The organism is Alkalihalobacterium elongatum (assembly GCF_019024285.1).
In the GTDB taxonomy this organism is placed as follows: Bacteria; Bacillota; Bacilli; order Bacillales; family Bacillaceae_F; genus Alkalihalobacterium; species Alkalihalobacterium elongatum.
In genome coordinates, this window is the sequence record NZ_WMKZ01000018.1 from 1 (window position 1) to 57,537 (window position 57,537).

At 36.4% G+C, this 57,537-nt stretch carries 66 protein-coding genes and 2 riboswitches (1 of these 68 only partly in view); of the genes, 12 read left to right on the top strand and 54 right to left on the bottom strand.

Annotated features, from left to right (window positions below):
• Positions 1–152: 152 nt before the first annotated feature.
• From GKP30_RS15710 to GKP30_RS15750, 9 genes are all read right to left on the bottom strand, one after another.
• Positions 153–1,931 (bottom strand): ATP-binding protein, encoded by a 1,779-nt coding sequence (locus GKP30_RS15710; protein WP_216830411.1) that lies wholly within the window; start codon positions 1,929–1,931, stop codon positions 153–155.
• Entirely contained in the window at positions 1,931–2,647 is a 717-nt protein-coding gene (locus tag GKP30_RS15715; protein WP_216830412.1) for a response regulator transcription factor, read from the bottom strand. The genes GKP30_RS15710 and GKP30_RS15715 overlap by 1 nt, the downstream gene beginning before the upstream one ends.
• A 139-nt stretch (positions 2,648–2,786) precedes the next feature.
• Positions 2,787–3,974 carry a c-type cytochrome biogenesis protein CcsB gene (ccsB, locus tag GKP30_RS15720; protein ID WP_216830413.1) on the bottom strand — a complete coding sequence of 396 codons (1,188 nt, stop codon included), beginning with the start codon at positions 3,972–3,974 and terminating at the stop codon, positions 2,787–2,789.
• Positions 3,958–5,616, bottom strand: a complete 1,659-nt coding sequence (locus GKP30_RS15725; RefSeq protein WP_216830414.1) for a cytochrome c biogenesis protein ResB — start codon at positions 5,614–5,616, stop codon at positions 3,958–3,960. Before GKP30_RS15725 ends, ccsB begins: the two co-directional genes overlap by 17 nt.
• A 12-nt stretch (positions 5,617–5,628) precedes the next feature.
• A complete protein-coding gene (gene resA / locus GKP30_RS15730; RefSeq protein WP_216830415.1) occupies positions 5,629–6,156 on the bottom strand; it encodes a thiol-disulfide oxidoreductase ResA in 528 nt (175 codons plus the stop codon).
• Positions 6,157–6,436: 280 nt separating this feature from the next.
• Positions 6,437–7,165, bottom strand: coding sequence for a pseudouridine synthase (locus tag GKP30_RS15735; protein WP_216830416.1), 729 nt, complete (start codon positions 7,163–7,165; stop codon positions 6,437–6,439).
• A gap of 387 nt (positions 7,166–7,552) precedes the next feature.
• Positions 7,553–8,086, bottom strand: coding sequence for a spore maturation protein (locus tag GKP30_RS15740; RefSeq protein WP_216830417.1), 534 nt, complete (start codon positions 8,084–8,086; stop codon positions 7,553–7,555).
• 2 nt (positions 8,087–8,088) lie between these two features.
• Positions 8,089–8,676 (bottom strand): nucleoside recognition domain-containing protein, encoded by a 588-nt coding sequence (locus tag GKP30_RS15745; protein ID WP_216830418.1) that lies wholly within the window; start codon positions 8,674–8,676, stop codon positions 8,089–8,091.
• A complete protein-coding gene (locus GKP30_RS15750; protein ID WP_216830419.1) occupies positions 8,669–9,820 on the bottom strand; it encodes a D-alanyl-D-alanine carboxypeptidase family protein in 1,152 nt (383 codons plus the stop codon). The genes GKP30_RS15745 and GKP30_RS15750 overlap by 8 nt, the downstream gene beginning before the upstream one ends.
• Before the next feature lie 216 nt (positions 9,821–10,036).
• On the opposite strand from GKP30_RS15750, the gene GKP30_RS15755 reads away from it, so the two are divergent.
• Complete coding sequence (locus tag GKP30_RS15755) at positions 10,037–10,756, top strand: DUF421 domain-containing protein (protein ID WP_216830420.1); 720 nt, start codon at positions 10,037–10,039, stop codon at positions 10,754–10,756.
• Positions 10,757–10,861: 105 nt separating this feature from the next.
• On the opposite strand, the gene GKP30_RS15760 is transcribed toward GKP30_RS15755, so the two are convergent.
• From GKP30_RS15760 to GKP30_RS15790, 7 genes are all read right to left on the bottom strand, one after another.
• Positions 10,862–11,719, bottom strand: a complete 858-nt coding sequence (locus GKP30_RS15760) for a DUF421 domain-containing protein (RefSeq protein ID WP_216830421.1) — start codon at positions 11,717–11,719, stop codon at positions 10,862–10,864.
• Positions 11,720–11,743: 24 nt separating this feature from the next.
• Positions 11,744–11,950, bottom strand: coding sequence for a DUF1657 domain-containing protein (locus GKP30_RS15765; RefSeq protein WP_216830422.1), 207 nt, complete (start codon positions 11,948–11,950; stop codon positions 11,744–11,746).
• A gap of 12 nt (positions 11,951–11,962) precedes the next feature.
• Positions 11,963–12,313, bottom strand: coding sequence for a stage V sporulation protein AE (spoVAE, locus tag GKP30_RS15770; RefSeq protein WP_216830423.1), 351 nt, complete (start codon positions 12,311–12,313; stop codon positions 11,963–11,965).
• 9 nt (positions 12,314–12,322) lie between these two features.
• Entirely contained in the window at positions 12,323–13,330 is a 1,008-nt protein-coding gene (spoVAD, locus tag GKP30_RS15775; protein ID WP_216830424.1) for a stage V sporulation protein AD, read from the bottom strand.
• Entirely contained in the window at positions 13,330–13,809 is a 480-nt protein-coding gene (spoVAC, locus tag GKP30_RS15780; protein ID WP_216830425.1) for a stage V sporulation protein AC, read from the bottom strand. The genes spoVAD (GKP30_RS15775) and spoVAC (GKP30_RS15780) overlap by 1 nt, the downstream gene beginning before the upstream one ends.
• A 15-nt stretch (positions 13,810–13,824) precedes the next feature.
• Positions 13,825–14,271: a YhcN/YlaJ family sporulation lipoprotein gene (locus GKP30_RS15785; RefSeq protein ID WP_236035138.1), complete on the bottom strand. Its 447-nt coding sequence runs from the start codon at positions 14,269–14,271 to the stop codon at positions 13,825–13,827.
• Between the two features lie 134 nt (positions 14,272–14,405).
• Entirely contained in the window at positions 14,406–14,609 is a 204-nt protein-coding gene (locus tag GKP30_RS15790) for a DUF1657 domain-containing protein (protein WP_216830426.1), read from the bottom strand.
• A 138-nt stretch (positions 14,610–14,747) separates the two neighbouring features.
• Here GKP30_RS15790 and GKP30_RS15795 point away from each other — a divergent pair, with 138 nt between their 5' ends.
• The 3 genes from GKP30_RS15795 (at position 14,748) to GKP30_RS15805 (ending at position 17,599) form a co-directional block, all read left to right on the top strand.
• Positions 14,748–15,242, top strand: a complete 495-nt coding sequence (locus GKP30_RS15795; RefSeq protein ID WP_216830427.1) for a hypothetical protein — start codon at positions 14,748–14,750, stop codon at positions 15,240–15,242.
• 84 nt (positions 15,243–15,326) lie between these two features.
• The gene (locus GKP30_RS15800; protein ID WP_216830428.1) at positions 15,327–16,013 is read left to right on the top strand and encodes a DUF421 domain-containing protein; all 687 of its coding nucleotides are present in this window, start codon (positions 15,327–15,329) and stop codon (positions 16,011–16,013) included.
• An 11-nt stretch (positions 16,014–16,024) separates the two neighbouring features.
• Positions 16,025–17,599, top strand: coding sequence for an alkaline phosphatase family protein (locus tag GKP30_RS15805; RefSeq protein WP_216830429.1), 1,575 nt, complete (start codon positions 16,025–16,027; stop codon positions 17,597–17,599).
• A 35-nt stretch (positions 17,600–17,634) separates the two neighbouring features.
• Here the strand turns inward: GKP30_RS15805 and GKP30_RS15810 are convergent, their stop codons facing one another.
• Entirely contained in the window at positions 17,635–18,528 is an 894-nt protein-coding gene (locus tag GKP30_RS15810; RefSeq protein ID WP_216830430.1) for a superoxide dismutase, read from the bottom strand.
• A 131-nt stretch (positions 18,529–18,659) separates the two neighbouring features.
• On the opposite strand from GKP30_RS15810, the gene GKP30_RS15815 reads away from it, so the two are divergent.
• On the top strand, positions 18,660–19,466 hold the full coding sequence (locus GKP30_RS15815; RefSeq protein WP_216830495.1) for a DUF2935 domain-containing protein: 807 nt from the start codon (positions 18,660–18,662) through the stop codon (positions 19,464–19,466).
• Positions 19,467–19,494: 28 nt separating this feature from the next.
• Here GKP30_RS15815 and GKP30_RS15820 read toward each other — a convergent pair whose 3' ends face one another.
• From GKP30_RS15820 to GKP30_RS15835, 4 genes are all read right to left on the bottom strand, one after another.
• Positions 19,495–19,986 (bottom strand): DUF3907 family protein, encoded by a 492-nt coding sequence (locus GKP30_RS15820; RefSeq protein WP_216830431.1) that lies wholly within the window; start codon positions 19,984–19,986, stop codon positions 19,495–19,497.
• Between the two features lie 226 nt (positions 19,987–20,212).
• Positions 20,213–20,599 (bottom strand): hypothetical protein, encoded by a 387-nt coding sequence (locus tag GKP30_RS15825; RefSeq protein ID WP_216830432.1) that lies wholly within the window; start codon positions 20,597–20,599, stop codon positions 20,213–20,215.
• Between the two features lie 233 nt (positions 20,600–20,832).
• Complete coding sequence (gene scpB, locus GKP30_RS15830; RefSeq protein ID WP_216830496.1) at positions 20,833–21,438, bottom strand: SMC-Scp complex subunit ScpB; 606 nt, start codon at positions 21,436–21,438, stop codon at positions 20,833–20,835.
• Positions 21,439–21,452: 14 nt separating this feature from the next.
• Entirely contained in the window at positions 21,453–22,220 is a 768-nt protein-coding gene (locus tag GKP30_RS15835; protein WP_216830433.1) for a segregation/condensation protein A, read from the bottom strand.
• 140 nt (positions 22,221–22,360) lie between these two features.
• On the opposite strand from GKP30_RS15835, the gene GKP30_RS15840 reads away from it, so the two are divergent.
• Positions 22,361–22,882, top strand: a complete 522-nt coding sequence (locus GKP30_RS15840) for a DUF309 domain-containing protein (protein WP_216830434.1) — start codon at positions 22,361–22,363, stop codon at positions 22,880–22,882.
• Positions 22,883–22,983: 101 nt separating this feature from the next.
• On the opposite strand, the gene GKP30_RS15845 is transcribed toward GKP30_RS15840, so the two are convergent.
• The 7 genes from GKP30_RS15845 to GKP30_RS15875 all read right to left on the bottom strand — a co-directional run bounded on the left by GKP30_RS15845 (position 22,984) and on the right by GKP30_RS15875 (position 28,986).
• Positions 22,984–23,331 (bottom strand): GNAT family N-acetyltransferase, encoded by a 348-nt coding sequence (locus GKP30_RS15845; protein ID WP_216830435.1) that lies wholly within the window; start codon positions 23,329–23,331, stop codon positions 22,984–22,986.
• Positions 23,332–23,604: 273 nt separating this feature from the next.
• Positions 23,605–24,075, bottom strand: a complete 471-nt coding sequence (gene ribH, locus GKP30_RS15850; RefSeq protein ID WP_216830436.1) for a 6,7-dimethyl-8-ribityllumazine synthase — start codon at positions 24,073–24,075, stop codon at positions 23,605–23,607.
• Between the two features lie 102 nt (positions 24,076–24,177).
• On the bottom strand, positions 24,178–25,371 hold the full coding sequence (locus GKP30_RS15855) for a bifunctional 3,4-dihydroxy-2-butanone-4-phosphate synthase/GTP cyclohydrolase II (RefSeq protein ID WP_216830437.1): 1,194 nt from the start codon (positions 25,369–25,371) through the stop codon (positions 24,178–24,180).
• A 15-nt stretch (positions 25,372–25,386) separates the two neighbouring features.
• Positions 25,387–26,040 carry a riboflavin synthase gene (ribE, locus tag GKP30_RS15860; RefSeq protein ID WP_216830438.1) on the bottom strand — a complete coding sequence of 218 codons (654 nt, stop codon included), beginning with the start codon at positions 26,038–26,040 and terminating at the stop codon, positions 25,387–25,389.
• A gap of 1 nt (position 26,041) precedes the next feature.
• The gene (gene ribD, locus GKP30_RS15865) at positions 26,042–27,130 is read right to left on the bottom strand and encodes a bifunctional diaminohydroxyphosphoribosylaminopyrimidine deaminase/5-amino-6-(5-phosphoribosylamino)uracil reductase RibD (RefSeq protein ID WP_216830439.1); all 1,089 of its coding nucleotides are present in this window, start codon (positions 27,128–27,130) and stop codon (positions 26,042–26,044) included.
• A 288-nt stretch (positions 27,131–27,418) separates the two neighbouring features.
• A riboswitch (FMN riboswitch) is annotated at positions 27,419–27,568 on the bottom strand.
• A gap of 305 nt (positions 27,569–27,873) precedes the next feature.
• Positions 27,874–28,308, bottom strand: coding sequence for a peptidylprolyl isomerase (locus GKP30_RS15870; RefSeq protein WP_216830440.1), 435 nt, complete (start codon positions 28,306–28,308; stop codon positions 27,874–27,876).
• Between the two features lie 93 nt (positions 28,309–28,401).
• Complete coding sequence (locus GKP30_RS15875; RefSeq protein ID WP_216830441.1) at positions 28,402–28,986, bottom strand: biotin transporter BioY; 585 nt, start codon at positions 28,984–28,986, stop codon at positions 28,402–28,404.
• Between the two features lie 215 nt (positions 28,987–29,201).
• Here GKP30_RS15875 and bioD point away from each other — a divergent pair, with 215 nt between their 5' ends.
• Entirely contained in the window at positions 29,202–29,945 is a 744-nt protein-coding gene (gene bioD, locus GKP30_RS15880; protein ID WP_216830442.1) for a dethiobiotin synthase, read from the top strand.
• On the top strand, positions 29,920–31,278 hold the full coding sequence (gene bioA, locus GKP30_RS15885) for an adenosylmethionine--8-amino-7-oxononanoate transaminase (protein WP_216830443.1): 1,359 nt from the start codon (positions 29,920–29,922) through the stop codon (positions 31,276–31,278). Before bioD ends, bioA begins: the two co-directional genes overlap by 26 nt.
• Before the next feature lie 334 nt (positions 31,279–31,612).
• On the opposite strand, the gene GKP30_RS15890 is transcribed toward bioA, so the two are convergent.
• The 23 genes from GKP30_RS15890 to GKP30_RS16000 all read right to left on the bottom strand — a co-directional run bounded on the left by GKP30_RS15890 (position 31,613) and on the right by GKP30_RS16000 (position 51,682).
• Positions 31,613–32,569, bottom strand: coding sequence for a LysM peptidoglycan-binding domain-containing protein (locus GKP30_RS15890; RefSeq protein ID WP_216830444.1), 957 nt, complete (start codon positions 32,567–32,569; stop codon positions 31,613–31,615).
• 258 nt (positions 32,570–32,827) lie between these two features.
• Positions 32,828–34,147: a diaminopimelate decarboxylase gene (gene lysA / locus GKP30_RS15895; protein WP_216830445.1), complete on the bottom strand. Its 1,320-nt coding sequence runs from the start codon at positions 34,145–34,147 to the stop codon at positions 32,828–32,830.
• A 200-nt stretch (positions 34,148–34,347) separates the two neighbouring features.
• Positions 34,348–34,527, bottom strand: a riboswitch (Lysine riboswitch).
• Positions 34,528–34,619: 92 nt separating this feature from the next.
• Positions 34,620–36,098: a spore germination protein gene (locus tag GKP30_RS15900; protein WP_328703171.1), complete on the bottom strand. Its 1,479-nt coding sequence runs from the start codon at positions 36,096–36,098 to the stop codon at positions 34,620–34,622.
• 3 nt (positions 36,099–36,101) lie between these two features.
• Positions 36,102–36,662: a stage V sporulation protein AE gene (locus GKP30_RS15905; RefSeq protein ID WP_216830446.1), complete on the bottom strand. Its 561-nt coding sequence runs from the start codon at positions 36,660–36,662 to the stop codon at positions 36,102–36,104.
• Positions 36,663–36,666: 4 nt separating this feature from the next.
• Positions 36,667–37,017, bottom strand: coding sequence for a stage V sporulation protein AE (gene spoVAE / locus GKP30_RS15910; RefSeq protein WP_216830447.1), 351 nt, complete (start codon positions 37,015–37,017; stop codon positions 36,667–36,669).
• The gene (gene spoVAD, locus GKP30_RS15915; protein WP_216830448.1) at positions 37,017–38,033 is read right to left on the bottom strand and encodes a stage V sporulation protein AD; all 1,017 of its coding nucleotides are present in this window, start codon (positions 38,031–38,033) and stop codon (positions 37,017–37,019) included. The genes spoVAE (GKP30_RS15910) and spoVAD (GKP30_RS15915) overlap by 1 nt, the downstream gene beginning before the upstream one ends.
• Before the next feature lie 48 nt (positions 38,034–38,081).
• Positions 38,082–38,543, bottom strand: a complete 462-nt coding sequence (gene spoVAC, locus GKP30_RS15920) for a stage V sporulation protein AC (RefSeq protein WP_216830449.1) — start codon at positions 38,541–38,543, stop codon at positions 38,082–38,084.
• Positions 38,544–38,561: 18 nt separating this feature from the next.
• Complete coding sequence (locus GKP30_RS15925; RefSeq protein WP_216830450.1) at positions 38,562–38,984, bottom strand: stage V sporulation protein AB; 423 nt, start codon at positions 38,982–38,984, stop codon at positions 38,562–38,564.
• Entirely contained in the window at positions 38,974–39,597 is a 624-nt protein-coding gene (locus GKP30_RS15930; protein ID WP_216830451.1) for a stage V sporulation protein AA, read from the bottom strand. Before GKP30_RS15930 ends, GKP30_RS15925 begins: the two co-directional genes overlap by 11 nt.
• 151 nt (positions 39,598–39,748) lie before the next feature.
• Positions 39,749–40,507, bottom strand: coding sequence for an RNA polymerase sporulation sigma factor SigF (gene sigF / locus GKP30_RS15935; RefSeq protein ID WP_216830452.1), 759 nt, complete (start codon positions 40,505–40,507; stop codon positions 39,749–39,751).
• Positions 40,508–40,519: 12 nt separating this feature from the next.
• A complete protein-coding gene (gene spoIIAB / locus GKP30_RS15940; protein WP_236035144.1) occupies positions 40,520–40,948 on the bottom strand; it encodes an anti-sigma F factor in 429 nt (142 codons plus the stop codon).
• A 14-nt stretch (positions 40,949–40,962) separates the two neighbouring features.
• Positions 40,963–41,313: an anti-sigma F factor antagonist gene (gene spoIIAA, locus GKP30_RS15945; RefSeq protein ID WP_216830454.1), complete on the bottom strand. Its 351-nt coding sequence runs from the start codon at positions 41,311–41,313 to the stop codon at positions 40,963–40,965.
• A gap of 197 nt (positions 41,314–41,510) precedes the next feature.
• Positions 41,511–42,674: a D-alanyl-D-alanine carboxypeptidase family protein gene (locus GKP30_RS15950; RefSeq protein ID WP_216830455.1), complete on the bottom strand. Its 1,164-nt coding sequence runs from the start codon at positions 42,672–42,674 to the stop codon at positions 41,511–41,513.
• Between the two features lie 263 nt (positions 42,675–42,937).
• A complete protein-coding gene (locus GKP30_RS15955) occupies positions 42,938–44,239 on the bottom strand; it encodes a pyrimidine-nucleoside phosphorylase (protein ID WP_216830456.1) in 1,302 nt (433 codons plus the stop codon).
• A 13-nt stretch (positions 44,240–44,252) separates the two neighbouring features.
• Complete coding sequence (locus GKP30_RS15960) at positions 44,253–45,080, bottom strand: purine-nucleoside phosphorylase (protein ID WP_216830457.1); 828 nt, start codon at positions 45,078–45,080, stop codon at positions 44,253–44,255.
• A gap of 18 nt (positions 45,081–45,098) precedes the next feature.
• Positions 45,099–45,899 (bottom strand): purine-nucleoside phosphorylase, encoded by an 801-nt coding sequence (locus GKP30_RS15965; protein WP_407928627.1) that lies wholly within the window; start codon positions 45,897–45,899, stop codon positions 45,099–45,101.
• Positions 45,900–45,931: 32 nt separating this feature from the next.
• A complete protein-coding gene (deoB, locus tag GKP30_RS15970) occupies positions 45,932–47,113 on the bottom strand; it encodes a phosphopentomutase (protein WP_216830458.1) in 1,182 nt (393 codons plus the stop codon).
• A gap of 194 nt (positions 47,114–47,307) precedes the next feature.
• The gene (gene xerD / locus GKP30_RS15975; RefSeq protein ID WP_216830459.1) at positions 47,308–48,198 is read right to left on the bottom strand and encodes a site-specific tyrosine recombinase XerD; all 891 of its coding nucleotides are present in this window, start codon (positions 48,196–48,198) and stop codon (positions 47,308–47,310) included.
• A 23-nt stretch (positions 48,199–48,221) separates the two neighbouring features.
• On the bottom strand, positions 48,222–48,452 hold the full coding sequence (locus GKP30_RS15980; RefSeq protein ID WP_216830460.1) for a YqzK family protein: 231 nt from the start codon (positions 48,450–48,452) through the stop codon (positions 48,222–48,224).
• A 205-nt stretch (positions 48,453–48,657) separates the two neighbouring features.
• Positions 48,658–49,119, bottom strand: a complete 462-nt coding sequence (fur, locus tag GKP30_RS15985; RefSeq protein ID WP_216830461.1) for a ferric iron uptake transcriptional regulator — start codon at positions 49,117–49,119, stop codon at positions 48,658–48,660.
• 125 nt (positions 49,120–49,244) lie between these two features.
• The gene (spoIIM, locus tag GKP30_RS15990; RefSeq protein WP_216830462.1) at positions 49,245–49,892 is read right to left on the bottom strand and encodes a stage II sporulation protein M; all 648 of its coding nucleotides are present in this window, start codon (positions 49,890–49,892) and stop codon (positions 49,245–49,247) included.
• 76 nt (positions 49,893–49,968) lie between these two features.
• Positions 49,969–51,138: an endonuclease Q family protein gene (locus GKP30_RS15995; protein ID WP_328703172.1), complete on the bottom strand. Its 1,170-nt coding sequence runs from the start codon at positions 51,136–51,138 to the stop codon at positions 49,969–49,971.
• 1 nt (position 51,139) lies between these two features.
• Entirely contained in the window at positions 51,140–51,682 is a 543-nt protein-coding gene (locus tag GKP30_RS16000) for an NUDIX hydrolase (RefSeq protein ID WP_216830464.1), read from the bottom strand.
• Positions 51,683–51,770: 88 nt separating this feature from the next.
• Here GKP30_RS16000 and mciZ point away from each other — a divergent pair, with 88 nt between their 5' ends.
• A complete protein-coding gene (mciZ, locus tag GKP30_RS16005; protein WP_216830465.1) occupies positions 51,771–51,902 on the top strand; it encodes a Z-ring formation inhibitor MciZ in 132 nt (43 codons plus the stop codon).
• 2 nt (positions 51,903–51,904) lie between these two features.
• Here mciZ and GKP30_RS16010 read toward each other — a convergent pair whose 3' ends face one another.
• Both GKP30_RS16010 and GKP30_RS16015 read right to left on the bottom strand, forming a co-directional pair.
• Positions 51,905–52,978: a DUF3866 family protein gene (locus GKP30_RS16010; protein WP_216830466.1), complete on the bottom strand. Its 1,074-nt coding sequence runs from the start codon at positions 52,976–52,978 to the stop codon at positions 51,905–51,907.
• 109 nt (positions 52,979–53,087) lie between these two features.
• Positions 53,088–53,636 carry a TlpA disulfide reductase family protein gene (locus GKP30_RS16015; protein ID WP_216830467.1) on the bottom strand — a complete coding sequence of 183 codons (549 nt, stop codon included), beginning with the start codon at positions 53,634–53,636 and terminating at the stop codon, positions 53,088–53,090.
• Between the two features lie 206 nt (positions 53,637–53,842).
• Here GKP30_RS16015 and uppP point away from each other — a divergent pair, with 206 nt between their 5' ends.
• Positions 53,843–54,673, top strand: a complete 831-nt coding sequence (gene uppP, locus GKP30_RS16020; RefSeq protein WP_216830468.1) for an undecaprenyl-diphosphatase UppP — start codon at positions 53,843–53,845, stop codon at positions 54,671–54,673.
• A 47-nt stretch (positions 54,674–54,720) separates the two neighbouring features.
• Here the strand turns inward: uppP and GKP30_RS16025 are convergent, their stop codons facing one another.
• Entirely contained in the window at positions 54,721–55,710 is a 990-nt protein-coding gene (locus GKP30_RS16025) for a CobW family GTP-binding protein (protein WP_216830469.1), read from the bottom strand.
• 194 nt (positions 55,711–55,904) lie between these two features.
• Here GKP30_RS16025 and GKP30_RS16030 point away from each other — a divergent pair, with 194 nt between their 5' ends.
• A complete protein-coding gene (locus GKP30_RS16030) occupies positions 55,905–56,924 on the top strand; it encodes a permease (RefSeq protein ID WP_216830470.1) in 1,020 nt (339 codons plus the stop codon).
• Between the two features lie 21 nt (positions 56,925–56,945).
• Positions 56,946–57,537, top strand: partial view of a TIGR03943 family putative permease subunit gene (locus GKP30_RS16035; protein ID WP_216830471.1) — the 5' portion only. The gene runs 347 nt beyond the window's last position; only the first 592 of its 939 coding nucleotides appear in the window; it begins with the start codon at positions 56,946–56,948; its stop codon lies off the right edge, out of view.

Genomic DNA, 57,537 nt, shown 5'->3' on the forward strand with positions numbered 1-57,537 from the left:
CTATGTACTTACCGCTACAAGGTTGTACTCGGGACTTTCACCCGTTAGAGTTCGCCCATGCTGGGCGAACAAAAAAAAAGAGAAGTCTTTTTTGACTTCTCTTCTGCTGAATTTTGTTTCTTATGAAACAAGATTATTCGTTGATATTCCATTTAATCTTCTATTTTTCGAGGAATTTGAAAGGTGAATGTCGTACCTTCGTTAATTTTACTATGAACCGAGATTTCACCACCATGTGCTTCGACAATATTTCTAGCGATGGCTAGACCAAGTCCAGTTCCTGAGCGGCCACGAGTTCTTGCTTTATCAGCTTTGTAAAACCTTTCAAAAACAAAAGGTAGATCTTCTTCTGGTATACCTGAACCACTATCTTCAATATCGAACCTTAAATAGTTTTCAAGTTGCTGAACTTTTAATTGTACAGTGCCACCTTTTTCTGTGTGACGAATAGCATTATGAATTAAGTTGGTTAGCACTTGTTCGATCCGATCTGGGTCAAGATGTGCAGTAGTTAGGTTGTCATCGATTTTTGCAGATAATGTTATACTTTGCTCCTTTGCTAACCCTTGAAACTTGCGATTAATTTTTTCAGAAAGTTCTTTTGCATTAACAGCTTGACCCTGCAATTCAATATGACCAGCTTCCATTCTTGCTAAGTCTAAAAGTTCATTGACAAGTCGCCCCATTCTTAACGATTCATCATAGATAATTTGAGCTATTTCTTTTTTCTCTTCATCTGTCTGAGCAATATCGTCAATGATTGCTTCACTATATCCTTGTAACATTGATATAGGAGTTCGAAGTTCATGAGAGACATTGGCAATAAAATCTTTGCGAAGTTTATCTAACCTTCGTTCTTCGGTTATATCTCGAATGACTGCGACGGCCCCGCGCACGAACGTTTTATCGTAAAGTGGGGAAAGGATAATCGCCCAACTCCTGCCTTGAATGTCAATTTCCATTGCTTGTTCTTTTTCAATTGCTACCACTTGCTGAAATAACTTTTTAATCGCTTTTGGCAAATCATCAGCCTTACCATCTAGTCCTTGATCATAATACCAAGCTTGTAAGAAACGTTCTGCTGGTGGATTCGTTACGATAATCTTCCCTTTACGATCTATTGTAATAACGCCATCAGCCATACTACTTAAAATTCTAGATAATTGTTCTTTTTCTTGACTTAAAGCCATTAAATTACGATTTAACTCACGACGCATTCTGTTGAAGGCAATTGCAAGCTGACCAATTTCGTCATTAGTTAAAATCGGTACTTTCGTATCAAATTTTCCTTCAGCTACTTCCATAGATGCTTGTCTCATTTTTCGAAGAGGTGCAGTTATCCTAGAAGATAGGAAGAATGCGAAAATTGTCGTTAATACAATTGCAATACCTGCCGAAAAGTATATAATTCTTTTTGTTTCGCCTGTGGTCTCTTCTAATGCCGAAAGTGATTGATATAAGAATACTGCACTAGACTGATCGCCGATTCGGACTGGCTGACCGACGATCATTACTTCAGTATGCACTTCTATACCATTTTCATAGAAAGGAAAGTCTCCTTGGCTGACAACTTGTTCACCATTGTCAAATACTTGAGAAAGAATTGGATCTTCGAAGAAAATCGCAATAGGTAAATCAACAGTAACTGTATCATTTGAGGAATACCAATAATCATCTCCCTCAATAATTACTACTTTTGTCTCATAAGACTCTGCAATTTTTGAAATAGTTGATAGTGCAGTCTCTTGATCTTCATATTCTTCAATAATCGTTGCTACCATCTTTGCATGATTCATGAGCTGTGATTCAGCTTCAATAACATGAAATTTCTCGAAGTATTGAAGAAGCATGACCATTAATATAGACAATAGGACAGAAACTAAAAGTAGGATCGTAAACCAAAGCTTGCCTACAACACTCCGCCAAAGCATTACCCTTTCACTGCCTCAAATTTATAACCAACGCCCCAAACCGTTGATATCATACTTGCAGCATCTGGAGACACCCGATTTAACTTTTCACGTAATCGTTTCACATGTGTATCAACTGTTCTTAGATCTCCGAAGAAGTCATAATTCCACACATCTTTTAATAATTGTTCTCGAGAAAATACTTTATCAGGTGATAACGCTAAATAATGAAGTAATTCATACTCTTTAGGCGTTAAATTAATTTCTGTACCTTCTACTGTTACACGATGTGCATCATTATCAATCGTCAAGTGTGGGAAAACAAGAATATCTTTTGACCCTGTATCCGTTTGCAAAAATTTGGTTGAAGAAGATCGGCGTAAAAGGGCTTTCACTCGTAAAACAACTTCACGTGGACTGAAAGGTTTAACAATATAATCATCCGTTCCCACTTCAAAACCTTGAACACGATTTGCTTCTTCACCTTTTGCTGTAAGCATAATAATAGGTGTTGCTTTTGTCTTACGTAACTCTTGGCAAACTTCTATTCCATCTATACCAGGCATCATGATATCAAGTAAAATTAAATCATAATCTTCCTTCAGTGCCATTTCTAAAGCTTGTTCGCCATTTTCAGCATCTTCAACTTCATAATTTTCTCTCTCTAAATACATTTTTAGTAATCGACGAATACGCTCCTCATCATCTACTACTAAAATCTTTGCCTCATGTTCCATTAACTCTACCTCCCAAATATAAACAATTAGACATAAAATGCGTGCTACGACATAATAATCTTTATTTTAACACGTTTCAACAATAATCAAAACGATACAATGATGAGGCTGACTCAAAAATTTGAGTCAGCCTCATTCCTTACGCATAAGAATGTAAACCAGCAATAACTAAGTTTACAAATACAAGGTTAAACATAATAATTGCAAAGCCAATTACACATAACCACGCCGAACGTTCACCATGCCAACCTTTAGAAAGTCGAAGGTGTAAATAAGCTGCATAAAATAAAAATGTAATGAGTGCCCAGACTTCTTTAGGATCCCAACCCCAGAAGCGTGTCCAAGCTATTTGAGCCCAGATCATTGCAAATATTAATCCACCGAGTGTGAAAATTGGGAACCCGATTGCAATCGCTCGATAACTGAGTTCATCGACACGGTCTGCATTAACCCCTTTTAAAATAGGCTGGATTTGTGCACCGATTGGTTTTCTAAAAATTAATCGTAATAACCAATATATAACTAAACCAGCTAACAATGCCCAGATTACCGTGTTAGCATCATCACTACGTAACCACGCAGGCATTTCAAGCAATGGACTCATACGATCTTCTGTTAACAATTGACCTTCGTTTGGTCCTAATAATGGTGGTAAACTATAAACCATTTCTGCTGGTTGATCTTTTTCATTAACATAAGAGAAAGTTGCCTCATAATTTAAAGCATTAAACAGATAACCTACTAAAATGAAACCGACAGTCGCAATAATACTGTATAAAATGAACTCTAATGATCTCGTCTTTTTATCCTTCTTGGAATAGTCTATTGTACGAAGCAAATAAATTAAACCAGCTGCAAAACCTATCGCTAGTATCCCTTGTCCTAATGCTGTCGTAATAACATGTATCTTCAACCAAATACTTTGTAATGCAGGGATTAAAGGAGATACTTCACTAGGAAAAATCGATGCATAAGCAATGATTAACATGACAGTAGGCATCGAAAATAGACCTAAAATGTTTGAGCGATAGATAGCGTATATGATAATGAAAGCAAGTCCAATCATAATCCCTAAGAATGTCGTATATTCAAACATATTACTTACTGGTGCATGGCCTGCCACGATCCAGCGAGTTATAAAATATCCCATCGCAAATAAGAAACCGACAATTGAGGCTAAAAAGCCAAATGTCCCCCAACGATTTCCATTCATTTCTCCTTGTTTATCACGCCACTTTTTCCCTGTAATTGATACAGCGAAAAAAATTGTAGATGCTAAATACAAGAAGAAAGCAATCAATAATAAATTACTACTTAAAGCTGCCATCTTGCACTCCCTCCTTAGGATGTTTCTCTTCTTCCTTGAGAGCTACTTGATCCATTGGTGAAGATAATTCTGTACCTTCTATCATGCGATCAACTTCATCTTTCAATGAGCTCCAATTTTTATTCGTATGACCAGCAATCCAAATTTCTCCATTTATACGTTGAACCCAAATTCTGCGGTGCACCCAATAAGAACCTTGGACGAGTCCAAACATAAAGATTAATCCACCAACGATTAAAATACCTAACGTATAATCTTTACGAACTGTTAACGCAGTGACATTTTTAGTTTCCACACCGTCAAATCGCAATTGGTACTCATTTTCACCGAAAGGTTCTAAGTTTTGTCCAATCGCTAGGAAACTAACTTCTCCCTCTGGATGGTCAGGAGATACCATTTCAAAAATGAACGCTGGATTATTAGGGATCCTTGACTGACTGGCTGGTTGTCCTTGGTCATTTAGAAAATAATCAGGGAAGTAATGACGTACTTTTACCTTATAGCCATCTCCCAAATCATATTCAGCTTGTGGATCAAATAGATTGACAGAAAAACCTCCGACCGGTTCGTCTTCGCCTTTACGGATCATATTAAAGCTCATTACATTTAGCTCATGTAACTTATAGTCGACTTGGTACAATGCATAGCCATCAAATTTAAATGGTTGATTTACTAGAATTTCATGTCGATCAACCTCTACTAATTCAGCATCTGCACCAATTGTATCTGTATTTTCTCTTTTATAAAGAACAGCATTCGTTTGATACGTTTTAACGACTGTAGCTCCAGAGTTTCTAATAGCTTCTCCAAACACTTCATCGTCTTCGTCATATAATTCAACAATGAACTTCTCATTTTTTAAGTAATACTCTTGATTCGTACCTGGAATAACCTCAATTTCCCCTTCACGAATCCATACAAAGTCATCAATATACATACCAGGGAAGTAACGTAACATACAGCCAATTAAAAAGATAATAATACCAATATGGTTTACATAAGGACCCCAGCGAGAAAAACGGCCTTTTTCACCCACAATATTTCCGTTTTCTTCCGAAACTTTGTATTTTCTCTTCTCAAAATTTTCTTTAACTTTGGCAATTGCTTCATCTTCATTACTTACTTTTGAAGTTCCAAAAATTCGTTGTCGCTTCAAAAAGTTCTGATGCCTTGTTACTCGTTGTGTTTTTAATGCCCTGTGTAAAGGTACTACACGGTCTAAACTTGCAATAATTAAGGAAACTCCAAGTGCTGCTATTAATAGCATGTACCACCATGAACCATAAAGATCATGAAAACCTAGCTGATAATATAACTGACCTAAAAATCCATATTCTTCAGCATAAAATTGTGCTGGATTTACTCTAGGTGGTATATACATTTCTTGTGGAAAAATTGTACCGATTGATGATGCAACGAGAGTAATCACGATAATCCAAATTCCTACTTTGACGGAAGAAAAGAAATTCCATATTTTATCAATTATCGTCTTATTGTAGGTTTGCGACCGGCGTGCGACACCTTCATACCTCATATTAAGAAGTTCATTCTTTTCAGCTTCTAAAGGCTTTCCGCACGATTCACAAATTTCAGTTCCAAATGGATTGACGTGACCACATTCGCATTTAATTTCTTTACTCATGTGAACACCTCATTAGGATTGCGGTTTTATCTCTTCCATAAATCTCCGAATAACACTCTCATCCATAAATCCAGTATGAACACGAACAACCTCACCGTGTTCATCAATTAGTATCGTTGTTGGAAGTGGACGAATTCCGTAGCCTTCCGTTATTTTTCGTCCTTTGTCAATAGCGACTGGGAACGATAACTGGTAACGATCGACAAAGGTTTGCACGACTAAGTCGGATTCATCTACATTAAGTGCGATAATCTCAATCCCTTGATCCTTATACTCGTGGTAGAGTTCTTCCATTATCGGCATTTCTTTTTCACAAGGTGGACAAAACGTCCCCCAAAAGTTTAAGAATATTCCTTTACCCTCTAACTCTCTTAATTCAATCGGTTCACCAGCTAAATCTGCGACGACAAAATTCTTTGCTTTATCACCTGCACGAACGACTGATTGGTCTGAAAAGAAGTTGATATAAAACGTATAACCAATTGCAATTGTTATAATTGCTAAAATAGAACTACGAATAATTAGTCTTCTTTGTTTCATTATTCTCTCCCCTCTCATGAAGAAAAACGCAGTCGCGTTTTTCTAAAAGTAAGAAGTTGGTGTGAGATTGGTAGAGGTCGACTTTTTCCCTACCACTACTTCTCAACTGCTTTTCTCACAAAATCTGACTATGTGATTGTTGCACACAAGTATGAAAAAAGTTTGAAGAAATTTAAAAGCATTTAGAAGGAACTTAATTTTCTTTCTAACTTTATAAATTCCGACATTTTTCTACCTTTATCTTATTATAACGATGGAAATGTTGCTTATTTAGTAGAGATTATGACTTTTGTGTGACAGCTATTTCTCGGAAATGTTTAACTTCAATTGGCTTCAAAGGTCGAAATTCGCCAGGAGTCAGCCCTGTAAGATCCAAGAAGCCATATCGCTCTCTTTTAAGTTTCATCACTTGATATCCAAGAGCTTCAAACATTCTACGCACTTGACGATTTCGCCCTTCGTGTATTGTTAGTTGAACAATCGATGTTTGATTTTTTTTATTAACTGAAAGAAGCTTAACTTTTGCTGGTGCCGTTTTACCGTCTTCTAATCGAATGCCCTCTTTTAATAGCTTTAACTGTTCCCTTGTTGGTACACCTTTAATTTTTGCAACATACACTTTGTCGATCGTATGTTTAGGGTGCATTAAAAGATTCGCAAATTCCCCGTCATTCGTTAACAGAATAAGTCCAGAAGTATCGTAGTCAAGTCTCCCTACTGGAAATATTCTTTCCTCCACCTCAATAAAGTCGGTAACTACTTTTCGACCTTTATCGTCGGATACGCTTGAAATAACACCAGCTGGTTTATAAAGTAAAAAATAAACTGGTTGCTCCCGGTCGATTGGTACTCCACTCACTTCTATGTCATCCTTATTAGCGTTTACCTTGACTCCTAGTTCACGGACAATCTTTCCGTTAACACTAACCTTACCTTCCAATATTAACTGTTCAGCTTTCCTTCTTGATGTCACACCCGCTTGGGCAATAACCTTTTGTAATCGTTCCATATTTTCACCTCATTGAACATCTTAATGCTTCTGTTGTAAATTCTCAAGTTTTCATTATTATAGGTTAATTATTGTCACTTTTTACATATTAGATAAGCTATAATCATTAATCAATATTTATTTGTTCCCTTTTTGATTTAAAGTAAAGGCTCTTTTCTCAAAGGTTGTTGCTCTAAGCTATTGGACCGTTAACCAAGCGTAAGCTTGGTTCTTCACGCTTTAGCGTGAAGCTTTTGCACATAAATTAGCCAGATGGACAAATGAATTTGTCCATTAGGGCTAATTTATGTGGAAAAAACGGTCTAATAGCAACAGAGTTTACGAAAACAGCCGAAGTAAAAGAAAAAACACTAACCGAAGAAAGTTAGTGTCTCAAAAAATTTATGGTTATGGTCCAAATACTAATGTAACTATGACAATAGAAGCAATTATCCCGACTAGATCAGCTAATAGACCAACTTTTAATGCATCCCCCATTTTTTTTATTCCAACCGCCCCAAAGTAAACCGTTAATACATAGAGGGTTGTATCTGTACTTCCTTGCATTGTAGAGGCTAGTCTACCAATAAATGAATCTGGCCCATATGTTGCAATTAGATCCGTCGTCATACCTAAAGCTCCTGTACCTGAAATAGGACGAATCATTGCTAGAGGAACAATTTCACTAGGTACACCAATTGCTTGTAACACGGGTCTTAATGAATCGATAATGAAGTCCATCGCTCCAGAAGCACGAAAAACTGATATGGCAACTAGCATTCCAACTAGATAAGGAATAATTGAGATGGCCATCGAAAACCCCTCTTTAGCTCCCTCAACGAACGTTTCATAAGTAGGGACTTTCTTATACGTTCCATATAGTAGAATAAAAGCGATAAGCATTGGAATAATCCATATAGATATTACTGTTATCCATCCCATGCTTACCTCCTCCTCATCCGACGATAATAAAAATAGCGATCTATTAGTATGGCACCTAATGTTGAACAAAATGTTGCAAGTATCGTCGTTCCGACAATTTCAGTAGGTGAAACCGAGTCATAGCTCATTCGAATTGAAATCACTGTTGTTGGTATCAATGTAATACTTGCTGTATTAATTGCTAAAAGAGTAATCATTGATCGGCTTGCTTCATCTCGATCACCATTCAACCTTCTTAACTCTTGCATTGCTTTTATTCCCATCGGTGTAGCAGCGTTTCCTAAACCAAACATATTTGCAGTCATATTTGATAGGATATACCCCATTGCTGGATGATTACCAGGCACTTCTGGAAACAATCTAGTAGCGATTGGTCTCAATAATTTTGCTAACCCATCTAACAAACCTGCACTTTGTGCTATCCTCATCATCCCTAACCAAAAAACGAGAATACTTATCAAGCCAAAGCAAATGGTCACTGCGTCTTTAGCACCTGCAAAGATTGCCTCATTGACCTCAGGCATCTTTCCATTAATCCCTGCAAAGAGTAATCCAATGACGAGCATTGATACCCATATAATGTTAATCAATGATTTTCACTCCCAAAGTAAGAAAGAAAATTTCCTTTATTTGAGACCAAAATCCTTTTTTCTCTTCTTCAATTGGTGTTAAAAAATAAAGTGGAATACTATTTAATGTTTTACCATTCATTGTTATCGTAAGTTTTCCCACTGGTTGTGGCATATAAATATTATTTGCTTCTTCACCTTTTGGTGGACGATATAATGTAATATCCTTTTTTACACCTTCTCTTTCTTTTACGGTTAGTGGATATTTAAATGTATAAGGAATATATACTCTATCTTTGTAAAATTCATCTTGAATTCCTTTAATTGTACCTTCATCTGCTAACGTCTCTACCTTATATCGATCAAATGCTGAATTGAAAAGATTCATATGATCATTCCAGTCACTTGGTGCATTTAACGTAACACAAATTAAATCTAAATCATCTTTTGTCGCTGTTGAGACAAGCGTTCGTTTCGCTCTCTTTGTGAAACCTGTCTTACCCCCAGTGGAGTATTTATATAATTGAGTGAGAAGTCTATTTTTATTTTTCCAGTAACTATAAACGTCCCCTTCTCTTTGTGCTTTATAATTGCTTGTCGCAGAAATTTCTCGATACTGCTCACTCTCCATTGCATACTGCGTCAGCTTCGCCATGTCATAAGCCGTTGAATAATGTTCTTCATGGTCATCAAGTCCATGTGGGTTTGAAAAAACGGTTCGAGTCATACCTATCTCCTGAGCTTTCTCGTTCATTAAGTAAACGAAGCCTTCAAGGCTTCCACCAACATGTTCTGCAATAGCCACAGCAGCATCATTTCCAGAGCGAAGCATAAGGCCATATACTAAATCCTTAAGCTTTATTTTTTCGCCAGCCTTTAAATAAAGAGAAGACCCTTCTGTTCCTTCTGCTCGCGTTGAAACTTTTACGTAATCATCCATTTTTCCAGATTCAATCGCTAAAATTGCTGTCATTATTTTTGTAATACTAGCAATTCTCATTTGTTGATGTTCGTTTTTCCCATATAATACACGTCCCGAAGATTGTTCAATTAAAATCGCACCTTGTGCAGAGACAGAAAAAGCCTCACTTTTACCCGTAAATGAAAATGCAGATAATATTAAACTAATAGATAAGCATATAATTAGTACTTTTTTTCTGTACATATAAATCCCCGCCTGAATAGTAGTTTGTACAAGTGTATGCGGAAGATATTGAAGTATGAACAAATTTGTCCAACTCCTAATAACAATAGAATAATGACCCAATATATCGAGAAAACTATTCATTAATATATAGGTTCTATATAAGTAAAAGGTGTTTAATTATCACTCTGAAAAGGCATTCTATAAGTATTTGAAGTTAAAGGAATTGGTGAGACGATGGATATTCTAAGAGAATCGATAATTATTTTAGCTCGTATTTTAACGATCTTCCCTTTATTTTTATTTGTAACAATGTATATGGGGAGACGTTCACTAGGTGAAATGCCAATATTCGATTTTCTTATAATTATTACTTTATCGAATGTGATCGGGGCTGATATTGCTGATCCAGATGTTGATCATATATATACGTACTTAGCTGTCTTAGTAATACCCTTATTACAAAAGTTTGTTGCCCGATTATTAATTTCAAATCGAAAAATAGGAAAAAAAATAACACTCGATCCTACTCTAGTCATTCAAGATGGAAAAGTATTAGTTGAGAATTTGAAACGAATACACTACTCAATTGACAATATTTTACAGATGCTGAGACAAAAAGATATTTTTGATATTAGTGAAGTTAAAATTGGAATAATCGAAGGAAATGGAAAGATGAGCGTATTGAAGCAAGACAGTAAGATGGAAGTGACTATTGAAGATTTAGAAATAGAAAAGAAAAGTAACAGTTTATCTTTACCTTTAATCGTAGAAGGTGAAGTTTATGAGGATATATTAACTTATTTAAACTTAGATCGTGTCTGGCTAATTAATGAATTACAAAAACGAAAAATTTCACAAATTAATAGAGTTTTTTTTGCATCAATTAATGAAGATAAAGAACTTCATATCTCCTTAAAAAAAGAAAAGCAACACATGCCACCTTTTTATCATTAATCATTAAATTGATCCAAAATTAACTTTTTATTTACAGAATCTTTTTACCAGTGCTTAGTTAACGGATTGTCTAAAAAATAAGAGGCAGTGTGATTGATCCGCCTCTTACCTTAATAGTGGTTTTAGTTTTTTCATGACTTCATCCATTTCTTGAGCACATCGCTGATACATTTTTTTAGCCTGTTCCGATTCGGTTTGCATTGAAAATACTTCTAAATCAGCTTGACACTTTTTTACCGCAGCAAAAAGCAATGGCTTTTCAACTGGTTCAGGAATTTCAATTTGATCATCAAATACATCTACAGTTAACTCACCATAGGAATCAATTTGGCCTATATAAACATTTTCAATAGCCACACCTATTTTGTCTAATTCACGCTCTAGCCATCTACGGTTAAAACCAATTGTTGCAAGTGGCTCATCTAATATTTTTCCATCCATAATCACTGTTTCAGGCTGTTTTATTGGCGCAACTTCAATTTGCATATCTTTTGGAGTTAAAGGCTGATAATCTTTTTTTAATAATACGTTAACTGCTCCATTTGGCTCAAGGACTGCGAACTCTACATCAGCCACACGGAAAACATCCTTTGTTCTCAATTTACTTAATAACTCATCTGTAGTATATCTACCCTTCCTTATATTATCTTCGAGTACTTTACCGTCTTTAATAATTGGTATTCCTTTCCCGCCAATAACATTTCGAAATGTCTTACTTTTTACTGACAGTGAACCGATAATATACGGAATAAAAATCCACATAAACAAAGCAATTGCTACATGTCCTGGGGGAATGCTTAATGCCACTGAACCGATTCCTACAATAATAGCCACAGCTGCAGCCACTATAAACTCAAAATATGAAAGTTCTCCAATTGCTTTACGAACAAAAAGTTTTGCTCCAAACAGAACAACGATAATACCAATTGAAGAACGCAAAACAATTTCTAACCAACCAGGCAAATGAAACCCTCCTTCCTTGAACTACTAGTATCCGTTATATTGAGGTTCTTGGCGTTCAAGTTCACCAATTCTTTTTTCTATATCACCAATCACTTTCCTAGTTGTTAAACATGTTTCATGAAACACTTGGCGTGCATCTTCATCTTCTGTTTCAATTGAGAATGTATTTAGTGAAGCCTCAATCCCCTTTAATGAAGAAAGGCACTGCTTTACCTGTGAAGCAACTGTCATATCAATCCCTCTCTATCCTTTTGGTTTAAAAAATAATGCTGCAATAAATCCAAAAATAATCGCAGCTGAAATACCTGCACTTGTAACTTCAAAAATACCTGTAATAACACCTACTAACCCGTGCTTTTCTGCTTCTGCCATCGCCCCATGAACGAGTGCATTCCCAAAGCTTGTAATAGGAACTGTTGCCCCTGCACCAGCAAAGTCAATTAGTGGCTCATATAACCCCAGCCCGTCTAGTACCGCTCCTATTACAACTAACGTGCTCATTGTATGTGCAGGGGTAAGTTTGAGAACGTCCATCAAAATTTGCCCGATAACACAAATGATACCTCCAACAACGAAAGCCCAAAAGAAAATCATCGTTCCTCGTCACCTCCCTGATTCGATAGCAACTGCATGAGCAATACACGGGATCGTTTCTTTTTGCTGAAACGATAAGGGGGATAGTAAAGCGCCGGTTGCAACTATTAACATTCGGTTTATTTCTCCTCGCTTCATACGATTGAGTAAGTGACCATAGGTCACTGCTGCAGAGCAACCTGAACCACTCGCTCCAGCTAAAACTGGCTGCCCCTCGCGATATATCATTAAACCACAATCTTGAAAACGCTCTTCAGTAAGCTCTAAACCATGTTTAGCAAGAAGATCAATCGCAATTGAATGACCAATTTTACCGAGGTCTCCTGTTGCTATTACATCATAATAATCGGGACCGACCTGTAAGTCTCTTAAGTGAGCTTCTATCGTATCTACAGCAGCGGGAGCCATAGCTCCCCCCATATTAAATGGATCACTTAATCCCATATCAACTACCCTACCAATGGTTGCAGAGGTTACTTTTGGTCCGTTTCCTATTTTTCCTAATAAGCCAACACCCGATGCAGTAACAGTCCATTGCGCAGTCGGGGGTTTTTGGGCACCGTATTCGGTTGGGTATCTAAATTGCTTCTCAACAGCAGCATTATGACTAGAAGAACCCGTCAAAATATAATTCGCTCCACCACCATTTAATATGAATGCTGACAATGCTAAACCTTCCATCGAAGTTGAACAGGCACCAAATAATCCAATATAAGGGATACTTAATGTTCTACACGCAAAACTTGTTGGCGTAATTTGATTAACTAAGTCCCCAGCGATAATAAATTCTACAGCTTCTTTGTCAATACCACCTTTTTCAATTGCTTTATTACAAGCCTCCTCGAATAATACACGATGCGCTTTTTCATATGAGTCTTGTCCCATCCACATATCTTCATGAAGCGTATCAAAATCTTCAGGGATATTTCCGTTCGCTTCAAATGGACCACCGACAGTACCAGTAGATAAGATAACGGGCTTTGTTTCAAACGTCCAAGTTCGATGGCCAGTTAGCATTATAATCCCCCCCATTGAATAAAAATCGTTTTAATAATAGCGATGACAAACGCTGCAACCGTTCCAAATACAATAACAGAACCTGCTAATTTAAACATATTTCCACCAACTCCAAGCACATACCCTTCCGTACGATGTTCAATAGCGGCACTAGCAACGGAGTTAGCAAAGCCAGTAACAGGTACTGCTGTTCCAGCACCTGCAATTTGAGCAATTCGATCATATACCCCAAATCCAGTTAGTAAGACGGAAAGAAAAATCAGAAAAGCAACCGTTGGGTTACCCGCAGTTCTCTCCGTAAAATCAAAGAATGTGTAAAAAAAGGTTTGTACAAACTGACCAAATAAACAAATAAGACCACCTATAAAAAACGCTCGAATACAGTTTTTTAACCAAGGACGTTTAATTTCATGTTCACTAGCAAATTTTTGATACTCTTGTTGTACTGGGGTTAAATTTTTCTTTTTTTGATCAGACATAGTTCGCTCCTCACTTTACCCTTTCATATCTTCTTCAAGTTTTTTTAACTGTTTGTCCAACTCTTTTTTTGTAATGTTTCCTTCTTTTAATTGCCTTTCTAACTTTTCAAGTTCCATAAATATTTTTTTATCAGTAGATAGAAACACTGTAGCGTTAGGATAACGTTTCTTTACTCGGTCAAAGCCATCTTTTCTAATTCCTTCGAGGTGCAATCTATCAAAATGTTTAACTTCTGGCGTGATATAAATATTCCCTTGATTTGCCACACCTCTTACATCAATAACTTCATCCATTGAAAGAACAATTTTTTTGGCGTTATCTGCTTGCGTTTGATCTACTACTGCTTCTTCACCGATAAAAAGTGGAGTTTGCTCTTGTTGTTGCAAATTCATTTGTCCACAACCAACTAGCGTACAAGTTAATGCAAAAAAGGCTAAAGTAAACATAAAAGAATTTTTCATGGTAACCACCCTATTCTAATGCTGTTATTTATTTAGTTTGACAAATAAACATTTATTTATGTAACATGAATAACTTCATTGTTATAATGGTAAGAAGAAGGTTGATGTAGAAACACCAACCTTTTGAGAAGACATTAGTTTTTATATTGCGGCTCTTCTTGTTCAATTTCTTGAACACGTGGAGATAATGTATCAACGATCCCTTGTGTTTGTTGTGCTAAATTTTGAAACATTTGCTTAGCTTGTTGATTTTCTGTTTGAAGAGCAAATGTTTCAAAACTTGCTTGAGCACTCTTTAATCCCGCTAATGTTTGTTTTACTTGGCTTGCAACTGTCATGTAGTGGTTCCTCCTAAAAATTATTAAATGTTACGATACTAATATTTGATTATTAAAAGTAAAAAATAGTAGTAAAATACTGGATGTCTTTTTGGAGTGAAAAAATTGTTGTTATCTCTTTTCCTTTTGAGTTTTATTGTGAACTTATCCATATTAATGTTGCTTATAGTTATGTACCGTACCTTATCTGTACAAAAAAAAATACTGCAAGAACAACTGGAACTTTTGCAACAACCGACCAATTTTAAATTAGCCGACAAGGAACGACTTTGTGAGGAATGGAAATCTTATGTTTTTGTTCAAGCCTTACAAGTTCGTGAAGCGATATCAAAACAAGTGAATAACTTACATCCAAAATTGATTGAAGATGCACCAATTTCTCATGGTCTAACTAATAGGGAATTAGCTGAAGCATTTGATTCAAAACAGATCGAGGCAATCACTCATTTTTGGAATTTATTTCACCAGTACATTGAAACCCATTGGAAAACTGAGCAAGGAAGAATAAAAACGGTATTTAAAGGTTCAATTAACATAGATGGAAGTGAGGTACATAGGATACATACAGTTTCGAACCGATTGCTGCCACAACTTGATCAATTACTTAAACGAATAAAAGGAGATGAGCATTAATCTGCTCACTCCTTTTTATTTTGAGTAATTATTCCATTGTTGGGACATTCTATAATTAACTTTTCTTATAAGTTGAGGTCGATCATGAATACGAACTTTTTATATCTAACAACAGAACTTATTACTGGTTTTTTTGCTTTACTAGTAATTACAAAAGTTTTAGGAAAGACTCAGATAACTCAACTTACACCATTTGATTTTATTTCAGCACTAGTACTCGGTGAACTTGTTGGTAACGCTATTTATGATAAAGAGATTGGACTTCAATATGTACTTTACGCTGTCTTTATATGGGGAACGTTAATTTACTCTGTTGAGTGGATTACACAAAAATATAAATCGTCAAGAAGTATTCTAGAAGGAAAACCAGCCATTGTTATTAGTGAAGGAAAAATCGATTACCATCAATTAAAGAAAAATCACCTGGATATTAATCAACTGCAACATTTATTACGTGAAAAGGATGTTTTTTCAATTCGTGAAGTGGAATATGGGATTTTAGAAGCTAATGGTTCGGTTAGTATTTTAAAAAAATCTATATATGATCAACCTATTAGAAAAGATTTAAACCTTAAACCAGAAAAAGTTTCTCTCCCTATCACTCTTATTCTTGATGGTGAAATCTTGCTCGATAATTTAAGGGAAAGTGGATATAACCTAGCCTGGTTAAAGCAACAACTGTTTACACATGGTATTACTGATGAAAAGGACGTATTTTATGCAGAATGGTTAGAGGGCGACTCTCTTTACATTAATACTTACAGTTCATAAGGAGTGGGAACATGTTTTTGCGAATTTTTATTGTTATTATCATATTATTTTTAACTGCATGCCAAGGAGGAAACGATCAAGGCGGGGCATCTATTCAACAGCTCGAAAAAGATAAGATTAAGCCAGATAAAAAAGTCGTTCTCGTAATGATCGATTCTATGATGGGGTCACTCATTGATAATAGTAAAGAAAAAGGTAAAATACCAGCGATTGAATTTTTAATAGAGAATGGACAATATCATAAGGATTTAGTTGCTCCATTTCCCTCAATGTCTGTAGTTATTGAAAGTACCTTAATGACAGGCGAAATGCCCGATGCCCATCAAGTTCCTGGTCTTGTCTGGTATAAACCTGACGAGAATAGAATAGTCGATTACGGTTCAACCATTGAAAAAATGGTTAAACTTGGAATGAAACAAAGCTTAATTGATTCACTTTATCATTTAAACAATTCGCATCTTAGTCCACAGGTGACAACAATTCATGAAATCTTACAACAAAAAAATTACTCTACTGGGTCAGTAAATTTCTTATTATACCGTGGACTAAAAACTCATGACATGACTTTACCGGTTCTCCTAGATCAATGGTTAAATCTTAATGAAACGTTACAAACAAAAGGTCCTGATTTATTAGCATTTGGTAGTGCTGTAAAACCAAAAGTGATGGAAGGAAAAGATGTCCCAGATACCTTTTTATCAAAGTTTGGATTAAATGATGAATATTCAGTTACGGTCGTAAGTGAAATGATAAAGCAGGGGGAGCAGCCTGATTTTCTCGCTGTATTTTTACCAAATTTTGATAAAGAAGCCCATAATCATAGCCCACATTACAGGGTAGGATTTGAAAAAGCAGAAGCCTTTTTCCAAGAAATATTAAATAGCTATGAAAGCTGGGATAAAGCATTAGAAGAAAATATTTTTATTATATTTGGAGATCATGGTCAAGATAAACTTCTAGATGATGAATTAGCCATGTCTATACCACTACATGATATATATCAGGAGTATTCTGTGGCGCCTTTAACTGACAATGTACTTCAAGGAGATATAGTTATTGCAAATAATCATAGGATGTCCTATATTTATCCGTTACAAAATACCAGTTTATTACCTACACTAGCTGAAACAGCGATGATAGATAAGCGTATAGAATTTGCTTCTTGGAAGGACGAAGAATGGGTATATGTCCTATCACCAGATTATAATGACGCCTTTCGCTTTAAGTCTGGTGGACCATGGGTGGATCGCTATGACCAAACTTGGGAATGGGAAGGTAATGAACAGATCGTCGGGCTCGAAATTGACGAAAATGATACTCGATTAAGTTATACCGATTTCCCTGATGTTTTAAACCAACTCATTACAGCCTTGGAGAGTAATCATCATCCAGCTGTTGCTTTAGTAGCAAAGCCAGGTCATACATTTCAATCAGAAGGTGCACCTTTACATGTAGATGGCGGTGAACATGGCGGTTTACACAAAAATGATACATTAGGTGCTATCGTTATTGCCGGAACCGAGAAGCCATTTGAAAATCCGCGTATGGTTGATTTAAAAGACTACATTCTTCAGTTTTTTGAATAAAAAAGAAGCTGACGCTTGCGTCAGCTTCTTTTTGGTTAAAATGGTTGCCAGCGTAACTCTCTAGCTTTTTTATATCTTTCATCCACGTGTGGCCAGTTAACAACATTCCACCAATTATTAATGTATTGTTCACGTTCATTTTTATATTGTAAATAGTACGCATGCTCCCAAACATCGAGTGGTAATAATGGCACAACGTCCCACTGACTTAAATTTTGATGTTTTTCTGCCTGAAGAATTTCTAATCGATGTGCTCTTGGTGCCCAAACTAATATCGCCCAACCGACCGCTTCTACTTTTTTTGCCGCTTCTGAAAAATGCTTTTTAAATTGCTGAAAACTGCTGAAGTCTTTTCTAAGTTGATTTGCAAATTCTCCTCTTGGTTCGCCACCACCTTTAGGGCTCATCACATTCCAAAAAATTGTGTGTAAATAATGGCCAGCTCCATTGAAAGCAGCTTCTCTTTCCCAATGTTTTATTAAATCAAAATCACCTGTCTTTCTCGCCTCTTCCATCTTTTTTTCTGCTTTATTTAATCCATCTACATAGCTTTGATGATGTTCTTGATGATGTAATCGCATAATCTCAGCTGCAATATATGGTTCAAGTGCTTCATAACTATACGGCAGGGGCGGTAGTTGATGTTCTCCAATCGGTATAGGTTGAAGTGGAACACTCTTTTGTCCATGTTCAGCACGGTTAAGATTCTGGGTTACGCGCTCCCAACTCGCATATAATCCCTGTGCAACAGATTCTAATTCATCACTATTAGTTCGTTGTTCTAATAATTCTTTAACACGAATTAATTTTTCTTCAAAGCCTCTAACTTCATTGTCATCTAAGCTTTTAATGATATCTTTGTTTATTTGAGCCCAAGCCTCTTCTAAATTCCCAGTCCATATTTGGAGTTGCTTATAGTATGCTTCCATTATTTATTGTCTCCTCCTCAAACGTACAGTCATCATCGGTTTACTATATGCCTAAACAACCCTAATTTGTGAAAGGAACCTTCTAGGCGTTTATAACATATCTTATAGATGATGAAGAATGAGGAGGGGTAATATTGAATAATTTTCAAAAGGTAGCATTATTTGAACACCGTTTCTGGCTTCAAGTGTTGGGTGACCACGCACGTTTTATCCGAGATGCATTATCTCCAATTGAAAAGGAAGAAGTTGAAATAGCAGTACAGTATATTGAAACATTTGATCAATTATTAGATGTGGCACGCCAAGATTTAACCGGTGAAACGCTACAACAGCTTACCGAGTCTTCCTTAGAACAAGCAAAAGGTATTAGGGAATTTAAGCTTTATTTAATTCGCAAGCATTTAGTGGGGGATATTGAAATCGGTTTACCTCCTACATTCTTAAATCATATGGTGAATGAAGTCGATGAATATTTACGGATCCTCCCATATATAGTTGAGGGTACTATACCTCCTATTTCTCACCCTCTTCATCACCATTTGGTATGGCTCCTTGATGCAGCAGGTCATGCTGATGCTATCACAGGAGAACTAGATATGGTCGAAAAAAAATTAAGTAAAAAGAGCGAAGAATTTACAGAGACATTCGAAGATTTTTATATAAAAGCTGTAGAGTTAGCAGGTTACTTAAGAGCCAACGTTGATAAATTCCCTGCATTAAACCGTTTTAACAATCAAGTGGAGTTAGAAATTGAACTATTTAAAGTTTTTCTAAGAGAACTTGAAGAACTTGAAATGAACAATAAATTGTTAGGAACATTTTCAGAACTAATGGCTGATCATATGGCAAGAGAAGAATGTTACTACTTAATGAAGTTAGCCGAATCAAGTGAAACAACTGCTCCAGACTGTGATCCAACGACCCCTAGAAACGAATAAGAAAAGTGCAGCATCTGCTGCACTTTTCTTATTTAGAATGTAGCATTTTTGTTTGAAAATCCGTTTCGTAATACTCTAATTCTTCACGAATGGTTTGGAATGGACCTTCAATCGACTTCATTAAATCCATTAAAGAATCGGGTACTGCTTTTGTAAATTTAATTGCGTTCTTTCCCGTATAAGCAGAACGGCTATCTTCATACCAGTTATCAATACGAGGATTAAAAAATTCCTCTATGCAATTATGGTAAACCCAATATAACGTTTTTTCAGCAGCAGCCTTACGAAATGTCTTTCCATTTAAAATAACTTCACTTGCATCTTTACCTTCTTCACAAAATACAAGCACACGACGCAATGAAGAAAGTACTGCTTTAAAAAACTCTTCATCTGTTTGGTTATCTTCAGTTAACATTTCTGTTAATTTGGTTTCATTTAAATAATCACTGATTTTTTCACAAATACCTTTTAACGTACCGTGAGCTAAAGTTAATTGGCTTTCAACCAATGTATTTCCCATCGGTGTAAACACCTCCACTTTTCTTTTATATTAAGGGTTTTTCTACAGGCTCGAAGATTATGAAAACAGCCGTTCTAAATGCTCTTTTTCTTATGTTTTGAAATCAACCTATTTGTATTATATTATACGACATTTAGGACGAGAACACCTTAAGAATTGGATCTTTTCTCAACACCAAAGTTTACGAAAACAGCCTAAGAATTTAATACAGCTTTATATGTACATATTACAATTGACACTTTCCTTGTGTGACGAGACTTGTCATTATCTCTTTAATTTGTTCTGGATCAACGTCTTTAAACAAAGACTCCATTTCTTTAAGTTCATTTATATAAATTCGCTTCTTTTCTGTATTACCCGGGTTTTGCATTAAGCAAACTAAAGCAACTATATCCTTAAATGTTACCTCCCTATCATTAATATCCAATAAAGGGTCTTCATTAAAAGGAGAAACTTCTGATAATTTCTCATCAAAGAATCGAACATATAACACATTTAACTGTTTTTCATTACCATCTAATGTATAGATAACAGTAGAACGATTAAAGAAATCTTCTGACGTGTTGGGTTTTTCCTTTTCAAGTTCAATTCCTTCAGCCTTTAATATAATCACAACAACCTCTCCTAACTGTAAACATAGTTTTAGGCTCATTGCTAAAATTGTTGCTTCAGCTATTTGACCGTAACTAAATGAAAACTTGGTTCTCACGCTTTTTGCGTAAAGTTTTTGAATAAAACTTAAGCCATATAGACAAATTCGTCTGTCCATTATGGCTAGTCTATATTTCAAGTACGGTTCATGATTAACATTGCAAGAACAGCCTAACTAATTATACCATATTAATTTTAACTATTGTCCTCACTTAACAGACTATCCATCCCTTCCTCAAACTTCTTAAAAAATAAATCTGCATCTTCATCCAATATTCCCTCTTCCACTTGTTCCGGTAGTGGTGGTAAGTCGTTCAGAGACTTTAACCCAAAGCAATCTAAAAACTCTTTTGTTGTTCCATATAAGATTGCCCGACCACTTCCTTCTGCACGCCCCACATCTTTTATTAAAAGCTTAGTCGATAAAGTTTGAATTGCCTTTTCAGATTTAACTCCTCGTATTTCCTCTACTTCAACACGAGTAATTGGCTGTTTGTAGGCAACAATAGCTAATGTTTCTAGAGCAGCCTGCGACAATCCAGTATGGCCTGGTGTTTCCACTAATTGTTGAAAATAAAGTGCATGCTCTGGCTTCGTTGTTAGTTGGTAAGCACCCGCTATTTCAATTAATTGCATTCCACGGTTCATGTCTTTTAGGTCAATTTCTAAATCGTTTAAAGCATCTTTTACCGTTTCTCTTTCCACTTTTAAAATGTTAACTAATTGTTCTTCCGTAAGTCCGTCTTCACCAGCTACGAATAATAACCCTTCAATAATACCTTTTAACTCAGTTAAACCAATTGGATTAAATAGCGTCAATGAATAGACCCCTCCTCCTTGATGTAGATCATGATGTCAGAAAAATTTCTCTCCTGTTCACAAATAATGGATTTTTTCTTTATTAGTTCCAATAAGGCCAAAAAAGAAATAACTATATGGGACTTTTCGCGTACGGGAAACAATGAATAAAAATTTCTTTTTCCTCCATTACGTATTAAATCCTCCATAATTTCTCCCATTCGTGACTGTATCGAATACTCTTGACTTTTAACAGTTTTTGCCACTGGGGCTTGTAATTTTTTTCGTTTTAGCATGGATTGATAAGCATCTAACATATCATAAAGAGTAATACCTTTTAATGTTACTTCTTTTCTCTCTTCTTTTGGAAAATACCTTTCGAGATTAACAGGAGGTTTGGTATGAATTAACGAGCGTTCAACTTGACGATCTTGAAGCTCATTTGCCGCCTCTTTAAACTTTCTATACTCAATTAAACGCATCATTAGTTCTTCACGTGGATCTTCTTCATCCAATTCAAAACTTTCATCAATATTCAATTCTTCTTGTTGTTTAGGAAGTAACATTTTACTTTTGATTGCTAATAGCGTTGCTGCCATCACTAAGTATTCACTCGCTATATCTAGTTGTAATTCCTGCATTGTGCGAATATATTGCATATATTGATCCGTAATTTTAGCTACAGGAATATCATATATATCTACTTCTGCCTGATTAATTAAATGTAATAGCAGATCTAGTGGACCTTCAAAAGTATCCAATTTAACACTATACTGACTGTTCATTTCATCACCAATTTCTATTAAACCCTTGCTAGACAGGATTATATCATACTTTTTAATGGATGGGCTTTTAAACACTATTTTCTTAATAAAAATACATATGATACACTTTAATTAACTTATTCTATGGAGGATTTTAAAAAATGAAATACCCACAAGAATTTATTGATTATTTACTTTATTTTCATAGTTCACGTGATTTTTTCGAATGTCATGAAGTATTAGAGGAATACTGGAAATCAGAAGAAGGGGGGAAAGAAAAGGTTTGGGTCGGGTTTATTCAAATTGCTGTTGGACTTTACCATTATCGTCGAAAGAACTACGAGGGTGCAAAAAAGATGATCTCAAGTGCACTAAGTATATTAGAAAGGGAAACAACCAAAATAGCTGAACTTGGAATAAATAGTAAGCAATTATTACTGGACTTACCTCAGATCAAGGACAGTATAGAGAAAAAGCTCCCCTACAGTGATTATAACATCCCAATTGAAGACAAAAGCCTTCTTGAAGCTTGTACAGAACAATGCAAAAAAGAGAATCGAAGCTGGTGCAGCCCGAGTGATTTTAACAACACTTATCTCATTAATAAACATACACTGCGTAACAGGGACGACGTCATACATGAAAGAGCTAGACAAAAACAATTAAAGAATAGAAAAACATAATTTAAAAAAGCAACTCTTGAGTGTTTTGGCCCTCGTTTTATAGGTTTTTACATACAAAAGTATATAACACCTTCGAGGTGCCTTACACTATGGGGCAACCTCTATACATCTAATAAACATGCAGAATAAAATTCTTTTGTATCTTTATTAGGTCTAAGTGTGCCAGTAATTCTCTCTTGTAACGCTTGAAGCATTTGTTTACCTATCCCCTCATCTCGAAAAGATGGGTTTACACAAACATGGCATAATTCAAAGTCTCCATCACTATCTTCAAAAATACCAATAACACCTACGATATCTTCTTCTTTCCATAAAAACAGTTGCCATCTTTCATCGTGTTCATATTTTTCAATTGTTTCTTGTAAAGTCTTAATCTGTTTTTGTTGCGGCATATACGATAATAGCCCCATCGCAATCTTTCTATAAGTAGATTTATATTTTATTAACATATTAATCCCTCTTTAATCATTTTAAGAACAGTGAGTGATGCATAAGCTTATCAAACTAAATTTTATCATATTCTTATGTGATATTGTGTGTCGTTTCTGAAAAATTAAGATAAACGTTACTTATAAAATATGTCAAAACGATTAAAATGTGAATAGGTTAAAGGTAGTTTTTTGTCAAAAAAAGCATAAGCCAGTGAAGTCTGACCTATGCTTCTTATGTAAAAGTATGTGATGAAAGTTTTTTTATACTGATTGTTGGTCTAGTATGAAAGCCTATTGGTTAAAAGAACGACTTAGGTTAGCCATTTCTATAGCTGCCGCTGCCGCTTCCCAACCTTTATTTCCTGCTTTTGTCCCAGCTCTTTCAATAGCTTGTTCAATTGTATCTGTAGTTAAAACTCCAAAGATAACTGGAATACCTGTTTGAAGTGAAAGACTCCCTACACCTTTTGCAGCTTCATTACAAACGAAATCAAAGTGAGGAGTGGCCCCACGAATAACCGTTCCAAGTGTAATTACTGCATCATAATTATTCGTTTCAGCCATCTTTTTGGCTGCTAACGGAATTTCAAATGCTCCAGGAACCCAAGCAATGTCTACATCTTCTTCTGAAACACCATGACGTTTCAATGCATCTTGTGCCCCACCTAATAGCTTACTTGTAATAAATTCATTAAATCGACCGACAACTATTCCTACTTTTAATCCTGAACCTACTAAATTTCCTTCAAATACTTTACCCATGCTATTTCCTCCTTATGTATGAGAAGGGGTGTCTCCCCTTCTATTTCCATTTTAATGTTTTTAATGTGATCGAATTATAACCTTTTTCAATTAGAATTAGTCCTAGAAGTGGAGCATATGTCCTAATTTTTCATGCTTTGTTTTTAGATATCCCTCATTATTAACATTATGTGGTAATTGCAGTGGTGCTCTGTCTACAACTTCGAGACCATATCCAGCTAACCCCGTGATTTTCCTTGGATTATTCGTTAATAGCCTCATTTTCGAAATCCCTAAATCCCTCAGGATTTGTGCACCAATACCGTATTCGCGAAGATCAGGAGCAAAGCCTAGCTTTAAATTTGCCTCAACAGTATCATAGCCCTCTTCTTGCAACTTATAAGCCTTCAGCTTATTTATAAGTCCTATTCCACGACCTTCTTGACGCATATATAGAAGAACCCCTCTTCCTTCTTGCTCAATTTGTGCAAGGGCAGCGTGAAGCTGTGGACCACAATCACAACGATGTGAACCAAATACATCACCAGTTAAACATTCAGAGTGAACTCGTACAAGCGTTGGAACATCTGGAGACAGTTCACCTTTAACTAAAGCAATATTCTCCTTACCATCTAACACATTCGTATATCCAATTGCTTTAAAGTCACCAAATTCTGTCGGTAAATTAATCTCAACTTCTCTTTCCACTAACTTATCTTTACGATGTCGGTATTCGATTAAATCTTTAATAGTGATCATCTTAAGATCATGTTCATCAGCGATCTTTCGCAAATCTGGGACACGAGCCATCGTTCCATCATCTTTAATTATTTCGCAAATCACACCAGCAGGCTTTGATCCTGATAGCCTAGCTAAATCAACAGCTGCTTCAGTATGCCCAGCACGTCTTAATACTCCACCATCTTTCGCTACTAACGGAAAGATATGTCCTGGTCTTTTGAAGTGATGTTTCTTAGTATTTTCGTCAATTAACGCTTGTACTGTTACTGATCTCTCATGAGCACTTATCCCAGTTGTTGTTGTATGATGATCAATACTTACAGTAAAAGCGGTGCCGTGCGGGTCTGTATTATGGTCAACCATCGGGAACAAATCCAACTGTTTTGCCCGTTCCTCCGTTATGGGAGCACAAACTAAACCTCTTCCATACTTAATCATAAAGTTAATAACTTCTGGTGTCGTTTTTTCTGCTAGTGAAACAAAGTCACCTTCATTTTCTCTATCTTCATCGTCACATACGATGACAACACGACCTTGCATTAATTCGTAAATGGCTTCTTCAATAGGATCAAACATTATATTCCCCCCTTATTATTTATACCCATGCTCTTCTAAAAAGCTCTCTGTTAGAGAACTTTTCGTTCCCTGCTGTGTTGCTCTTTCAGTTATAAACTGTTCAATATATTTTCCGACAATATCACACTCGATATTAACAATATCCCCTGGATGCTTTGCACCTATGACGGTTTCACTTAAAGTGTGCGGAATAATTGAAACCGTGAAGGATGTTTCATCTACTCCAAATACCGTCAAACTTGTACCATCCACAGCAATTGAGCCTTTAAATAAAACATATCTTCTCAAATCGGGTGAAATCTCTATTTGAAAATAAACTGCATTGTCAACAGCTTCTCGCTTTTTAATTTTTCCAATACCATCTACATGCCCTGATACAAAATGTCCACCGAATCGGCCATTTGCAGCCATTGCTCTCTCTAGGTTCACCTTAGAACCGCGTTGTAGAGTCTTTAAACTTGTGCTTCTAACAGTTTCTGGCATGAGGTCAACTGTAAATTTATGATTATCAAAAGATGTAACCGTTAAACAAACACCGTTCACAGCTATGCTATCACCTAGATGGACATCTTTTAGGATTTCATTTGCTTGGATCGTCATCACGATAGCTTCATTATTTTGACGGATATTTTCAATAGTACCTAATTCCTCAATAATCCCTGTAAACATACTAATTTGCCCCCTTTGGTTTTGAAATAATTTTTATATCAGGGCCTATTTGTTGAACCTTTATAAGCTCAAGTTCTAACACTTCAGACATCATTTGGAAACCTTCACCACCAAATGAGCTTGGCGCTAGCTTCCCACCAATTATTTTAGGTGCAATATACGTTATGACTTGATTGACTGCTCGCTCTTTTAAAAAGCTGGCATTTACAGTAGCACCACCTTCTACAAAAAGAGAAGTCACACCATTTTCCCCTAATAAGTTAAGAAGTTTATCAATTATAATGCTTTCTCCTACTGTGAGTACACGCACTCCTAATTGCTCTAGTTGTTCTTTCTTTATATTGTCGGCATGATATGTTGTAATAATCCACGTTGTTGCTTTAGTATCTGTAACAACCGTCGCATCTAATGGGGTCCGTAATTTTGAGTCCAAAATAACCCGAATTGGATTTTTGCCTCCGTTTGGGATCCTAGTTGTTAAACTTGGGTTATCTGCTATTACGGTTCCAACACCGACTAAAATTGCGTCGTGTGTATGTCTTAAATAATGAACATCTTCTCTAGCCTCACTACTTGTAATCCATTTACTGTCCCCTGTAACAGTTGCAATTTTACCATCAAGACTTACAGCAGTCTTTAGTGTTACAAAAGGCTTATTTGTTTTTATAAAGTGATAAAATACTTCATTCAATTCATCGGCTTCTTTTTTCAATAACCCGACTTCAACCTCTATACCAGCATTCCTTAACTTCTCTATTCCTTTTCCACTAACCTTAGGGTTAGGATCAGTTGTTGCAATAACCACTCGTTTTATGCGGGATTGAATAATTAAATCAGCACAAGGAGGTGTTCTCCCATAATGACTACAAGGCTCTAGCGTGACATAAATTGTAGCGCCTTCCACTTTAGTACCCACCATTTGAATAGCATGTACTTCTGCGTGAGCTTCACCTGCTTTTAAGTGGGCTCCCATTCCTACGACTTGTCCCTCTTTAACAACCACAGCTCCGACAAGTGGATTAGGCGTCGTTTGCCCTTGTGCAGAACGAGCGATTTGTATTGCAAGCTCCATATATTGTCGGTCATTCATTGTCCTAGCCTCTTTCTATCATGTAATAAAACTTGCGAAAGCGTACCTTCGGCAGAGCTAGACAGCTGCTAAAAAACTTACTAACAAAAAAGAGGCGCCCAAAGATCAATTAACCAATATCACCACACAGGAAATATCGTACACTTGATTTGGGACAGCCTCTTTATATTAAGAATTCGAAAGAAAAGACATCACTAAATAAACGTTCGTATGGTGTACAAAAAACACATTTTTTAGATGGATATGCTAAATAAGACAGATTCCACCTCTGTACACATTCGAGCTCTTCTCTTCCTTCTCCCATCCAGACTATCACTGTCGGCCCTGGAGTTTCACCAGATCCACCGTTATGAATAATCATCATAACGGGTCACGGACTAAGAAACTAATCGTTTCATCACCGCCGGTAGGGAATTCCACCCTGCCCCGAAGGAATAATATGAAAACCTATTCATTTCTTAAATTGTATCCTTAATTAACAAGTTTCGTCAACTAAAAGATATTCATAAAGAAGGAAGCCTTTCCTACAGCTATCAAGATGAATATCGTCATAAGGTCTTTTTTTACATAGCTGTTTTTGTAAGCATTGTTGCTTTTGTATCTTTTTTTGCAGAACATGAAGAGCCAAGTAATTGCATGGCTATTGGTTCTGATCGCAAAGAACAACCTCCTTGAGAATTAGAGCCTTTTACAAAAATACAAAAAAATAGAGGTTGACTCATATTAAGTCAACCTCCTTACTATTATTCTTCCCAAACTTTTACTTCAGACATTACGTCACCTTGATGAATACGTAAAACTGTGTCCATTCCTTCTACTACCTGACCGAATACAGTATGAACACCATCTAAGTGAGGTTGTGGTTCGTGGACGATGAAGAACTGGCTGCTTCCAGTATCTTTACCTGCATGTGCCATTGATAAAGTACCTGCCACATGCTTATGCGGATTACCTTCAGTTTCGCACTTAATTGTTTTACCACTCCCACCAGTACCATTACCAATTGGGCAACCACCTTGAGCTACAAACCCAGGTATGACACGGTGGAATGTTAAACCATTATAGAACCCTTTGTTTGCTAACTCTTCAAAGTTCGCTACAGTGTTTGGTGCTGCCTCAGAGAATAATTCAAAAACGATTTGTTCCCCATTTTCAAATTTAAAACTACCTTTTTTCATTATGTATAGCCTCCTAAAGGTTTATTTCACATTCGCTTCATTTTACTATAAAAATAACTCAATGTGAAATTTTCAACCACTAGAAAATTTTTTTTAGGCGACGCGCTGATTTTGAAGATACCTTGAACCTTTTATTACTTGATACAATCGAGGTGAGATCAGAGCTGCGACAGTTACTACCAAAATATCTAGAGGTAAATAAAGTATCATCCATGACCAAGCAATAAGATAACTAAACCCTTCTGGAGTCTCTAACCAAAAACGTAATGCAGCATACAACCAATGGGTTCCTATTAAGTAATTTAGTATTAAACCAATGAATGAAGCCATGAAAAATGCAGTGAGCTTCGGTTTAGTTTTTGCTTCAACCAGTTTACCTGCAACATAGGCCACAAAAATGAAGGAAACAACAAATCCAAAGGTTGGCCCTAAAAGAGTTGCAAATCCTCCTTTAAATTGAGCAAATACGGGTACCCCAATTAATCCGATTACCATGTAGGCAGTCATAGAGATTGCCCCAAGCCGACTCCCTAATAACGTTCCCGCTAATATAGCAAATAATAGCTGTAAAGTAATCGGTACACCACCTATTGTTAAATAAGGTGCAATATTAGCGCCGATTGCCATTAATGCCACAAATAATCCAGACACTGATATTTCAAACGGTTTTAATTTCATTCCACTTTCCACCTTTACCTACCATTTTATAGTAATAGTAGTCTATTAAAATAAACATTGTCAACTTAAACTTATTAAAGGTTTACAATATTACCTATTCGAGAGAACCCTACTAGTAAATTAAATATTATTTATAGTTAATTGTTGAAATTTTACAATTTTAATGTTAACCTTTCTATTAAATTTAGTTTACTAAACTTAGGAAGGGTGAATTTATGGCTGGTTTTTTTATAACAGGAACTGATACCGATGTTGGCAAAACAATTGTTACTAGTTTACTTTCATCTGCTTTAAATGCAAAAGGCACAAATACAATTCCTTATAAGCCTGTACAAAGTGGTGCAGAATATAGGGAAAAGCAGCTTTTTGCACCTGATGTTGATATGTATGAAAAGGTGAACAGAAAAACATTTCCCCATAGCTACACTTATTTACTTAAAGCCCCTGTGTCTCCCCATCTAGCTGCACGTTGGGACGAGGTCACAATTGAAAAAGACCGTATTTATAAAGATTTTCGTAATATTACTAATTCATGCGATTGCATACTCGTAGAGGGTGCGGGCGGTGTTGCTGTACCTATAATCAATGAAACATACTGTGTTTCGGATTTAATGAAAGAGCTAAAACTTCCAGTAATCATTGTTGCACGAGCTGGTTTAGGAACGATCAACCATACAACATTAACGGTGCAATACATACGACAACTAGGACTACCCATTACAGGAATTGTTATGAGTGGGTTTATAGAAAGTGAAACTGTAGCACAACAAGAAAACATTGATATGATTGAAAAAATGACTGATGTACCCGTTATAGGAAAACTTCCGTATGTTGAAAACTTAGAACAACGACTAGATGAAAAAGACATCTGTACACATTTAATCGAAAAGATAAACATTGATTATATTATTGAAAGGTGGAAGGAACAAGCTTATGAACGAAGCAAACAATATGATTGAAAAAAGTAAAAAATATTTATGGCTGCCATTTACCCAAATGAAAGATTACGAGGAAGATCCTTTAATTATTTCAGAAGGGGAAGGCGTTTATGTAACTGATATTTATGGAAAAAAGTACTTAGATGGATACTCCTCTCTATGGCTTAATGTCCACGGTCACCGTAAACATGAGATTGACGAAGCAATTAAAGAACAACTTACTAAAATCTCTCACTCTACTTTGTTAGGCGCATCAAATGTACCAGCTACCGAGCTAGCAGAAAAGTTAGTAGAAATTACACCTGATAATTTAACACGTGTTTTTTATTCGGACAGTGGCGCAGAAGCTGTTGAAATTTCCTTAAAGCTCGCTTTTCAATATTGGAGAAATCTTGGCAAAACGAATAAACAAAAGTTTGTTACAACAAAGAATGGTTACCATGGTGATACGGTTGGTGCCATCAGTGTAGGTGCAGTCGATATTTTTCACACTGTTTACCACCCATTGATGTTTGATAGTTATAAGGTCTCTTTTCCAAATGTCTATCGAAATGAACCTTCTGACCCAGAAACAATAAAAAATGAGTGTTTACTTGAAGTTGAACAGCTCTTTTCAGAAAAACATGAAGAAATCGCGGCCTTTATCATCGAAGGAATGATCCAAGGAGCAGGTGGAATGAATGTTATGCCTAAAGGTTATTTAAAAGGTATCCAAGAGCTATGTAACAAATACAACATTTTACTAATTGTTGATGAGGTTGCTACTGGCTTTGGCCGAACAGGAAAAATGTTTTCCGTCGAGCATGAAAATGTTCAGCCTGACTTGATGACGATTGCAAAAGGAATTACTGGTGGGTATTTACCTATCGCAGCAACGATGGCAAGTGAAAAAGTGTATGAGGCCTTTTACGGGGATTACACAGAACTAAAAACGTTCTTTCATGGTCACTCCTATACAGGTAACCAATTAGGCTGTGCCGCTGCCCTTGCAAATCTTAAACTATTTAAAGAAGAAGACATTGTTAATAATGTACAGAAAAAAGCGAAATTTATCTCCGAGAAACTACAAACCTTAACCGAACTTGAGCACGTTGGTGACATCCGTCAACTTGGATTAATGGTCGGTATCGAGCTTGTAAAAGACAAACAAACGAAAGAGCCATTCCCTTGGGGTGACCGTATCGGTTATAAAGCTACATTAAAAATGCGTGAACTCGGAATGTTATCTCGTCCATTAGGTGATGTCATAGTCTTTATGCCACCTCTTGCTACTTCATACGAGGAACTAGAACAAATGATTACCATTATGAAACAAGCGATCAAACAAACAACCGAAGTATTAACAACTAGATAAGAAAAGTGGAAGCGGCTGGTTAGCGGCGTATGGACTGGAGCCCTCCGTATGAGATAAAGGATACACAGTGAGTGTCAACGAGCTGATGTTGACTTATCGTAAAGAGGAGAGCGAAGTCCACTAGACGCTAGGCGCTGGAACTAGACATAGAAAAGTGGAAGGTGCCTGCTTATCGGCGACAAGCGCTGGAGGACCAGCAATTAGTGTCCTGCTCTTTGGACACGTTTGATGGACCGAAGCGACCTCGAGCAGATGGCACCTGGAACTGAATATAGAAAAGCTGAAGAACCATGATTAGGCCTTCAGCTTTTTTACGTGTTATCATCCCTATTATTTATGGTAATCTAAGAGTCTGACCGACATGAATAACCGTTGATTGTAATTGATTCAGCTCGGTAATCGCCTGAACCGTTGTTCCATTTCGTGTTGCGATTCCCCATAAACTATCGCCAGCTTGAACCGTATATATTTTTAGAGATGGAGTTGAGCTAATTTGTAATGGTTGCCCTACATGAATGACAGAAGAAGTAAGGTTATTCCATTGCATCAATTGATTTACCGTAACATTATACGTTCTACTTATAGTCCATAAACTGTCACCTGCTTTAACTGTGTATATAGCCCCTGAATGATTAGTTGCTGGTGTTGACGGTGATGCTTGATTTAATGGTTGTACTTGTAATGTTTGACCGAGGAAAATTATATCAGAAGTTAAACGATTCCAATCTCTCAACTGTTGCACCGTAACACCATGGTTTCTTGCAATTAGTGATAAAGTATCTCCTGATTTCACTACGTATGTTGAAGCTCTACTACTTTGAGTGGGAGCAACAGATTGTTCTACAGGAATAACTCGACGAGCCGTTACAAAACGATCATTCCAGTAATTAGAAAAAGGATTGGTGATATGAACACCACGACTACTAGAAGCGTGAATCATCTCATTATTATTTATGTATACGGTAAGATGATTAATTTGACCATCAAAGTTTGTATCATAAAACAATAAATCGCCTTTTTGTAGTTGCTGTAATGAGACCTGTACCCCTACTCTTGCCTGATCACGACTAACTCGAGGCAGAGTAATTCCATGTTCCCCAAAAATGGTTGCTGTAAAAGAAGAACAGTCAAAGCTCGAAGTATTTCCTAAAGGTGCACCAAATTGATACGGTGTGCCAATATACCTTTTTCCACTTTCAATAATTCGATCTGCGAGCGTATGAGAGTGTGCAAAAGCTTGGTACGGTAGTAAAAACATGAGTGCTACAAGTGCAATTAATATTTTTTTCATAAATTCGCCTCCTGTCGTCTATCATAAAGCGAATTTGACTTCAAAACATTAGTAGGTTGCTAGGGTAACTCCCAACTTCTACTATATTTAGGATAGCAATGAGCAGACGGCATATTCTTACAAGCTATGTTAAAGCCTATAATTAAATAAACGTAGATTTTCGATCTTTGTGTGAGAAGTAAATTCAAACCCCTTTAAGGAACAGCGCCATCATAAAAAAATCCACCCTCGTATATGAGAGTGGACCTCTAGTCATTCTTACACTTTTTGTTTAGTATTTAGTGGCAAATCAAAGCGAACCACGTCTTCATATGTTTCTCTTTCTATTACTAATTGCGCGTCCCCATCTTCAACAAATACAACAGCTGGTCTGGGAATTCGGTTATAATTGTTAGCCATTGAGTAACCATATGCACCCGTACAAAAAACAGCTAAAATATCTTTATGGTTTGCTTTTGGTAGAGGTAAGTCCCAAATGAGCATATCGCCACTTTCACAACATTTACCTGCTATTGAATATTTCGCTTCTACTTGATCAATTGCACGATTAGCTAAAATGCCTTCGTATTTCGCTTGGTATAAAGCAGGACGAAGGTTATCTGTCATTCCTCCATCTACAGAAAGATAATGACGAACATTCGGTATATCCTTTTGCGATCCTAGTGTATATAGAGTTGTTCCTGCATCACCTACGAGTGAACGCCCAGGTTCAATCCAAATTTCAGGCATTGTTAAATTTAACTTATTAACATGGTGCTGAACAGCTTCAATTGTTGCTTTCACATATTGTCCTACAGGTAATGGCTCATCACCTTCAATATAACGTATTCCAAAGCCGCCGCCTAAATTTAACACCTTCAAGTCGAAATTTGATGTCTTAGACCAATCTTCAATATAGCTGTACAGCTTTTCAACAGCCATAACAAAACCTGTTGTTTCAAATATCTGTGAGCCAATATGGCAATGAATCCCTAATAGTTCAAGTTCTTCACAGTCCATCGCCCACTCGATTGCACGATTAACTTGACCACTTACTAAATCAAAGCCAAACTTGGAGTCTTCTTGACCCGTTGTAATATAATCATGTGTATGCGCTTCTACCCCTGGAGTCGTTCTTAGTAAGATAGAAACCTTCCGCTGATGTTTAATTGCAGCTTGCTTTAACAATTCTAATTCATAGAAATTATCTACTACAAAGCAACCGATATTAGCACGAACTGCCATATCTATTTCGTCTGGACTTTTGTTATTCCCATGAAAGTGAACACGCTCCATTGGGAAGCCAGCTACCATCGCCGTATAAAGTTCCCCACCAGATACGACATCTAAACTCAATTCCAACTCATTTGCAAGTTGAACCATTGCAACGCAACTAAATGCTTTACTTGCATATGCAACTTGGCTTTTTACCCCAAGTTCGCTAAAAGCCTCTTTGAACGCTTTCGCTTTTTCACGTATTAACGATACATCGTAAACAAAAAGAGGAGTTCCATATTTACTCGCGAGTTCAACTGTATCGATACCACCAATCTCTAGGTGGCCTAAGTCATTTATTCTACTTGTACCATGTAAGTGCATCGTTTCTCTCTCCTATCTTCGCATCACTAACAATCAACACATATAGATAAGGCTCCTTCTATATATGAGAGATTGGAGATCCGTTTTATATTCTAATTGTATAATTGAAAGGTGAGATACCTACCTATTTGGTTAACAAAAAAACAGCTAATGTAGTTACACTAGCTGTTATGACCGATCCATAGCAAGAGTAACCTCATTTATAGAATAGTACTCCACTGTATATTACAGTGACAGTGTGTCACCTATTTAATGACACCCCAGTGAAAAAATAGGATGGTGCTATTATTCCACTTCGGCAAATCGACCTTTCTGTCTGTTTCATTGCTTCCATCTCGCTCTTCAGACATACTCATTCTCACTGCACCTCTACCCCGTGTTTCATAAAGAAATGAGGGACTTATACAATTAATAGGTACACTTTAACATAATCCTTGCTACGTGGCAATATCGGATTCCTCTTATATAACCTTTATGATTGTTTTATCGGATCTTTTGGACTAACGATACTAGGACGACGTTTAATCGATGGGACAGACACACGAACAAGTATTTGCCAAAAAGCAGATGGGTTAAATGGCAACAATGGCCATAAATATGGTTTATTTAAAGACTTTATCATTGTTAGTAGTAAAATAAATACCGTTGATCCAATAACAAGTCCTGGTAATTTAAAGATAGCCACAACTAACAATAATACAAGTCTTGCTACTTTCATCGCTATTCCTAATTCATAACTCGGTGTAGCAAATGTTCCAATCGCTCCTAATGCAACATATAGAATTACTTCTGGTACAAATAATCCTACATTGATTGCAATTTCACCAATTAATAACGCCGCTACTAACCCTAATGCGGTCGCAAGAGGAGACGGAGTATGAATAGCAGCCATCCTCAACAATTCTATCCCAATTTCAGCAAGTACAATTTGTGCAAAAACTGGAACATTTGTTGTTTCATTTGGACCAATAAATTCTAACATCTCTGGTAACAAATTAGGTTGCATAACAAACAGCAACCAAAGTGGGAGAATAAACAAGGCTAAAATCATCCCTGAAAAACGTACCCATCTTAAAAAGGTTCCTATAGCAGGAGCTTGACGATATTCTTCGGCATGTTGAACATGATGGAATAAAGTAGTAGGTGTAATAATTACACTTGGTGATGTATCAACCGTTATGATTACGTGTCCTTCAAATAAATGGGTGGCTGCAACATCTGGTCTTTCCGTATACCTTACAAGCGGGAATGGATTAAAGCCTTGTTTAACAATATATTCTTCAACAACTTTATCTGCCATAGTTAGTCCGTCTATTTCTATAGACTCTAACTCTTTTTTTATGATTTTTACCAGGTCAGGGTCAGCTACATCTTCAATATAAGATATACAAACATCCGTTTTGGAACGGACCCCAACTTGCATAATTTCATTACGTAATCGTTCATCCCGGATCCTTCTTCGTGTAAGTGCTGTGTTCTGAATGATATTTTCTGTATACCCATCACGAGCCCCTCTTACAACTCGCTCCGTATCTGGTTCATCAGGGCCTCTGCCAGGATAACTTCTCACATCAACAACAAATGCCTCATCTTCACCTTCAAGAAGAATAAAGATCAAGCCAGATAACATTTGCGTAATCGCATCATCAATTGTTTTGACCGTTTCAACTTGTTGGTGAACTAAATGATTTTCAATTGCTTGTTTTACATTTTGGTTTTTTTCATTTCTTACACCAAGCCTACTTAATTCTTTAAACAATTCAATAATGAATTGTGTATCACACAAGCCATTAACAAAATACACTTGAATTTGTTTTCCTAATATATTGAACTTTCTAATCCCAACATCAAAGCTCGTACCAATACCAATACGATTTTTAATTGCTGTTTCATTATCGAATATATTATTAGTTATCGGTTGCTTTTCAGGGTTAATTAAATTTTTACTCACCTTTTATCCCCTCCGTTCTAATATAAGTTCAACAGCCTTCCTCGTAATTGGGGCACCTTTTTCGATAGTATCAAAACCTCCCATCTTTCCAATATCACCAACACCAACAACGATAGGAATTTCCAATTCATCTAAAATATAGACTGTATCGCCATCTATTCTCCCTATTTCAATATCCTGCAATCCATTTTTATCAACACCAAATTCTGTTAACTTCCCAAATCGATCAATTGAAACATCCACCTTAGTCCATTCAGCAAAGTGAGTATGTGATGCGACAGCTATAGCACCAATCACCTCAATAGTTGGATCACTAGCTACATACCTTAGCGCCTGTTCTCCTGGGCCCTCCATTTTATAACCACAGTCATCGAACATAACAAGTATTGGGTCATAGGGAGTCTTTTGAATTAGATTTACTAATTCTTCTCCAGTTAAAGTAGACGGGTTTCCAGCAGAACTTGAAATACATCTACCTCCTATTTCTTTAGCAACATGTTGAACTGCCTTTTTAGCAGACTCATCTCCATCGGTAATTAAAATCACTCTTTTTCGTTGTTTCATCCTATTACCCCTTAGGTTTAAAAATAACGGCGACTAAAAATCCAAATAAAATTGCCGTGGAAATACCGACAGAAGTCACTTCAAATATTCCCATTCCTACTCCTAAAAATCCATAACGTTCAGCTTCTGTCATAGCACCATGGACTAAAGAGTGTCCAAAACTTGTTATTGGAACTGTTGCTCCAGCCCCAGCAAAATCGATGAGTCTATCATATAAATGAAATCCATCTAACAGAGCTCCACCAACAACTAATGTACTCATCATATGTGAAGGTGTCATCTTAAAAACATCGAGCAAAAATTGACCGATAAGACAAATAAACCCACCTACTGCAAATGCAATGAAATATTCCATCAGTGCTCGCTCACCTCGGATTCAAATACAACACCATGTGCAACGCAAGGAATTGATTCTTTTTGTTTCATCATTGTCGGACTCATTAATGCACCCGTTGCAACAACTAGCATTCGTTTGATTTTGCCTAATTTCATTTCTTTTAATAAGTGTCCATATGTAACGACTGCTGGACATGCACATCCACTACCTCCTGCAAACACAGGCTGGTCTCTACTAAAAATCATTACCCCACAATCTTGATGTTTATTTTTCAATTGAATACCTTGTTCTCTAAGTAATTCTTTTAATACTTTACTCCCGATTGTCGAAAGGTCACCTGTTACGATTAAATCGTAATCTTGCTCTGACCTACCTGTATCCTTGAAATGCTGGATAATTGTATCCACCGCAGCTGGTACCATTGCTGTCCCCATATTAAAAGGGTTCTTAATCCCCATATCAACAACCTTTCCAATTGTAGCGTGTGTAACTTTTATGGGAGAAGGTTTCTTACTTAAAAGTAATGCTCCAGCACCAGTAACTGTAAAAGTAGATGTATCTGGCTTTTGCCCACCAAATTCTGTTGGATATCGAAATTGTCTTTCTGCTGTTGCATTATGGCTACTCGTAGCTGCAATAACTCGATTTCCAAATCCTCCGCTTATTAGAGAGGCACCAATAGCAACTGTTTCCATTGCTGTAGCACAAGCGGAGAAGACTCCTAAGTAAGGTATATTCATCTGTCTTGCTACATAGTTTGATGTAACATTTTGATTAAGCAGGTCACCAGCTAACATTAAATTAACTTCACTTTCTTTTTTGTTAGCTTTTTGTAAGCAGATTGATATAGCATCTATCATTAACCTACGTTCAGCTAATTCCCAATTATCTTCACCACAATATAATTTGTCATAGCATTTATCGAAGCTTTCATTTAACGGGCCATTGGTTTCATAAGGTCCAACAGCTGTTCCCGTTGCTTCAACGAAAATATTCTCGTTAAAATGCCATGTTTGTTGTACATTCATATTCATTTGATTTCTCCAATTCATATGGGTTTAGAAGAAGAGTAATTAACCCTCTTAGGTAATTAACGTTTGAACTAATAACCTTGTTAATCCTACTAAGTAAGCAGATACAACTCCAAACGCAATAACAGCACCAGCAATTCGAAACATATTAGCCCCAATTCCTAAAACAAGACCTTCACTACGATGTTCTAAAGCTGCACTTGCAATTGCATTTGCAAAACCTGTAACTGGTACGATCGCTCCAGCACCTGCAAATTGACCTAGCCGATCAAAAAAACCTAAGCCTGTCATTATTGCTGCAATTAATATTAAAGTAGCAATTGTTGGACTTATAGCTGTAGTCTCAGTTAAATCAAAGACTCTTAGATAGAAATTAGAAATCCCTTGTCCAATGGCACAGATTATCCCACCAATTACATAAGCTTTAATTCCATTTTTCACAAAATGAACTTTAGGCTGAAAAGGTTTTATTTTTTTTTGAAATTCCTTCTGTAGCTTTTTATTATCCTCCATCTCTCCATGACCTTCCTTCTACCGATCTACAAAGTAAATCCAATGATAAAGCGACCCAAAAACCTTTCCTAAAACAATAGCCATTAATAATATTATTATTTTTTCAGCTATACCTAGACGTTTAGCTAGTATAGGTAACACATTAAGAACTTCTGTTAACGCAGCTGCTAACAAACCAATAAAAATTCCTTCTGCTAAGCCAATTGGAATAAGTAATAATGCACTTAAATATAAAACAATATCATTTAGACTAACTACCGACCCTGCAACTGCGCCTAATACAACTGCCCATTCATATATATGAATATACTTTGCTGTCTTCGATAGCTGAGTAAGTCTTGGAACGACACCAAGTACTGTTAAGAATGCTACAAAGCCACTACCAACCGCAAGCCCCCCTGCTAAACCGATTAGGATTGCTAATACAGCCTCAATTGTCATTCAGCTTCGTTTCACTTTCACTATTTTCGTGATAAGTAATGTATTGGTCTAAATCTTGCTGGTATTTAAACATTTCCACTTCAAGTGGACTAGGCTCTTCATTTAATCGCTTTCGAAACACATGATTAAAGAAGATAATCATCCCTAAACCTAATCCAATTGAATAAGGTACTTGAAGTAATAACGGTTTAGCAATTTCGTTTCCCGTTACTATAGTAAACATACGTTGATGGACCTCTCTCATGCTGACATCCTCATGAAAATTCATGATAGCCATACCAGCTCCGATAAATAAAAGTAGCCAAATGAAAACAAAATAAACAGGTTCAATTCTTTTTGATTTCATTTTAACTTCTACAATCGTATGTGCTGCTCCAATTGATTGAACATCACTTTGAGGATAAGCATCACGGATCGCCATAATGACTTTCATCACATCAATCAGTACAAAGTTTTTATCACTCGGCTCCACTTGGTGGATCGGCAGGTGAACGATTTTTTCTCTTATAGAAGGTTCAGAAATAACCTGTGCTAAATCTCCAACTTTCACATGCTGATCAACTTTAACCTCTACCTTATGCCTCATTCGGATATAGACTAAAAGCTCACTCATGCCTCTCCCTCCAAAGCAGGAATTACTATCTAATATGCCCTAGTATGGTTATGTTTTGCATTATGTACTAAATTATGTATTTCAGTTAAGAAAACCTAACTTATTAAGTATTCAACCAATTCACACGAACACAATAAAAAAGACCAAAGGACTAATCGCCCATTTGGTCTCTAATTTGTTCAAGTATTTTCTTTTCTAATCTTGAAACTTGTACTTGAGATATCCCTAACCGATCAGCTACTTCAGATTGGGTCTGATCTTTGTAATACCTCAAATAAACGATAAGTCGTTCTCGTTCATCTAAATGACGGATCGCCTCGGTTAGAGCAATCTTATCAAACCACTTGTTTCCAGTTTGATCCGCAATTTGATCTAATAATGTGATAGGGTCACCATCATTTTCATAGACTGTCTCATGAATTGACGTTAAGGAACGACTCGCCTCTCCAGCAAAGACAACTTCCTCTGGAGAGATTTCTAGTTTTTCAGCAATCTCATTTACTGTTGGGACTCGTCCCAACGTTTTAGAGAGTTCATCTTTTACTTTACGAATTTTATTTCCTAATTCCTTTATCGATCGACTGACTTTAACCGTTCCATCATCTCGTAAAAAACGTTGAATTTCTCCGATAATCATTGGAACAGCGTACGTAGAAAACTTAACATCATACGACAAGTCGAACTTATCCACCGATTTAATTAGGCCGATACAACCAATTTGGAACAAATCGTCTGCCTCATAGCCTCTGTTTAAAAAACGTTGGACAACAGACCACACAAGGCGCGTGTTACGATTAACAATTAAATCCCTTGCTTCTACATCCCCTGCTTGACTCCGCTCAATGAGTTTTTTAATTTCATCATCTTTTAAGTAGGCATCGTTATTTCCATGCTTAACCTCCACATCCATAGGCAGGACTCCTTAATTGCACATGGCTTTGCTTTTTGATAGATATTTCTTTAAATACACGGTTGTACCCATCATCGGTTCAGAGATGACTTGAAGTTCATCCATGAAGTTCTCCATAATCGTAAAGCCCATACCAGACCGTTCCAACTCTGGTTTCGTTGTATACAACGGCTGTTTAGCTTCGTCGATATTATCGATGCCTACACCTTCATCACGAATGATGAGTTCAATCGTATCTTGTTCCAGTGTTACTGAAATGAAAACCATTCCCTCTGGCTGGTTATGATAGCCATGAATAATTGCATTTGTAACCGCTTCGGAAACGACTGTTTTTATTTCTGTAATTTCTTCCATTGTCGGGTCGAGTTGTGCAACAAAAGCACCAACAGTTACCCGAGCAAATGCCTCATTCTGACTTAAAGCAGAGAACTTTATTTCCATAGAATTCTTCACGATTAAGCCACCCCCAACGTTTGCAAGGCAAATTGTTCACTTTCCTCAAGCCTTACAATTTTAAATAGGCCAGACATCTCAAAAAGTCGTTTAACTGCTGGTGAAATTGCACAGACTACCATTTCTCCACCATTATTTTTCACTTGCTTATAACGACCAAGTATTACTCCTAAACCAGAACTATCCATAAATGAAAGTTGCTCAAGGTTTAAAACGATATGTTTCAAATCTTGATCCTCAAACTGTCTTTCAACTTGTGTTCTTAATTGCTCTGCTGTGTGATGGTCTAGCTCACCTTCTAAGCGAACTAACAAAACACTGCCTCTTTGTTCTAAGTCAATGATTAAACTCACAGGTCTCACTCCCTCAATGGTAGTAGGAACATCCTTAATTAATGTCCCATATGTTCTGCTAGAGAGAGTTTCTATATTTCACCTGCTTACTCCTGCTCACTGACAAAACTAGTGTAATTTAGTCGAAAATAGCAAAGAAATTAAAAGCGTTTCGTCAAAAGCCAACAAAGTTTCACAATGAATAATAGCGTAAAGGTCTACTGAACTTGACCAAATTTACCTAATGTACGTTTGAATAGTTGCCACCAAGTAGCAGTTGGTACGTCCTCGACTGCAACTAAATCTGTTTCAGAAACGACTTTACCTTGATTTTCAATGATTAGAGTTCCTAGTTTATCACCTTTTTTAATAGGCGCCTTTAGGTCCTCTACTACCGTTACTTTTTCTGTCATATCTTCAACAGTTTCACCTTTTTTAGTTAATAATGAAACAGGTTCAGCTGTTACAGCACCTACTTTGTTCATTGCACCTTTACTTACTTTTACTTGTGCTAATTCATGATCACGGTCGTATAATTTATGGGTCATGTATTGACTAAAAGCATAATCTAACATTTCAGTAATTTGGCGGTTACGCTCTTTAGGAGACGGTGCCCCCATAATAACAGAGATGACACGCATCCCATTTTTCTCGGCTGTCGCAGTTAAGCAGTACTTCGCTTCACTCGTATAACCTGTTTTTAAACCATCCACACCAGGATAAAATTTAACTAGCTTGTTTGTGTTTACAAGCCAGAATTTTTTATCAGTATTCTGACGTAAGTAATCTTCGTAAATACCAGTAAAGTTTGTGATGTCCTCATATTTTAATAATTCTTTTGACATCATAGCTAAATCTTTAGCTGTCGTGTAGTGGTCTGGAGAAGGCAAACCATTTGAGTTATTAAAATTTGTATTTTGAAGTCCAAGCTCTTTTGCTTTTTCATTCATCATACGAACAAACTCCTCTTCGGAACCTGCGATATGTTCTGCCATAGCAACTGAAGCATCATTCCCAGACGCTACAGCAATCGCCTTTAACATATCAGTAACTGTCATTTCTTCCCCAGGTTCTAAGAAGATTTGAGAACCACCCATTGAAGCAGCACGTTCACTAGTACGAACCTTATCGTCATATTTAATTTTTCCTTTATCTAGCGCCTCCATAATTAAAAGCATCGTCATGATTTTGGTCATACTCGCTGGTGGTAATTCCTTATCACTATTTTTTTCAAATAATATTGCTCCAGTATCACGCTCAATTAAAATAGCAGAAGAAGCGTCTGGTGCTAATTGTACTCCTTTTTCTGCAGCAAAACTGCTTGTAGCAAACATACTCATAATGAGCACGAACGATAACATTGATGAAATAATAGCCCTCATGTTCCAATGACCTCCAATTTTGTAAGTGATTTTCAAGATTTTAGACAAATACTTTTCTAATAATTTTTTCCAATTTATAAAGGTTTATACATAAATAGTTTTAAAACTGTGGATCTCTCTAAAAAAGCTCTGTTTTTATTCAGTTTTATTTTGTCTAAATAATTATATCTGGTGTCTTCAACTTTGTGTTTTTGGTGCTTATAACACAGCCTGAAACTAAAACATAGAAAAAGAGACTAACAGTTACGTTAGTCCCTTAGTATTTATGAGATAGTATTATAAATAAGAGTCGGAGGCTTAACTTGTTCTTGAACGATTGTATAAGATCTCTGAACTAGTTCAACTACTTCATCAACATCTTGACTATTACTATAAAGAGTGGCAATTGCATCTCCTGCTTTTACTTGGTCGCCAATCTTTTTGTGAAGTATAATTCCAACAGATAAATCAATTGTAGATGCTTTAGTAGCTCTTCCTGCTCCTAATTTCATCGCTGCTAATCCAATTTTATTAGCTACGATTTCAGAGATATAGCCACTTTCAGTAACCTTAACTGGAATATCAAATGCAGCATACGGTAATTTTTCAAGATTATCTACTACGGTAGCATCTCCGCCTTGGGCCTCAATAAAGGTTTTTAACTTATCGATTGCAGCCCCATTGGCAATTACCTCTTGAAGTTTAACTCTCGCTTCTTCAATTGACGTTGCTTGTTTAGCCAGATATACCATATAGCTTCCTAGTGTTAAACAAAGCTCCAATAAATCATCGGGTCCATTCCCTTTTAACATTTCAATTGCTTCTTTTACCTCTAATGCATTTCCTACTGCAAATCCAAGTGGTTGATTCATGTCAGATATAATCGCCATTGTTTGCCTGCCAAGGTTATTACCGATCTCCACCATTGCTTCTGCTAACTCTTGAGACTTTTCAAGTTCCTTCATAAATGCACCAGAGCCCGTCTTAACATCTAATACGATTGCATCTGCTCCAGAAGCAATTTTTTTACTCATTATTGAACTCGCAATTAACGGAATGGAATTAACCGTAGCCGTGACATCACGAAGTCCGTAAAGTTTTTTATCGGCTGGTGTTAAGTTTGTCGTTTGACCGATAACTGCTAATTTATTTTTATTTACAAGCTCACTAAATTCAAGTGTGTCTATCTCGACATGAAAGCCAGGAATCGCTTCTAATTTATCTATAGTGCCACCCGTGTGACCTAAGCCACGACCTGACATTTTCGCAACTGGGACTCCTACTGCTGCGACTAACGGTGCTAACGCAATCGTTGTTTTATCCCCGACACCACCTGTAGAGTGCTTATCGACCTTGATTCCTTCTATTGCCGATAAATCTATCTGATCACCAGATTCAACCATTGCCATCGTTAATGAAGCACGTTCTTGTGGTGTCATATCTTGAAAGAAGATAGCCATCGCAAGTGCAGAAATTTGATATTCGGGTATTTCATCCTTCGTATATCCTTGGATAATAAAATTAATTTCTTCTTTTGTTAATTCTCCGCCATCCCGTTTTTTTTCAATTAAATCAACCATTCTCATCAAACGTTACACCTCACAGCTCCACATCAGACACAATTTTCTTTACAAGCTTGATAAATCTAGGCTTTGTTCGGTTTGCAACTTCAACTACTTGCTCATGAGTAATTCCTTCTAACTCCTCACCGATTGCCATGTCAGTAATACAAGAAATACCAATTACTTTCATTTGAGCGTGGCTGGCCACGATTACCTCTGGAACAGTTGACATTCCTATTACATCGCCACCTAAATTTCTTAACATGATTAATTCTGCTCCAGTCATATAGGTAGGTCCCGTAACTCCAGCATAGACCCCTTTTTGAAGTTTAATTTCTAGCTCATTTCCAACTCGCTCTACAAATTTAACAAGCTCTGTTGTGTAAGCACTGCTCATATCAGGGAAACGTGGGCCTAGTTCATTGTAATTTGGTCCAATTAAAGGATTATCTCCAGTCATATTTAAGTGATCCGTAATAATCATTAAATCACCAGGAGCAAACTCTTTGTTCATTCCTCCACAAGCATTTGTTACAACCATTACCTCAACACCTAATTGCTTCATCACACGAACAGGGAACGTTACTTCCTGCATTGAGTACCCCTCATAGTAATGAAAACGACCTTGCATCGCAATAACTTGCTTACCTTCAAGTTGACCGATTACTAGTTGCCCAGCATGACCTTCAACTGTTGAAACTGGGAAGTTTGGAATTTCACCATAAGGAATTCGGACTGGGTTTTGAATTTCGTCTGCTAACTCTCCAAGACCAGAGCCGAGAATTAAACCGATTTTGGGCTTGCCTGAAATTTTTTCTTCAATAAAAGCAGCTGACTCTTTTATTTTTACTAACATGTTTTCCATATGTATAAAACCCCTTTCTTATATATCTTTCACAATGTTTTTAACTAGAGATAGAAAATGCTCTCTAACTTGTTCAGTTGTTTCAATAACCTCATCGTGAGTCAATGGTTGATCAAGGATACCTGCAGCCATATTAGAAATACAAGAAATCCCGAGTACTTCCATACCTGAATGACGTGCGACAATCACCTCAGGAACAGTTGACATCCCGACTGCATCACCACCAAGTTTTCGTATCATACGAACTTCAGCTGGAGTTTCATAACAAGGACCTGTATTCCCTACATAAACTCCCTCTTGGACTGATAAGTTTAAATTCTCAGCAACTCTTTTCGCTAAACTACGTAAGCTTGGCGAATAGGCATTAGACATATCAGGGAAACGAACGCCAAACTCTGGATCATTTCGGCCAATAAGTGGATTTTGATTCATATTATTTATATGGTCACTAATAATCATTAAATCGCCTGCTTGGAAGCTTTCATTTACGCCGCCGGCTGCGTTTGTTACGATTACCGTTTTTACACCTAATTCTTTCATAACTCTAACAGGAAATGTTACTTTCTCCAAAGAATAGCCTTCATAAAAGTGAAATCTTCCTTGCATAGCAACAACAAATTTTCCCTGGAGTGTTCCTAAGACAAGTTGTCCTGCATGACCTTCAACTGTTGAAATTGGAAAGTTCGGTATTTGATCGTAAGGAATTTTAACTGGATTTTCAATTTCTTCAGCTAAAACCCCTAGGCCAGAACCTAATATGAGACCTATTTGCGGCTTCTCACTATATTTTTCTCGAATATAATTTGCAGCTTCGGTCATCGATTGCTTATTAATCATTCTAACTTCTCCTCCTAAATTTCATTTAAAAAACTAGTACCAAAAGCAGGCATCTTTACAGAGAAATTATCAGCAACAGTTGCTCCTACATCAGCGAAAGTTTTTCGAATAGATAAATTCTTACCCGATTTAATACCTTTGTAATAAACAAGAAGTGGTACATACTCTCTAGTATGGTCTGTACCATGGTGCGTTGGATCGTTTCCATGGTCTGCTGTAATGATAAGTAAATCTTCTTCTCCTAATTTTTCGATAACAGCTGGTAATTGTTGATCAAATGCTTCTAACGCTTTTCCATACCCTTCTGGATCACGTCTATGCCCAAAATTCGCATCAAAATCAACTAGGTTTAAAAAGCTAATCCCAGTAAAGTCCATATTGATACTTTCAATTAATTTATCCATACCATCATCATTTGAAGTTGTACGTAGCGACTTTGTAATCCCTTCTCCATCAAAAATGTCACTTATTTTCCCAATTGCTATTGAGTCAAGTTTGGCATAGACCACTTCGTTCATCACGGTACGACCAAATGGCTTTAACGCATAATCATGACGATTCGAAGTCCTATGCCAATTCCCTTCTTCACCAATAAAAGGTCTAGCAATAATTCGTCCAACCATATATTTAGGATCCATTGTTAGTTTTCGTACTTTCTTACAAATATCGTATAATTCCTCAATAGGAACAACACCTTCATGAGCCGCAATTTGTAGAACAGAATCAGCCGAAGTATAGACAATAAGAGCTCCTGTTTCTACATGTTTCTGACCCAATTCTTTTAAAATCTCAGTGCCACTAGCTACCTTATTACCAATAACTTTACGGCCTGTTAACTCCTCAATCTTTTCAATTAGTTCATACGGAAATCCTTCTGGAAATGTAAGAAAAGGTTCTTGAATGTTAAGCCCCATTATTTCCCAATGGCCAGTCATTGTATCTTTTCCATTAGAAGCTTCTTGCATTTTTCCATAATGAGCTAGTGGTTGATCTGCTTTTTCAACCCCTTTAATTTCTCTAATATTACTTAATCCTAACTTTGCCATATTCGGCATATGTAACCCATTCATATGTACTGCAATATGTCCTAACGTATCTGCACCTTCATCATTAAATTTCGCAGCATCAGGTGCTTCTCCGATACCAACTGAATCCATAACAATGATAAATACCCTTTTAAAACGATAAGATGACATAACTTGACCTCCATTATTTCTTTCCCCTTTTTACTATACCCTAACGTTATAGGAAATAATATGCACTTCTTGATGTACATATAAAAGGGAAAGATCACTTTTCGTGAATTCTACTATCTTCAAATAAAAATTAGTTGTTTACGTTTTGTAAACTACGTCGTCTGATGTCAGACAACTCATTGAAGTAAAGAAAATTACGCCCTCGGATGATACTGGGCGTAAACATCTTTTAATCTCGTTTTCGTTACATGTGTATATATTTGTGTCGTTGAAATATCAGCATGTCCTAGCATCTCTTGGACCGCACGTAGATCCGCACCATTTTCTAGTAAGTGTGTCGCAAATGAGTGGCGTAATGTATGTGGAGTTAACTCTTTTTCTATATTAGCCTTTTGTGCTAGCCCCTTTAAGACCTTCCAAAAGCCTTGTCTTGTTAGAGGTTTACCATGATGATTGACAAATACAATCTGATGTTGGTTTTTCTTCAGTAATTTCGGTCTAGCCATGGATAGATACTGTTGAAATGCTTCATTAGCCTTAGAACCTAATGGTATAATTCGTTCTTTATTTCCTTTTCCAATACAACGAACAAATCCCATTGTAGTATGTACATCTTGTAATTCGAGCTGGCATAGTTCAGAAACACGAATTCCTGTAGCATAAAGTACTTCAAGCATCGCTTGATTCCGAAGATCTAATTCAGTATTCCCATTAGGTGCCTCAAGTAAAGCCTCAACTTCTTGGGTAGATAGTACTTTTGGTAAACGCTTAGCTGCCTTTGGAGTTTCAATATGTACAGTTGGATCTCCTTCAGCAACTTTCTCTCGTAAGCAAAATTGATGAAAAGATCGTATTGATGCAATCGTTCTAGCAATTGTCGTATCAGCACGACCTCTATCTTTCAAATGATAGAGATAGTTTAGTATTCCATTACGATCAAAATCATTAAGTGAACGCAATTGCTCTACTTCTTTCATATAATTTATATAATTGTGTAAATCTCTACGATAGGATTCGATTGTATTATTCGAAAGTCCTCTCTCTACCATACTATAATGGATAAAATCTTCAATATATTCTAGCATGGCCATTTCCCCTTTTATATTAGCTACTCACCAAAATGATAGAAAAACAACAACCTATCAACCCATGTCGGTTGTTCATTTACTTGTTCCATCTGAATGACTTTCACAGCCCTTCCTTTTGGCTCATCATATCTATGATAACTTTCATATTCTTCACTTACCCATAGAATACCATAATAGAACAAAAGTGTGCATCCCATAAATAACACAAATACTTTTAATGTATTCCAAATGGCGTCTAACCATGTTTTCATTTCACTACGACCTCCTGGCAACCTTCCTATGTTACGAGAAATTTTTGGAAGATAACTCTCTTATTACAAGGTATGCCAAGATAAAATAGGTTTATACCTCATTAGTACAAGTTTCTATAAAAATTTGAACTTTTTGTTATTAGTCGTTTTAGTGATGTTTAATAAAATATAAATAAAAAACCCTTTTCCAAGTAGGACAAAAGGGTTACTCGCTTTCTTCTGATAATTTATTATCATGACATCTATGACAAATTCCATGGAACGTTAAACGATGGTCTTTTATTTGAAAGTTCCAATCGCGTTCTACTATTTTCTCAACATCTCCCAGCAGGTCTTCTTGAATTTCATCAACAGAACCACATTCAATACAAACTAAATGATGATGAAAATGATCTGCTCCTTCTTTTCGCAAATCATAACGCGAAACGCCATCTCCAAAATTAATTTTGTCAACAACTTTAAGTTCAGTCAAAAGCTCTAGCGTTCTATATACTGTTGCCAAACCTATTTCAGGTGACTTTTCTTTTACTAGAAGGTAAACATCTTCCGCACTTAGATGGTCCTCTTCATGTTCTAGAAGAACTCTCACTGTTGCTTCTCGCTGTGGCGTCAGCTTATAACTTTGTGAATGAAGCTGTTTCTTTATCCGTTCAACTCGTTTCTCCATTCGTTTACCCCCCTCATTGAAAACACCATAATCTTTATATATTATAATGTTTCCAATTGAAGGTGTCAAAGTATAATCATTATTAATAACTAATTATAATTAATTTTAAATAAAATTAATTATAATTACATTAAATTGCTAACAACTATTTTCATTAAATACGGTGAAACATAGGCCTCAAATGCAGATGCTACTGCAAGAACAGCTCCTACGCAAAGAATTAGCATCGAATATCGAATAAACAGAGGGAAGATTGGTTGATTACTTCTTTTTATAAATTGATTACGTATCATAATTAAAGAAAAAGAAACGGCTCCTGTTGCAACAATGATAAAAGCTGGTACGAGCACAAAATTTTGTGGCATCACTGAAACAAACGAAAGAAGAAATCCTGACATTCCCATTTGGTTAACTAAAAAACCTACAGTAAAGCCTACGACAACCCCTTTTAAGAACAATAAAATAAGTATAACTGGCAAACCAATAATCGATAAACCAAGAATCCACATTAACCCTACATATTTTGCATAGTGGGCAAAGCTTTGTGTGAACATTGCTGACGATTGAGCGATCTGTCCATCTGCCACTTGTCCGAAAAATTGATTTAGATACATATATAGGTCATGTTTTTGAGTAAGACTTAAACTATTTACAATAATCGCACCAAATATAATTCCCATCAAAAATAGGATGATCGTAAAAATATAAATTGAGCGATTTTCATCTATATGACTGGCCACAACTTGTCCAAAGCGATTACGATTCCCTCTCATAAATGCCCCTCCTAAACATCCTGTTAATTAAATCTATGATATTTAGTAGAGGTCTATGACTGTAATCTATTAAATATTATTCGACCTTGCCATATTTTCCAGCACCACCTGCGATGATGGACAGTTCTCCTGTCCTACTCAAAACAATTGCTTTTGCAATAGGTTCGTTCACAACTTCTTTTAATTGCGAGAAACTTGCTTGGTGAATAATGTTCATTTCATTTCCGAAATGATCTCTTAATTTTGTTAACGTTTTCGGCCCTAATTTGGGAATGAATTCTAATGGAATTTGATGAACATACGGTGGCCGTTCTACTTTTTTATGGTTAGGGTCGCTCAATTCCTGTAGTCTTTCAAATACACCTTTCGTTATTTTCTTACTTAGACAATGCGGACACACAGTATGTTCACCAACATGAGTAAAGCATATTTCACATGATGTATGATAATATTTACCGAGCCGAGGATTTAAACCGAAATTCTTTATAATATGTCTTCCCTTTTTTTTATGTAGAGCTAAAGCAAACTCCTCAAAACTGGGTTGCTCCATTTTAATCAATTGGTATTCACGACCTATTTTTTCTAAAGAATGAGCATCAGAGTTAGAGATAAACGATATATGAGCTAATTCAGAAATTCCATTTACTAGATTGGTGTCAGAGCTTAATCCGAGTTCGATCCCATCAATATCTGAAAGTCGAAACACCTCTGTTAAACTCTCTTGCACTCCTTTTCCATACACTCCTTTATGTGGTGTAAACGCATGAGCAGGAATAAATAAACCATTAAGTTCTTTTACTTTCAACTGAATGACATCACTTTTTTCATAAACTCTTTGGGTACTTAAATTAATATTGGTTACACGTTCTGAGAGCCAATCACTAAAGCTTTGCATAGCTTTAATAGTAGGAAAGTATGTTAGGATATGAAATGGACCAGCGCAATTCTCAGGGTAGATTTCTAGTTCTGACCCTAAAAGCAGCGTTATTCCATTACGGAACAGAATACCTCCTCCGCTAACTTCCTCGGCTTCACTTCTCTGAAGACATTCTTTAAGTTCCTCAATAACCTCTGGTGAGTGCGAGTCAATGATACCAATGATATTTAACCCTTTTATACGTTGACTATAATCAACAATATTCATTAAAGTTAATGATTTAGAGGCAGTAATTTTAACTGGCTTACCAGAATTAGTTCTTCCAATGTGTATGTGTAAATCAACAAAGTACTCTGGCAATTGCTTCACCCTACTTCTGATTTCGGAGTCTTAACCATTGAACAGCGAAAGCCGTTTTTGCATCAAAGATCTCATTGGTTTCAATCATCTTCTCAGCTTCCTCCAATGTAACTTCGATTTTTTCTACAAATTCATCTTCATCTGTATTCTCAACCCCTGGTTCGAGTTGGTCGGTGTAAAAAATATGCACCAACTCATCAGCAAAACCTGGTGAGGTATAAAAAGAAATCACTTTTTTGAGTTGATTGGTCTTATACGCTGTTTCCTCTTCTAGTTCTCTCATGGCGCACACTTCAGGCTTCTCTCCTTTTTCTAGCTTACCTGCAGGTATTTCTACTATTGCCCGCTCTAATGCTTTTCTAAACTGGCGTATAAGAACGATTTTCCCTTCCTTCGTAACAGGGATGATTGCTACTGCTCCTGGGTGCTTGACTAACTCACGCTTACTTGAGTTTCCATCTGGTAGCTCAACATCCTCAAGGACAACATCAATAATTTTTCCTTCATATAATGTCTCTGACTTTAGTGTCTTTTCATAGAATTGCTTCGACATACAATCTCCTCCCAGTTCTAAATCATTTTCATATTACATACAGTCTATCATAGTGTTTTAGAAAACTTACCACTCAAGAGGTGAATTCATGAAAGTATATATAACAGATAAAGGTGTTACGTTAGTCGGTAAAGCTTGGCAAGTGAAAACGATCTTAAAACAATATATGAAGAAGTATGAGACCGTCGAACAATGGCGTAATGCCAATACAAAACGGTAACCTCATTTCTTCTCAACGGCAGTAAAAACAGCTGCTGCAACTGTATAAAAAAACGTTGGGTCATCTTCATAGGTTCTCCCCATCGTTTTTATTTGTTTAGGATAAGATAATAAAGCACCTTTCAGCTCATGTTCATATCGTTTACTTTCTACCCAAATTATTGAATGCTTCTCTTGTATTGACTTTACTTGTTGCTCAAGGACTTTTTGCTTCTCCTCTGTTGCTAGAACTGGTAATGGTACAATACTTCTATTCCATGTGAATTTCTTCAAAGGTGTTAAAGTATGATGGCTAATTCCATAATGTCTTTCTCTCTTGTCAGCAAATGAAACTCTTGGGATCCATACTGGTTGCCCGTCTAAACTATTAACAATGTTTGCCCAATTTGCTAACTCCATCCCGCTAAACCCGTAAACGGTACCCGTTCCAACTACACCAGGTCCAAGGATGATAAGAATGACATCACTCTTTAATTTTTGATTGGCATATTGAAGTGCTGTAATTAAATTTATCGCTTCAAACTCTCCACCAAACGCCTGCCCAACAGTAATTGAATGAAAATTCTTCTCCTTGTCCAAAATCCTCATATGTTCACTTAATTTTAGCGGCAATGCTGCTTCATCACTAATAATAGCGGTTAACTTCATATTATGAGAAAAACTATTCATAAGGCCATAAACTAGTGGTAGCATGCTATGCAATTCAGCTAGCAAAATTCGCTTCCCGCTTAAACTAAACGATGTATGAAATAGCGAGTGGTCCACGCTCTCTTGTGCCTCCACAGCAAGAATGCTATGTTGATTAGGCATATATCTCGCTTTCATAATGTGGCCATTAGTGGCTTCTTCCTGATAAGAAAGTGCATGAGGAATGGACTTAACAATATCCCAACCTCCTGTACCTAAATTAAGCTCAGTAGCCGTTATGTTAACGACAATTTCTTGTTGTTCCTGTACTTCTGGAAAGAAGCTACGATACAATATCGCACGACCCGCTCCCCCTGATGTTTCCAATAGTTGAATATCTTTATCTTCAAATAGAATACTTTTTACAGTTACTCTCTCATCCCTATACATAACAACACACTCCTACTCCATAAACACACCCCTACTATCATAACCAATATTTAACAAAATATGTGGTGCCAGGCACCTTCACTGCTGTAAATTATTAAAGGAGACTGATTTATTCAGTCTCCTCGGCGATAGGCAGTACTAGACGTTCAAGCATTTCATAGTTAACTTCACCACGAACTACTTGTTGTATCACTCGTTCCCTATCAATAATATATGTCATCGGAAACCCAGGAGGTTGATACGTATTATTGACCTCTCCTTCTTTATCTAGCAGAGTCGGTAAAGTAACATTCACTTCCTCCATAAAGTTTTGTATATCTTCTTCAACCGTTGCTCTCCGTTCGTAGTAATACATATTTACAGTGACTACTTTAATGCCTAAATCACCGTAATCTTCTTGAAATTGCATAAAGTCAGGCATTTCATCTTTACAAGGCGGACACCAAGTTGCCCAAAAATTTAAGATGATGACGTCTCCTTCATAATCAGACAAGGAGGCCTCAACACCTTCTTCCTCTCCCCAGACAGGTAAGGTGAAATCAATTGCCTTCAACCCTTTCTCAACACCTAGTGGTTTCTCACGATCAGTTACGATGACAAAGATAATTAAGCCAGCAGCAATTACTAAAGTTAAAATACTAATCAAACGCCTATTCACTATCATTCCCTCATTCCTACCCAGAACTTCATATACGCCACTATAATAACATGGTTCTAAATTAATTACCTAAAATTAGATGACAATCTTATTACATTGTTATATTTTTTTTATCAAATTGTTTCTTTATTATTCTCTCAATTTTTGCTAGAATTAACACGGCTTAGTTAATTTATTTATTGTGCTCATTTAGAAAGGGGCTTATTATGTCTATCATTGAAGCATTTATATTTGGTCTCGTCCAAGGAATTACTGAATTCTTACCAGTATCAAGTACAGCTCATATCGTTATTACGCAAATGATCTTTGGATATACATTTCCTGGTCTTGCGTTTGAGATTTATCTACACTTAGCTTCTATACTAGCAGTAATGATTTACTTCAGAAGAGATATCGTCGATGTAGTAACAGGATTTTTTAAATTCTTTGTCGATCGTTCAAAAGAAAATAAAGTTCATTTCTTTTTTGGAACTTATATCATAGTAGCTACAGGAATCACGGGTGGACTTGGTATGTTATTAAAAGATGTTGTTGGTGACACCATGAAAACTCCATACTTCATCGCCGCAGCATTAACGGTAACAGGACTTTCACTTATTTTTATCGAAAGATTCCACAAATACGGTTCACGTACTGAAAAGGATATGACATTTAAGGATTCTATTGTCGTTGGTTTAGGTCAAACCCTTGCAGTTTTACCAGGTATCTCAAGATCTGGTGCAACTTTAATCGTTGCCCTTCTAGCAGGTTTAAGTAGAGATACCGCTGTACGTTATTCTTTCTTACTCGTTATCCCAGTAATTCTCGGTTCCTCTGTTTTAGCATTAGATGAACTTGGTTCAGGAATGTTTAGTTCAATCGGTGCACCAGCACTAATTGTTTCATTTATTTCAACGTTTATCTTTTCTTGGTTAGGTATTGTTTGGTTAATTGAGTTCCTAAAGAAAAGCAAACTTTTCTATTTTGCAATTTATTGCTTTATAGTTGCAATCCTTGTTGCATTGTTTATTAATCCTGATACAGTTATGGATATCTAATAATTTAACAAAAAGACTGACGCAAATGTGTCAGTCTTTTTGTTACCCTATAGATGAACTAACTGTTGAAAGTTTTTTCTTATTTTTTCTCCGTTCAATTCGCTTCCAATTAAAATAATACAGGGCTTCGCTACTAATTGATCATTAGCGCGATGTAACATCAACTGACCAGAGGCATATTGATACTGAAACAATTGTGGAGTCTCTGTTAATTGAATGATACCTTTACTTCTTACAACTTCAGGCATACTTTGCAGCCACTTTTCAAAGCCAACCCTATCCACTGCTGGTATGTCACGTAGTGTAATTGCTTCAAACATATGGTTATGTTGGTGATGGCTGTGGTCATGATCGTGATGCTCGTGTTCCTTGCAGCCGCAACTATCATCACAAGTAGCAATGGAATAGTCCCGATTTAAAACTCTTTCCTTTAATAGAACATCCGTACTAAGCTCACCATGTGTTGTCTCAATCAATTCAGCTCGCTTATCTACTAAATCTCCTACTTTTTTTCTAACCTTTGTTAATTCCCGATCCTTTGCTAAGTCAATTTTATTCAATACAACTAGCGATGATGAATTTATTTGCTTTTTTAATATATCTCTTATTTCTTTTGAGCTTGAGAAGATACTTTGATATTCTAAAAACTTACTGCCATCCACCATTCCAATAGTGGAAACTAACTTAACTTTATCAATTAAAGAGGGATGCGTTAATGCTTCTATAATCTCTGAAGGATCTGCCACTCCAGTTCCTTCTATAAAAAGAATATCAACATCTTCATTCACATCTAAAAATAGTGATAGTTCTCGCGTCATATCGGCAGAAATTGTACAACAAATACATCCGTTTAACATCTCTACCATTCGCTCTTTATCAAATAGCCCTTCTTCGACATTAACTTCTCCCAATTCATTTAAAATAAGAGCAGGATTAAAACCTTTATTTTTCACTGCATGTACAGCTTTTTGGAGAACTGTTGTCTTCCCACTTCCTAGAAAGCCTGTAATTAAATATACTGGAATGGATTTAGCCATTGTTAGAACCACCTTTATGAACATAATCTATCAGAAATAAGCATACAATAAATATAGTTTTTACACAAATAAGAATCATTACTATTTGTGTACTTCATTTCATTTTCTTGACAAATTATTCTGCTACTACGAAACATATATCATCTATGTTAAAATACTATTTAGTTAGAAATCTACCTTTTTAGGAGAGAATTATGAACTTAAAAACTTCAGTTTCATCATGGATGAAAGATTTATTCGGAGTCGTCTTACTAGTGTTTTTCCTTCTGCTGTTCTTTAACATTGAACGTTTCAAAGAAGGAACCTTTCCAATATCTGATGTGATGCTTAATGTAAATACAATTTTTCTTGGAATTGTCATTGAGGCTGTTCCTTTTATTTTGCTCGGGGTGTTTGTATCTGCCCTGATACAAATCTATGTTTCAGAAGATGCACTGCAACGTTACTTACCGAAAAACGCCTACATGGCACTATTACCAGCAGCTGTCCTAGGAGCAATTTTCCCGATTTGTGAATGTGCAATCATTCCAGTCGTACGCCGCCTTATAAAAAAAGGAATGCCGCTTCATGTTGGTGTTGTGTTTTTAGTTGCTGCTCCAATTTTAAATCCAGTTGTTGCTGCCTCTACCTTCTACGCTTTCCGTACAGATTTAACTGTCCTTTACGCCAGAATGGGACTAGCCTTTGTGTTAGCGATTATTATCGGGGCGATTATGTACCTATTATTTAAAAATAGAGATCAACTGAAGTGGACGAAAGAAGAGTTGACGGGACGTGTAATGATCCCAATTCAAACAACTAAAAAACCAAACCGAGTTAAACAAACTCTTTACCATGCTGCTGACGAATTTTTCTTAATGGGAAAATATTTAATTGCGGGTGCATTTATAGCCGCATTATTCCAAACGTTACTAGATCGAAATGTCCTGCTAACTATTGGGAGCAATGAGTGGTCATCAACAGGTGTAATGATGGCTTTCGCGTTTATTCTCTCCTTATGTTCGGAAGCGGATGCCTTTGTTGCAGCTTCATTCGGCAACACTTTTACTACAGGATCTATTATTGCATTTTTAGTTTACGGACCAATGTTAGACCTTAAGAACACGATAATGTTATTTGCGTTTTTTCGAGCAAAGTTTGTAATTAGTTTTATGCTCGTTGTTACTGCAGTTGTGTTCATTTCGGTTCTATCACTTCAACTATTTGTATTATAATAGATAAATAGGAGGGATAAAATGGATAGAGAAAATATTGACCTTAGCTTCCATAGTTATATACGAGGGATTATCCTTCTTGGATTTTCGCTACTTTTATTAGCATTTATCATTTCTGGAAATATCCGATACTATATTGCTCCTAAAATGATGCCATTTATGTATTTCGCTTTAGTTGTATTTATCATTTTAGGTGTAGTACAAATCATTAGAAGTACAAGGAAAAATGATCAAGACATTGATTGTGATTGTGGTGAAGATCATTCCATGACAGGTTCACCAGTAATAAAAATTGCTATATACTCTATCTTTGTCGCTCCCATTGTGATGGGATTTGTTCTACCAGATAAAGTTCTTGACAGTTCAGTTGCCGCTAATCGTGGTATACAATATGGTAGCGGTATATTAACAAAGCCAACCGACCCTAACGAGACAGCTAGTAGTACTGCACGAGCAGAAGCTTTTCTTGAAAATCCTGATGAATACTTTAGTAGCTTAGGTGAAACTGATGAGCACTATAGTGTCGAGGACTTTTATACAGAAGAAGGCTTTAACCAATACTATCTGGAACTAGCTGAAGAACTTGAAAGTCAGCAAAGAATTATTGTTACCG

Bases quoted from the DNA above. Each gene is read 5' to 3' on its own strand.
- GKP30_RS15710 (WP_216830411.1), bottom strand. From the start codon at position 1,931: ATGCTTTGGCGGAGTGTTGTAGGCAAGCTTTGGTTTACGATCCTACTT.
- GKP30_RS15715 (WP_216830412.1), bottom strand. From the start codon at position 2,647: ATGGAACATGAGGCAAAGATTTTAGTAGTAGATGATGAGGAGCGTATT.
- ccsB (WP_216830413.1), bottom strand. From the start codon at position 3,974: ATGGCAGCTTTAAGTAGTAATTTATTATTGATTGCTTTCTTCTTGTAT.
- GKP30_RS15725 (WP_216830414.1), bottom strand. From the start codon at position 5,616: ATGAGTAAAGAAATTAAATGCGAATGTGGTCACGTCAATCCATTTGGA.
- resA (WP_216830415.1), bottom strand. From the start codon at position 6,156: ATGAAACAAAGAAGACTAATTATTCGTAGTTCTATTTTAGCAATTATA.
- GKP30_RS15735 (WP_216830416.1), bottom strand. From the start codon at position 7,165: ATGGAACGATTACAAAAGGTTATTGCCCAAGCGGGTGTGACATCAAGA.
- GKP30_RS15740 (WP_216830417.1), bottom strand. From the start codon at position 8,086: ATGGGATGGATAACAGTAATATCTATATGGATTATTCCAATGCTTATC.
- GKP30_RS15750 (WP_216830419.1), bottom strand. From the start codon at position 9,820: ATGTACAGAAAAAAAGTACTAATTATATGCTTATCTATTAGTTTAATA.
- GKP30_RS15755 (WP_216830420.1), top strand. From the start codon at position 10,037: ATGGATATTCTAAGAGAATCGATAATTATTTTAGCTCGTATTTTAACG.
- GKP30_RS15765 (WP_216830422.1), bottom strand. From the start codon at position 11,950: ATGACAGTTGCTTCACAGGTAAAGCAGTGCCTTTCTTCATTAAAGGGG.
- spoVAE (WP_216830423.1), bottom strand. From the start codon at position 12,313: ATGATTTTCTTTTGGGCTTTCGTTGTTGGAGGTATCATTTGTGTTATC.
- spoVAD (WP_216830424.1), bottom strand. From the start codon at position 13,330: ATGCTAACTGGCCATCGAACTTGGACGTTTGAAACAAAGCCCGTTATC.
- spoVAC (WP_216830425.1), bottom strand. From the start codon at position 13,809: ATGTCTGATCAAAAAAAGAAAAATTTAACCCCAGTACAACAAGAGTAT.
- GKP30_RS15785 (WP_236035138.1), bottom strand. From the start codon at position 14,271: ATGAAAAATTCTTTTATGTTTACTTTAGCCTTTTTTGCATTAACTTGT.
- GKP30_RS15790 (WP_216830426.1), bottom strand. From the start codon at position 14,609: ATGACAGTTGCAAGCCAAGTAAAACAAACATTAGCGGGATTAAAGAGT.
- GKP30_RS15800 (WP_216830428.1), top strand. From the start codon at position 15,327: ATGAATACGAACTTTTTATATCTAACAACAGAACTTATTACTGGTTTT.
- GKP30_RS15805 (WP_216830429.1), top strand. From the start codon at position 16,025: ATGTTTTTGCGAATTTTTATTGTTATTATCATATTATTTTTAACTGCA.
- GKP30_RS15810 (WP_216830430.1), bottom strand. From the start codon at position 18,528: ATGGAAGCATACTATAAGCAACTCCAAATATGGACTGGGAATTTAGAA.
- GKP30_RS15820 (WP_216830431.1), bottom strand. From the start codon at position 19,986: ATGGGAAATACATTGGTTGAAAGCCAATTAACTTTAGCTCACGGTACG.
- GKP30_RS15835 (WP_216830433.1), bottom strand. From the start codon at position 22,220: ATGAACAGTCAGTATAGTGTTAAATTGGATACTTTTGAAGGTCCACTA.
- GKP30_RS15840 (WP_216830434.1), top strand. From the start codon at position 22,361: ATGAAATACCCACAAGAATTTATTGATTATTTACTTTATTTTCATAGT.
- GKP30_RS15845 (WP_216830435.1), bottom strand. From the start codon at position 23,331: ATGTTAATAAAATATAAATCTACTTATAGAAAGATTGCGATGGGGCTA.
- ribH (WP_216830436.1), bottom strand. From the start codon at position 24,075: ATGGGTAAAGTATTTGAAGGAAATTTAGTAGGTTCAGGATTAAAAGTA.
- GKP30_RS15855 (WP_216830437.1), bottom strand. From the start codon at position 25,371: ATGTTTGATCCTATTGAAGAAGCCATTTACGAATTAATGCAAGGTCGT.
- ribE (WP_216830438.1), bottom strand. From the start codon at position 26,040: ATGTTTACAGGGATTATTGAGGAATTAGGTACTATTGAAAATATCCGT.
- ribD (WP_216830439.1), bottom strand. From the start codon at position 27,130: ATGAATGACCGACAATATATGGAGCTTGCAATACAAATCGCTCGTTCT.
- GKP30_RS15870 (WP_216830440.1), bottom strand. From the start codon at position 28,308: ATGAAAAAAGGTAGTTTTAAATTTGAAAATGGGGAACAAATCGTTTTT.
- GKP30_RS15875 (WP_216830441.1), bottom strand. From the start codon at position 28,986: ATGAAATTAAAACCGTTTGAAATATCAGTGTCTGGATTATTTGTGGCA.
- bioD (WP_216830442.1), top strand. From the start codon at position 29,202: ATGGCTGGTTTTTTTATAACAGGAACTGATACCGATGTTGGCAAAACA.
- bioA (WP_216830443.1), top strand. From the start codon at position 29,920: ATGAACGAAGCAAACAATATGATTGAAAAAAGTAAAAAATATTTATGG.
- GKP30_RS15890 (WP_216830444.1), bottom strand. From the start codon at position 32,569: ATGAAAAAAATATTAATTGCACTTGTAGCACTCATGTTTTTACTACCG.
- lysA (WP_216830445.1), bottom strand. From the start codon at position 34,147: ATGCACTTACATGGTACAAGTAGAATAAATGACTTAGGCCACCTAGAG.
- GKP30_RS15905 (WP_216830446.1), bottom strand. From the start codon at position 36,662: ATGAAACAACGAAAAAGAGTGATTTTAATTACCGATGGAGATGAGTCT.
- spoVAE (WP_216830447.1), bottom strand. From the start codon at position 37,017: ATGGAATATTTCATTGCATTTGCAGTAGGTGGGTTTATTTGTCTTATC.
- spoVAD (WP_216830448.1), bottom strand. From the start codon at position 38,033: ATGAATATGAATGTACAACAAACATGGCATTTTAACGAGAATATTTTC.
- spoVAC (WP_216830449.1), bottom strand. From the start codon at position 38,543: ATGGAGGATAATAAAAAGCTACAGAAGGAATTTCAAAAAAAAATAAAA.
- GKP30_RS15925 (WP_216830450.1), bottom strand. From the start codon at position 38,984: ATGACAATTGAGGCTGTATTAGCAATCCTAATCGGTTTAGCAGGGGGG.
- GKP30_RS15930 (WP_216830451.1), bottom strand. From the start codon at position 39,597: ATGAGTGAGCTTTTAGTCTATATCCGAATGAGGCATAAGGTAGAGGTT.
- sigF (WP_216830452.1), bottom strand. From the start codon at position 40,507: ATGGATGTGGAGGTTAAGCATGGAAATAACGATGCCTACTTAAAAGAT.
- spoIIAB (WP_236035144.1), bottom strand. From the start codon at position 40,948: ATGGAAATAAAGTTCTCTGCTTTAAGTCAGAATGAGGCATTTGCTCGG.
- GKP30_RS15950 (WP_216830455.1), bottom strand. From the start codon at position 42,674: ATGAGGGCTATTATTTCATCAATGTTATCGTTCGTGCTCATTATGAGT.
- GKP30_RS15955 (WP_216830456.1), bottom strand. From the start codon at position 44,239: ATGAGAATGGTTGATTTAATTGAAAAAAAACGGGATGGCGGAGAATTA.
- GKP30_RS15960 (WP_216830457.1), bottom strand. From the start codon at position 45,080: ATGGAAAACATGTTAGTAAAAATAAAAGAGTCAGCTGCTTTTATTGAA.
- GKP30_RS15965 (WP_407928627.1), bottom strand. From the start codon at position 45,899: ATGACCGAAGCTGCAAATTATATTCGAGAAAAATATAGTGAGAAGCCG.
- deoB (WP_216830458.1), bottom strand. From the start codon at position 47,113: ATGTCATCTTATCGTTTTAAAAGGGTATTTATCATTGTTATGGATTCA.
- xerD (WP_216830459.1), bottom strand. From the start codon at position 48,198: ATGCTAGAATATATTGAAGATTTTATCCATTATAGTATGGTAGAGAGA.
- GKP30_RS15980 (WP_216830460.1), bottom strand. From the start codon at position 48,452: ATGAAAACATGGTTAGACGCCATTTGGAATACATTAAAAGTATTTGTG.
- fur (WP_216830461.1), bottom strand. From the start codon at position 49,119: ATGGAGAAACGAGTTGAACGGATAAAGAAACAGCTTCATTCACAAAGT.
- spoIIM (WP_216830462.1), bottom strand. From the start codon at position 49,892: ATGAGAGGGAATCGTAATCGCTTTGGACAAGTTGTGGCCAGTCATATA.
- GKP30_RS16000 (WP_216830464.1), bottom strand. From the start codon at position 51,682: ATGTCGAAGCAATTCTATGAAAAGACACTAAAGTCAGAGACATTATAT.
- mciZ (WP_216830465.1), top strand. From the start codon at position 51,771: ATGAAAGTATATATAACAGATAAAGGTGTTACGTTAGTCGGTAAAGCT.
- GKP30_RS16010 (WP_216830466.1), bottom strand. From the start codon at position 52,978: ATGTATAGGGATGAGAGAGTAACTGTAAAAAGTATTCTATTTGAAGAT.
- uppP (WP_216830468.1), top strand. From the start codon at position 53,843: ATGTCTATCATTGAAGCATTTATATTTGGTCTCGTCCAAGGAATTACT.
- GKP30_RS16025 (WP_216830469.1), bottom strand. From the start codon at position 55,710: ATGGCTAAATCCATTCCAGTATATTTAATTACAGGCTTTCTAGGAAGT.
- GKP30_RS16030 (WP_216830470.1), top strand. From the start codon at position 55,905: ATGAACTTAAAAACTTCAGTTTCATCATGGATGAAAGATTTATTCGGA.